At 34.6% G+C, this 57671-nt stretch carries 58 protein-coding genes, 1 pseudogene, 1 riboswitch and 1 other annotated feature (2 of these 61 running past the window's edge); of the genes and pseudogenes, 53 read left to right on the top strand and 6 right to left on the bottom strand.

The features are described from left to right. Positions 1-1034: the 5' portion of a quaternary amine ABC transporter ATP-binding protein gene (locus BP17_RS08240; protein WP_408605786.1), read on the bottom strand. It extends 202 nt beyond the left edge of the window; the window shows 1034 of its 1236 coding nt (coding positions 1-1034); its start codon is at positions 1032-1034; its stop codon lies beyond the left edge, outside the window. 411 nt (positions 1035-1445) lie between these two features. Between BP17_RS08240 and BP17_RS08235 the strand changes: the two genes are divergently transcribed. From BP17_RS08235 to BP17_RS08200, 8 genes are all read left to right on the top strand, one after another. Then, complete coding sequence (locus BP17_RS08235) at positions 1446-2114, top strand: HD domain-containing protein (RefSeq protein WP_035053344.1); 669 nt, start codon at positions 1446-1448, stop codon at positions 2112-2114. A gap of 59 nt (positions 2115-2173) precedes the next feature. Continuing rightward, the gene (locus tag BP17_RS08230; RefSeq protein WP_035053341.1) at positions 2174-2659 is read left to right on the top strand and encodes a GNAT family N-acetyltransferase; all 486 of its coding nucleotides are present in this window, start codon (positions 2174-2176) and stop codon (positions 2657-2659) included. Between the two features lie 76 nt (positions 2660-2735). Then, positions 2736-2839: riboswitch (TPP riboswitch) on the top strand. A 78-nt stretch (positions 2840-2917) separates the two neighbouring features. Beyond that, the gene (gene thiT, locus BP17_RS08225; RefSeq protein WP_035053339.1) at positions 2918-3481 is read left to right on the top strand and encodes an energy-coupled thiamine transporter ThiT; all 564 of its coding nucleotides are present in this window, start codon (positions 2918-2920) and stop codon (positions 3479-3481) included. 161 nt (positions 3482-3642) lie between these two features. Next, complete coding sequence (gene cls / locus BP17_RS08220) at positions 3643-5094, top strand: cardiolipin synthase (RefSeq protein ID WP_035053337.1); 1452 nt, start codon at positions 3643-3645, stop codon at positions 5092-5094. A gap of 204 nt (positions 5095-5298) precedes the next feature. Further along, positions 5299-6480: a betaine/proline/choline family ABC transporter ATP-binding protein gene (locus BP17_RS08215; RefSeq protein ID WP_035053335.1), complete on the top strand. Its 1182-nt coding sequence runs from the start codon at positions 5299-5301 to the stop codon at positions 6478-6480. A gap of 14 nt (positions 6481-6494) precedes the next feature. Next, a complete protein-coding gene (locus tag BP17_RS08210) occupies positions 6495-7130 on the top strand; it encodes an ABC transporter permease (RefSeq protein ID WP_035053332.1) in 636 nt (211 codons plus the stop codon). 13 nt (positions 7131-7143) lie between these two features. Beyond that, positions 7144-8085 (top strand): osmoprotectant ABC transporter substrate-binding protein, encoded by a 942-nt coding sequence (locus BP17_RS08205; protein ID WP_035053329.1) that lies wholly within the window; start codon positions 7144-7146, stop codon positions 8083-8085. A gap of 2 nt (positions 8086-8087) precedes the next feature. Beyond that, entirely contained in the window at positions 8088-8756 is a 669-nt protein-coding gene (locus tag BP17_RS08200; RefSeq protein WP_035055339.1) for an ABC transporter permease, read from the top strand. Positions 8757-8919: 163 nt separating this feature from the next. Here BP17_RS08200 and BP17_RS08195 read toward each other — a convergent pair whose 3' ends face one another. Next, positions 8920-9246: a COMM domain-containing protein gene (locus BP17_RS08195; protein ID WP_035053327.1), complete on the bottom strand. Its 327-nt coding sequence runs from the start codon at positions 9244-9246 to the stop codon at positions 8920-8922. Positions 9247-9403: 157 nt separating this feature from the next. Here BP17_RS08195 and BP17_RS08190 point away from each other — a divergent pair, with 157 nt between their 5' ends. From BP17_RS08190 to BP17_RS08080, 23 genes and pseudogenes are all read left to right on the top strand, one after another. Next, the gene (locus BP17_RS08190; protein ID WP_035053326.1) at positions 9404-10273 is read left to right on the top strand and encodes a DegV family protein; all 870 of its coding nucleotides are present in this window, start codon (positions 9404-9406) and stop codon (positions 10271-10273) included. A gap of 237 nt (positions 10274-10510) precedes the next feature. Beyond that, positions 10511-10559 (top strand) — a sequence feature (sodium ion sensor (DUF1646 type); this cis-regulatory element may regulate processes involved in with the transportation of sodium ions). 46 nt (positions 10560-10605) lie between these two features. Beyond that, positions 10606-10932, top strand: coding sequence for a hypothetical protein (locus BP17_RS08185; protein ID WP_035053325.1), 327 nt, complete (start codon positions 10606-10608; stop codon positions 10930-10932). Next, positions 10919-12880 carry a V-type ATP synthase subunit I gene (locus BP17_RS08180; RefSeq protein ID WP_035053324.1) on the top strand — a complete coding sequence of 654 codons (1962 nt, stop codon included), beginning with the start codon at positions 10919-10921 and terminating at the stop codon, positions 12878-12880. Before BP17_RS08185 ends, BP17_RS08180 begins: the two co-directional genes overlap by 14 nt. Before the next feature lie 30 nt (positions 12881-12910). Then, positions 12911-13387 carry a V-type ATP synthase subunit K gene (locus BP17_RS08175; protein ID WP_035053323.1) on the top strand — a complete coding sequence of 159 codons (477 nt, stop codon included), beginning with the start codon at positions 12911-12913 and terminating at the stop codon, positions 13385-13387. A gap of 49 nt (positions 13388-13436) precedes the next feature. Next, positions 13437-14018 carry a hypothetical protein gene (locus tag BP17_RS08170; RefSeq protein ID WP_035053322.1) on the top strand — a complete coding sequence of 194 codons (582 nt, stop codon included), beginning with the start codon at positions 13437-13439 and terminating at the stop codon, positions 14016-14018. A 17-nt stretch (positions 14019-14035) separates the two neighbouring features. Further along, entirely contained in the window at positions 14036-15040 is a 1005-nt protein-coding gene (locus BP17_RS08165) for a V-type ATP synthase subunit C (RefSeq protein WP_035053320.1), read from the top strand. After that, on the top strand, positions 15030-15341 hold the full coding sequence (locus BP17_RS08160) for a V-type ATP synthase subunit F (protein WP_035053317.1): 312 nt from the start codon (positions 15030-15032) through the stop codon (positions 15339-15341). The genes BP17_RS08165 and BP17_RS08160 overlap by 11 nt, the downstream gene beginning before the upstream one ends. 12 nt (positions 15342-15353) lie before the next feature. Then, positions 15354-17138, top strand: coding sequence for a V-type ATP synthase subunit A (locus tag BP17_RS08155; RefSeq protein WP_035053315.1), 1785 nt, complete (start codon positions 15354-15356; stop codon positions 17136-17138). Continuing rightward, positions 17131-18507, top strand: a complete 1377-nt coding sequence (locus BP17_RS08150; protein ID WP_035053313.1) for a V-type ATP synthase subunit B — start codon at positions 17131-17133, stop codon at positions 18505-18507. Before BP17_RS08155 ends, BP17_RS08150 begins: the two co-directional genes overlap by 8 nt. 6 nt (positions 18508-18513) lie before the next feature. Next, entirely contained in the window at positions 18514-19140 is a 627-nt protein-coding gene (locus BP17_RS08145; RefSeq protein WP_035053312.1) for a V-type ATP synthase subunit D, read from the top strand. A gap of 498 nt (positions 19141-19638) precedes the next feature. Next, positions 19639-19854 (top strand): YdbC family protein, encoded by a 216-nt coding sequence (locus tag BP17_RS08140; RefSeq protein ID WP_035053309.1) that lies wholly within the window; start codon positions 19639-19641, stop codon positions 19852-19854. Positions 19855-19928: 74 nt separating this feature from the next. Then, the gene (gene gmk, locus BP17_RS08135) at positions 19929-20543 is read left to right on the top strand and encodes a guanylate kinase (protein WP_035053306.1); all 615 of its coding nucleotides are present in this window, start codon (positions 19929-19931) and stop codon (positions 20541-20543) included. A 4-nt stretch (positions 20544-20547) separates the two neighbouring features. After that, positions 20548-20763 (top strand): DNA-directed RNA polymerase subunit omega, encoded by a 216-nt coding sequence (gene rpoZ, locus BP17_RS08130; RefSeq protein ID WP_035053304.1) that lies wholly within the window; start codon positions 20548-20550, stop codon positions 20761-20763. 191 nt (positions 20764-20954) lie between these two features. Then, positions 20955-22160: a bifunctional phosphopantothenoylcysteine decarboxylase/phosphopantothenate--cysteine ligase CoaBC gene (coaBC, locus tag BP17_RS08125; protein WP_035053303.1), complete on the top strand. Its 1206-nt coding sequence runs from the start codon at positions 20955-20957 to the stop codon at positions 22158-22160. A 14-nt stretch (positions 22161-22174) separates the two neighbouring features. Then, positions 22175-24589 carry a primosomal protein N' gene (priA, locus tag BP17_RS08120; protein ID WP_035053302.1) on the top strand — a complete coding sequence of 805 codons (2415 nt, stop codon included), beginning with the start codon at positions 22175-22177 and terminating at the stop codon, positions 24587-24589. Positions 24590-24637: 48 nt separating this feature from the next. Then, positions 24638-25132, top strand: coding sequence for a peptide deformylase (gene def / locus BP17_RS08115; protein ID WP_035053301.1), 495 nt, complete (start codon positions 24638-24640; stop codon positions 25130-25132). Then, a complete protein-coding gene (fmt, locus tag BP17_RS08110; RefSeq protein ID WP_035053300.1) occupies positions 25129-26082 on the top strand; it encodes a methionyl-tRNA formyltransferase in 954 nt (317 codons plus the stop codon). The genes def and fmt overlap by 4 nt, the downstream gene beginning before the upstream one ends. Continuing rightward, positions 26072-27448: a 16S rRNA (cytosine(967)-C(5))-methyltransferase RsmB gene (gene rsmB, locus BP17_RS08105; protein WP_035053299.1), complete on the top strand. Its 1377-nt coding sequence runs from the start codon at positions 26072-26074 to the stop codon at positions 27446-27448. The genes fmt and rsmB overlap by 11 nt, the downstream gene beginning before the upstream one ends. Positions 27449-27588: 140 nt before the next feature. Beyond that, positions 27589-28233 (top strand): annotated as a pseudogene (locus BP17_RS08100) (Stp1/IreP family PP2C-type Ser/Thr phosphatase); the annotation flags it as partial. Further along, positions 28199-30190, top strand: a complete 1992-nt coding sequence (gene pknB / locus BP17_RS08095) for a Stk1 family PASTA domain-containing Ser/Thr kinase (RefSeq protein WP_035053298.1) — start codon at positions 28199-28201, stop codon at positions 30188-30190. The pseudogene BP17_RS08100 and the gene pknB, both read left to right, overlap by 35 nt. A gap of 139 nt (positions 30191-30329) precedes the next feature. Then, a complete protein-coding gene (rsgA, locus tag BP17_RS08090; protein WP_198022555.1) occupies positions 30330-31238 on the top strand; it encodes a ribosome small subunit-dependent GTPase A in 909 nt (302 codons plus the stop codon). Positions 31239-31248: 10 nt separating this feature from the next. Next, positions 31249-31899, top strand: coding sequence for a ribulose-phosphate 3-epimerase (rpe, locus tag BP17_RS08085; protein ID WP_035053294.1), 651 nt, complete (start codon positions 31249-31251; stop codon positions 31897-31899). Between the two features lies 1 nt (position 31900). Beyond that, positions 31901-32554: a thiamine diphosphokinase gene (locus BP17_RS08080; protein WP_035053291.1), complete on the top strand. Its 654-nt coding sequence runs from the start codon at positions 31901-31903 to the stop codon at positions 32552-32554. 57 nt (positions 32555-32611) lie between these two features. Here BP17_RS08080 and rpmB read toward each other — a convergent pair whose 3' ends face one another. Then, on the bottom strand, positions 32612-32800 hold the full coding sequence (rpmB, locus tag BP17_RS08075) for a 50S ribosomal protein L28 (RefSeq protein WP_035053288.1): 189 nt from the start codon (positions 32798-32800) through the stop codon (positions 32612-32614). A gap of 257 nt (positions 32801-33057) precedes the next feature. On the opposite strand from rpmB, the gene BP17_RS08070 reads away from it, so the two are divergent. The 18 genes from BP17_RS08070 (at position 33058) to BP17_RS07985 (ending at position 51014) form a co-directional block, all read left to right on the top strand. Beyond that, positions 33058-33420, top strand: a complete 363-nt coding sequence (locus BP17_RS08070) for an Asp23/Gls24 family envelope stress response protein (protein WP_035053286.1) — start codon at positions 33058-33060, stop codon at positions 33418-33420. A 69-nt stretch (positions 33421-33489) separates the two neighbouring features. After that, positions 33490-35163, top strand: a complete 1674-nt coding sequence (locus BP17_RS08065; protein ID WP_035053283.1) for a DAK2 domain-containing protein — start codon at positions 33490-33492, stop codon at positions 35161-35163. 125 nt (positions 35164-35288) lie between these two features. After that, a complete protein-coding gene (gene recG / locus BP17_RS08060) occupies positions 35289-37337 on the top strand; it encodes an ATP-dependent DNA helicase RecG (RefSeq protein WP_035053281.1) in 2049 nt (682 codons plus the stop codon). 80 nt (positions 37338-37417) lie between these two features. After that, complete coding sequence (plsX, locus tag BP17_RS08055; RefSeq protein ID WP_035053278.1) at positions 37418-38428, top strand: phosphate acyltransferase PlsX; 1011 nt, start codon at positions 37418-37420, stop codon at positions 38426-38428. 121 nt (positions 38429-38549) lie between these two features. After that, positions 38550-38792: an acyl carrier protein gene (gene acpP / locus BP17_RS08050; protein WP_035053276.1), complete on the top strand. Its 243-nt coding sequence runs from the start codon at positions 38550-38552 to the stop codon at positions 38790-38792. Positions 38793-38973: 181 nt separating this feature from the next. Next, positions 38974-39669, top strand: coding sequence for a ribonuclease III (rnc, locus tag BP17_RS08045; RefSeq protein ID WP_035053273.1), 696 nt, complete (start codon positions 38974-38976; stop codon positions 39667-39669). Positions 39670-39693: 24 nt separating this feature from the next. Continuing rightward, complete coding sequence (gene smc / locus BP17_RS08040; protein ID WP_035053271.1) at positions 39694-43266, top strand: chromosome segregation protein SMC; 3573 nt, start codon at positions 39694-39696, stop codon at positions 43264-43266. Positions 43267-43346: 80 nt separating this feature from the next. Further along, positions 43347-44159, top strand: coding sequence for a sugar-phosphatase (gene yidA, locus BP17_RS08035; protein WP_035053268.1), 813 nt, complete (start codon positions 43347-43349; stop codon positions 44157-44159). Positions 44160-44188: 29 nt separating this feature from the next. Further along, entirely contained in the window at positions 44189-45187 is a 999-nt protein-coding gene (ftsY, locus tag BP17_RS08030) for a signal recognition particle-docking protein FtsY (protein WP_035053267.1), read from the top strand. 395 nt (positions 45188-45582) lie between these two features. Continuing rightward, a complete protein-coding gene (locus BP17_RS08025; protein WP_035053265.1) occupies positions 45583-45927 on the top strand; it encodes a putative DNA-binding protein in 345 nt (114 codons plus the stop codon). Positions 45928-45944: 17 nt separating this feature from the next. Further along, the gene (ffh, locus tag BP17_RS08020) at positions 45945-47372 is read left to right on the top strand and encodes a signal recognition particle protein (RefSeq protein WP_035053263.1); all 1428 of its coding nucleotides are present in this window, start codon (positions 45945-45947) and stop codon (positions 47370-47372) included. A 125-nt stretch (positions 47373-47497) separates the two neighbouring features. Further along, complete coding sequence (gene rpsP / locus BP17_RS08015; RefSeq protein ID WP_035053261.1) at positions 47498-47770, top strand: 30S ribosomal protein S16; 273 nt, start codon at positions 47498-47500, stop codon at positions 47768-47770. 13 nt (positions 47771-47783) lie between these two features. Next, positions 47784-48026 carry a KH domain-containing protein gene (locus BP17_RS08010; RefSeq protein WP_035053260.1) on the top strand — a complete coding sequence of 81 codons (243 nt, stop codon included), beginning with the start codon at positions 47784-47786 and terminating at the stop codon, positions 48024-48026. A gap of 167 nt (positions 48027-48193) precedes the next feature. Continuing rightward, positions 48194-48709, top strand: a complete 516-nt coding sequence (gene rimM, locus BP17_RS08005; protein ID WP_035053258.1) for a ribosome maturation factor RimM — start codon at positions 48194-48196, stop codon at positions 48707-48709. Beyond that, positions 48709-49443, top strand: a complete 735-nt coding sequence (gene trmD / locus BP17_RS08000) for a tRNA (guanosine(37)-N1)-methyltransferase TrmD (protein ID WP_035053256.1) — start codon at positions 48709-48711, stop codon at positions 49441-49443. Before rimM ends, trmD begins: the two co-directional genes overlap by 1 nt. A 189-nt stretch (positions 49444-49632) precedes the next feature. After that, complete coding sequence (gene rplS, locus BP17_RS07995) at positions 49633-49980, top strand: 50S ribosomal protein L19 (protein ID WP_035053254.1); 348 nt, start codon at positions 49633-49635, stop codon at positions 49978-49980. Positions 49981-50117: 137 nt separating this feature from the next. After that, positions 50118-50549 carry a hypothetical protein gene (locus tag BP17_RS07990; protein WP_035053252.1) on the top strand — a complete coding sequence of 144 codons (432 nt, stop codon included), beginning with the start codon at positions 50118-50120 and terminating at the stop codon, positions 50547-50549. A gap of 42 nt (positions 50550-50591) precedes the next feature. Then, positions 50592-51014: an OsmC family protein gene (locus BP17_RS07985; protein ID WP_035053249.1), complete on the top strand. Its 423-nt coding sequence runs from the start codon at positions 50592-50594 to the stop codon at positions 51012-51014. 55 nt (positions 51015-51069) lie between these two features. Here BP17_RS07985 and BP17_RS07980 read toward each other — a convergent pair whose 3' ends face one another. Further along, positions 51070-51561, bottom strand: a complete 492-nt coding sequence (locus BP17_RS07980) for a YajQ family cyclic di-GMP-binding protein (RefSeq protein ID WP_035053246.1) — start codon at positions 51559-51561, stop codon at positions 51070-51072. A 166-nt stretch (positions 51562-51727) separates the two neighbouring features. Between BP17_RS07980 and BP17_RS07975 the strand changes: the two genes are divergently transcribed. Further along, entirely contained in the window at positions 51728-52624 is an 897-nt protein-coding gene (locus BP17_RS07975) for a YitT family protein (protein ID WP_035053244.1), read from the top strand. Between the two features lie 65 nt (positions 52625-52689). On the opposite strand, the gene BP17_RS07970 is transcribed toward BP17_RS07975, so the two are convergent. Further along, the gene (locus BP17_RS07970; protein WP_035053241.1) at positions 52690-53502 is read right to left on the bottom strand and encodes a Cof-type HAD-IIB family hydrolase; all 813 of its coding nucleotides are present in this window, start codon (positions 53500-53502) and stop codon (positions 52690-52692) included. A 136-nt stretch (positions 53503-53638) separates the two neighbouring features. Here BP17_RS07970 and BP17_RS07965 point away from each other — a divergent pair, with 136 nt between their 5' ends. The 3 genes from BP17_RS07965 to clpB all read left to right on the top strand — a co-directional run bounded on the left by BP17_RS07965 (position 53639) and on the right by clpB (position 57616). Next, positions 53639-54400, top strand: a complete 762-nt coding sequence (locus tag BP17_RS07965; RefSeq protein ID WP_035053238.1) for a prolyl oligopeptidase family serine peptidase — start codon at positions 53639-53641, stop codon at positions 54398-54400. Between the two features lie 82 nt (positions 54401-54482). Further along, entirely contained in the window at positions 54483-54812 is a 330-nt protein-coding gene (locus BP17_RS07960) for a metal-sulfur cluster assembly factor (RefSeq protein ID WP_035053237.1), read from the top strand. Between the two features lie 191 nt (positions 54813-55003). Continuing rightward, on the top strand, positions 55004-57616 hold the full coding sequence (clpB, locus tag BP17_RS07955) for an ATP-dependent chaperone ClpB (protein WP_035053236.1): 2613 nt from the start codon (positions 55004-55006) through the stop codon (positions 57614-57616). Positions 57617-57670: 54 nt separating this feature from the next. Here clpB and BP17_RS07950 read toward each other — a convergent pair whose 3' ends face one another. Beyond that, a protein-coding gene (locus tag BP17_RS07950; protein ID WP_035053235.1) for a YjzD family protein crosses the window boundary here: on the bottom strand, position 57671 shows a 1-nt sliver of it. It continues 188 nt past the right edge of the window; a 1-nt sliver of its 189-nt coding sequence is all that appears in the window; its start codon lies beyond the right edge, outside the window; the stop codon is cut by the window's right edge — 1 of its three bases falls inside, at position 57671.

Raw genomic sequence — 57671 nt, 5'->3', positions numbered from 1 at the left:
TTTTTTTTGCGGGCATCTGAAGCATCTTCAGCAGTAATATAGCCTAAGAGAGTCCGTTTGCTATCCACAACAAGCATACTAGATATTCCTTGTTTACGCATTTGTTCTAATGCAAAACGTGGTCCATGATTTTTAATGTTTAAAGTTTCAGGACGTTGCATAATGTTTTCGGCTGTCAGCACTTTAGAACGATCTACGTCTTCAATGAATTTTTCAACGTAATCATTTGCAGGGTGAGTTAAAATTTCTTCAGGTGATCCAATTTGTACAATTGATCCATCTTTCATTAAAGCAATTTTATCGCCTATTCTCAAAGCTTCATTTAAATCATGAGTAATAAAAATGATCGTCTTTTTAACATTGGATTGAAGTTCGATTAGTTCATCTTGCATTTCACGACGAATCAACGGATCTAATGCTGAAAAAGCTTCATCCATTAATAAGATTTCAGGATCATTAGCTAAAGCACGTGCTAGTCCAACCCTTTGTTGCATCCCACCAGATAATTGTTTAGGCAATTGATCTTTATAATCTCCTAGCCCTGCATTATCTAAAGCTTTTTGAGCTTTTTGTTGTCTTTCAGATTTGTCTACACCTTGAATCTCTAATCCGTATTCAGTATTTTCTAAAATACTGCGATGAGGGAAAAGACCAAAATTTTGGAAGACCATGCTCATTTTTTCTCTTCGTACTTGACGTAATGCTTTCTTATCCATAGTAGATAAGTTTTCATCATCTACATAAATATTACCTTCAGTAGGATCAATCAGACGGTTAAACATCCGAACAAGAGTTGACTTTCCACTACCGGACAATCCCATGATGACGAAAATTTCGCCTTCTTCAACTGTAAAGCTAACATTGTTGACTCCAACGGTAACCCCAGTTTCTTTAAATATTTCTTGCTTAGATTTCTGTTGTTTTAACAGTTCTAAGGCTTGCGGTGTTTTTTTACCAAATACTTTTGTTACATTTTCAATAGTTATTTTTGACAAAAATAACAACCCCTTCCTTTTTTTATTTATGAATCTCATCTATATAAATCAAAATGATTGAGAGAGAAAAGATTCATAAATTGACAAGCAAACCACCGTGAAAAGTGATTTTTTTTAAAATTCTTTTCATGAAAAATTAACAACCACTTTTCACAAAAAGAATATTGTTGAATGAAACACAATTACAAGTATAACATGGATGTGAAAGAATAAAAAATGACGGCTCATTAAAAAACACGTCTTATTATCTCTTATTTCCTTTCATAACAATCTTTAGAGTAAAGAGAAGAAAAAGGAGAAACTTTTTAAAACACGCTTTCATTCCTTTTTTTTGGAGGATTCTATAAAAGATGTAGTATAAAGAACAGAGATAAAACTTGTAGTTTTTTTAAGGGATTGATAGACTTAATTTAGGTAGTTCATAAGGGTTGTAAGAGAGGTGGATATTCAGTGTTAACAAAAGCGCAAAAATCAATAATAAAAAACACAGAAGAGTATGTATATCAATTGTTAAAAGATGATGCTAGTGGTCATGACTGGTGGCATATCCAGCGAGTCAGAAATTTAGCTAGAAAGATAGCTGAAAATGAACAAGAAGATGTAAACCTTTTTGTTTGTGAAATAGCAGCTCTCTTGCATGATGTAGCAGATGGAAAGTTGAATAAATCAGAAGCCGATGGAGAATATAAAGTTAGAAACTGGTTGTCACAGTATTCATTGACGAATAAAGAGCTTCAGCAAATAATGGGAATTATCCTTCATATGTCTTATAAGGGCGGAACAAATAAAGTAGTATTGTCTTCTATAGAGGGTAAAATTGTTCAAGATGCAGATCGCTTAGATGCAATTGGCGCAATTGGAATAGCACGAACAATGACTTATTCAGGATCAAAAAACCGCTTGATTCATGATCCGGCAAAAAAAGCACGTGGCGATCATCTTACATTAGAAGAATATCGTTCTGGTGAAGATACTGCTATTATGCACTTTTATGAAAAATTATTAAAACTAAAAAATGGCATGAATACAACTGTTGGTAAAGCATTAGCAGAAAAAAGACATAGTTATATGGAGGATTATCTGGAGGAATTTTTCGCTGAGTGGGATGGGGAAAGGTGAATTTCTATTAAATGACTACTTTAATTTAAAGCAATGAGATAGGGGGGAGAGGTTAGCTTATGGATGGAGTAGAAGGACTTATATTACTAGAAGCAACTGTAGGCGATATTCAGATGATAGAAAATTATGTAATAGAGGAAAACGCATATACGGTGATGCCAATGGATGCGATGACAGAAAGCTTGCATGAATATGAAAAATACCCAATTCTAATTTTAGATAAAAAGAAGATGGTGGGTTTTTTTATCCTTCAAACAGGAAAATCTATTCTAAAGTATACTTCAAATCCCCATGCAATCTTGTTAAAAAACCATTCAGTTGACAAGCGCTATCAAAAAAAGGGATATGGAAAAGCGTCAATGGAAAAGTTGCCTGAATTCATAAAAAGAAATTTCTCTTCTATTAATGAGATCATTTTATTAATTGATTATGAAAACATCAGTGGACAAATGATGTATTTAAAATCAGGGTTTAAAAATACCGGAAATAAAGTTAAAGAATCAGATGAATATAAGTTTGTCTATGCTAAACATATAACGAACTAATATAAAAACAGAATGAAGATTGACAATTTCAAACAATAAACGTACTATAATAAATGTAAAGAAAATTGAATGAACAACCATCACAAAGGGGTGCCGTAAAAAGCTGAGATTGAATCAAGTGATTCTAACCCTTGGAACCTGTTCGTTAATACGAGCGTAGGGATTGTGACGGGGACGGAATATTGTTTTTTAAAATAATAATTCGAGCTCCTCCTTTGATGTTTGGCACTGTTCAACATATTAAAGGAGGAGTTTTTTTTGAGAAGTGATCGATTACGTGTTTGGATAGAAGGAACGGTGTTTGCTGCTTTAGCAATTGTATTGTCTTTGATTCCAACTAATATTGGAACGGGTTTTACTATTTCTTTAGGGATGATCCCTCTAACATTATTTGCTTTTAGATATGGCTTTATAGCAGCTTCAGGAGCGGGTTTTCTATGGGGAATATTGCATTTTTTAATTGGGACCGCTAGTATCTTGCATCCAGTACAGGGTTTTATAGAATATTTCGTTGCCTTTTCATTTGTTGGATTTGCAGGTATTGTTAGGAAACCTTTATATCTTGCTTTTAAAGAGAATAATAAAGTTAGACAGTATCAATACATTATAATAGGAACAACGATTGGCACAATTGCTCGTTTCTTCTGGCATTTTATCGCAGGCTATTATTTTTGGGGAAGCTATGCTCCAGAAGGCATGAATCCATTATGGTACTCTTTCATTGCGAATGGCGGAAGTGCATTAGCAACAGGAATAGCCACAAGTATCGTTTTAGGTATCATGGCTAAGACTACTTCAACGCTATTTCTGATAAAAAGATAGCCATAAATTTATCTAAATAATTGCATAGAAAAAGGGATTAGACACTGATTCTAATCTCTTTTTTTTATGAAGTATTTCTAAGAAACAGCCAATTTCTAGTAGCTAAAAAAAAGAGGACGTAGTAAGATTAGTCAATAGAAAAGTTGGAAAGGAATAATTCGATGAACATAATTATATACATACTTTTAGGCATTTTTATTTTAAATACTATTTTGGCTATTATCACGGTATTTCGTGAAAAACGTGATATTGCTGCTACTTGGGCATGGTTGCTCGTATTGATTCTTTTGCCAGGAATTGGCTTTATCTTTTATTTATTTATTGGTAAAAAATTGACTCGTGATAAAATATTTGATATCAAATCCCAAGAGAATATTGGAATGCCAGAGCTTGTTCAAGCTCAAAAAGATATTCTTGCAGAGGATGAAGATTTGCTATCTGCTAAACAAGCTACAGAAAATGCAAAAGAAATGGCTAGTTTATTTTTAGAAAGTGATGAATCCATTTTAACCAAAGGAAATAAGGTTGAAATATTTACCGACGGTGCCAAAAAGTTTGATTCATTGATTGAAGACATTTCTAAAGCTGAACACCATATTCATATGATTTATTATATTATTCATGATGATAAAGTAGGTAACCGTGTTCTTAAAGCACTGGAAGAACGTGCAGCAGCAGGGGTTGATGTTTTGGTCATTTATGATGCATTAGGTTCTCGATCATTGAAACCTAGCTTTTTTAAGACACTAAAAAAATTAGGTGGAAAAGCTGAGTCTTTTTTTGGATCGAAACTTCCAATTATTAATTTACGATTCAACTATCGTAATCACCGTAAAATTGTTATTATCGACGGGAAAATCGGTTATACTGGTGGATTTAATGTTGGAGATGAATATTTAGGTGAATATAAAAAATTTGGCTACTGGCGAGACACACATCTGAAAATTCAAGGTAATGCGGTTCTAGCACTTCAAAGTCGTTTCTTGATGGATTGGAATGCAGCTGTTCCTAAGCACAAGTTGGAATATGAAGAAAACTATTTCCCTTTGATCGATAAAAAAGGGCACTCAAATGTTCAAGTTGTATCAAGTGGTCCTGATTCAGATTTTGAACAAATCAAAAAAGGGTACATCAAAATGATCAGTATGGCTAAAGAATCTGTTTTTATTCAAACACCTTATTTTGTACCAGATGACTCAGTGTTAGAGTCCATCCAAATTGCTGTTATGTCTGGTATTGATGTAAAAATTATGATACCGAATAAGCCAGATCATCCTTTTATATACCGAGCAACAATGTATTATGCTGCAGCAATGGTAGCGGTTGGAGCAGAAGTTTATATTTATGATAATGGATTTTTGCATGCTAAAACGGTAGTTGTTGATGGAGATATTTGTTCAATTGGTACAGCAAATTTTGATATTCGAAGTTTCAAGCTGAACTTTGAAGTAAACGTATTTATTTATGATTTTGAAATTGCGCAACAACAACAAAATTCTTTCTATGAAGATATGAAAAATAGTTATCTATTAACACAAGAAATGCTAGATAATCAGTCTAAATGGTTGAAATTGAAACAAACTTTTTCACGATTATTTTCTCCAATATTATAAACCAAACTGAAATAAGTAATTGAAAATAAAATGATTTGATTGTTACGTATAAGTCGCAGTTTATTATGAGCTCAGGAAATCTAAATACTAATCTTAACTTGCTTTTTCATAGAAAAATCAGTAAGTTTGAATGAATAGAAAATGTTTGAGATAATAAAATTGTTGATAGTAAAAAAAAGAAATTATACTAATGAGGTGAATGGATTGATAGAATTTAAAAATATTTCCAAAGTATATAAAGGTGGAAAAAAAGCCGTTGATAATATTAACCTCACATTTAATGATGGAGAGTTTATTGTTTTTATTGGTACAAGTGGAAGTGGTAAAACAACTTCAATGAGAATGATAAATCGAATGATCGAGCCAACGTCAGGTCAGATTTTAATTGATGGAGAAGATATTATGGAGAAAGATCCTGTTCAATTAAGAAGGAAAATTGGTTATGTTATTCAACAAATCGGCCTAATGCCTCACATGACAATCTATGACAATATTGTGATGGTTCCTAAACTATTAAAATGGTCAGAGGAAGAGCAGCGAGAATCCGCTGAACGACTACTTGCAAAAGTAGATATGCCAAAAGAATTCCTAGCGCGCTATCCAGGTGAACTTTCAGGAGGACAACAGCAAAGAATTGGTGTTATTCGTGCCTTAGCAGCTGATCAAGATATTATTTTGATGGATGAACCATTCGGAGCACTGGATCCAATTACTAGAGATGCTTTACAAGAATTAGTAAAAGAGCTACAAAAAGAGATGGGGAAAACATTTATTTTTGTGACTCATGATATGGATGAAGCTCTAAAATTAGCTGATCGTATTGTTATTATGCAAAACGGACGCGTAGTACAATTCGACACGCCCGATAATATATTGGCTGAACCGGCTAATCAATTTGTAGAAGATTTTATTGGCGAGGATCGATTGATCATGGCTAGGCCAAATATCCAAACAGTAGACCAAGTGATGATAAAGAATCCAGTCTCAGTAACTCCTGGGAAAACTCTTTCAGAAGCTATACGTTTGATGAGAGATAAACGAGTAGATTCGTTATTTGTTACGGATGATTCGGGTGTCCTAAAGGGATATGTAGACATTGAAATAATCAATCGTAACCGCAAACACGCTACAAGTGTAGGGGATATTATGAAAGAAGAAGTTTCTTTTGTCCGAGAAGGAACCTTTTTGAGAGATACTGTTCAAAAAATATTGAAACGTGGATTTAAAAATATTCCAGTTGTTGATGATAAAAATCGATTAATTGGTCTGGTTACTCGTACATCATTAGTGGATATTGTTTACGATACAATATGGGGCGAAGAAGAAGAAAAAGGCGAAAAAGTTAGTGCACTTGAAACGACCAGTCCTGAGGAAATTAATGATTAAAGGAGGGGAAAATAATGGCTGAATTTTTTGCAACAAATGGCTCTGACTTGCTCCTGAAGACATGGGAACATTTTTATATTTCAGCATTTGCGTTATTGCTAGGTGTAATCGTAGCTGTCCCTTTGGGGGTAATGTTAACGAGATTTGAAAAAAGCGCCAAATTTATTATTGGTCTAGCTACCATTCTACAAACCGTCCCATCTTTAGCATTACTAGCTTTAATGATTCCATTGTTTGGAATTGGAAAAGTACCGGCAATCGCTGCATTATTTATCTATTCATTATTGCCTATTTTGAGAAATACTTATATTGGTATGAATGGAGTAGATGTTAATTTACGTGACGCAGGTAAAGGGATGGGAATGACCAATCTACAGATGATTCGTCGTGTTGAGTTACCTCAAGCTGCGCCAGTTATTATGGCAGGAGTCCGGTTATCAGGTGTTTATGTTATATCTTGGGCTGCTTTAGCATCATTTATAGGTGCTGGAGGATTAGGTGATTTTATCTTTAATGGATTAAATCTTTTTATTCCCAGTCTAATTATTGGTGGGACCATCCCTGTAACTATTCTTGCACTGTTAACAGACTTTGGACTAGGAAAATTAGAAAAGAAAGTAACACCTAGAACTGTGCAAGGAAATGAATAGGAGGGCTTCAACTATGAAGAAAATTCAAAAAATTGCTGCCCTTTTTCTGACAGCAACAGTATTAAGCAGTTGCTCGTTACCAGGGTTAGGTAGTGGATTTAATGAAGAAGGAATCACGATTACAGGTGGTTCAACGACAGAACAGCAAATTATTGGTTATATTGTTGAAGGAATGGTTGAGCATTACATTGACATAGATGCTCAAATCGTAAATAATTTAGGCTCATCTTCTTTAAATCATCAAGCTTTAGTTGGTGGAGATGCCAATATAGCCTCAATAAAATACACAGGAACTTCTTTAACTGGTGAGCTAGGACAAGATCCAATTACTGATCCTGAAAAAGCATTGGAACTTGTAGTAGCTGGATTTGATGATGAATTTGACCAAAAATGGTTTCCGTCATATGGTTTTGCAAATACGTATGCCTTTATGGTGACACAAGAACTCGCGGATCAATATGACTTAGTTACCATTAGCGATTTAGAAGATATAGCTAGTGAATTAGATGCGGGAGTAGATACATCTTGGATTCAACGTGAAGGAGACGGTTATGATGCTTTTTTAAACACGTATGGTTTCGATTTTAATCGTGTTTATCCTATGCAAGTTGGGCTAGTCTATAATGCCTTGCAAGCCGGAGAGATGGATGTGGTATTAGGATATTCAACTGATGGTCGTATTAGAAGTTATGACTTAGTTGTATTGGAAGATGATAGACAGTTATTTCCACCATATGATGCAAGCCCGGTTGCGACCTTCGAAGTATTAGAAGCTTATCCTGAATTAAATGAAGTTTTATTGAAATTACAAAACTCTATAACAGATGAAGAAATGCAAGAATTAAACTATATTTCAGATAATAATTTAATTGAACCTAAAGTTGTAGCAGATGATTTTTTAGAAGAAAATAATTACTTTGAAGCAGTTGAAGTAATGGAAGGGGGCGAACAATAATGATGGCACAAATGAGTTTATGGGAACAATTATTTTATTACTTCTCAGAAAATGGTCTATATATTTGGAGTCAATTTCTTCGCCACTTCTTGATATCGATTTACGGTGTGCTTTTTGCCGGAATTATTGGCGTTCCTCTTGGGTTCTGGATTTCTCGTCATGGGAAATTAGCAGACTGGGTAATAGGGGCTGCTAACGTGATTCAAACGATTCCTTCATTAGCAATGTTGTCTATTTTAATGTTAGGCCTTGGTTTAGGTGTAAATACTGTTATTACAACCGTATTTCTCTATTCATTATTGCCAATCATTAAAAATACCTATGCAGGAGTTCAAAGCGTAGATGAAAATATTTTAGACTCAGGTAAAGGAATGGGGATGACAAGATGGCAGTTAACCTACATGGTTGAACTTCCGTTAGCTTTATCTGTTATCATGGCTGGGATTCGTAATGCTATGGTAGTCGGTATTGGTGTAACGGCAATTGGGACCTTTATTGGTGCCGGTGGTTTAGGTGATATTATTACTCGAGGAGTAAATGTAACCGATGGAGGAGCTATTATTCTTGCAGGTGCAATTCCAACTGCATTGATGGCAGTGATTAGTGATTTGGCATTAGGATGGATCGAGAAAAAATTAGATCCAACAAAAAACAATAAAAGATTGTCCTAACTGGTTATGTACTAAGTAAGTTTAAAAATTAGCGAGCCAATTAAAAAAAAACTCTCCTTAGTGATTAAATTAGATGAAGCTTGATCTAATTTAGCTAAGGAGAGTTTTTTTTAAAATCAGCTATAAAGTAAAGAACTACTTAGAGAACTAAGTAAAAAGTGATTTAAGGTAGTCGGATATACCTTATATCACTGGGATGGATCAGATAAGTCACATGAGTAAGAGGATTTTCTAAAACAATTTGTGATTTTTTAAAAGGAGTGTATCTAATGTAACCAGTAGCTTCAGTTAAATATGATCTATTTTTTAATTGATTCAATTGTAAAGTGATTTTCTTCTTTTTAGTAAAAGCTTGATTCAAGAAAAAAGTAATCTGTTCTTTAGGCATTTGCGGAAAAAAAGCCATTTCATTGGTTGCATTAGATAAAAAGAATTTTTTTTGCAAAAAGTTAAAGGGATGAACTTGCTCTTCTACTGTGTTTTTTTTCATCTGAATTCCTCCGAACGTTTGTTTGATAATTATATTATACGAACAAACGTTCAACAAAGCAAGCTGTTTAATTTTTTTTAAAAAGTTTCTATTTTTCTGGAAAAATGGCATAATGAAAAGTAAGAATCTATAGATTTATGAAAAAGGAGTTTTAATAATGGATTATAAAATTATTGCAGATTCATGTTGTGATTTGCCTTTAGCTTTTATAAAAAATAACGATATCGAAATTATAAAGTTAATGATCAATCTTGAAGGAAAAGATCTTCTAGATGATATGGGAGAAAGCTTTGATAGAGATGCTTTTTTTGAGGCTTTAAAAAATGGTGCGAAAGCTACCAGTTCTCAAGTTAATATTGGAACATTTATAGAAGTCTTCAAAAAATATGTTGTTAAAGGACAACCTGTGATATTTTTAGGTTTATCTTCAGCTTTAAGTGGTTCGTACAATAATGCCGTAGCAGCTGTAGAAATGCTGAAAGAAACGTATGAACAAGTAAATATAACGATTATTGATAGTAAAGCTGCTTGCTTGGGAGAAGGACTTTTAGTGTATGAAGCTGTAAATAGAAAAAAAGAAGGTCAATCTTTAGCAGAAGTTGTAACCTGGATAGAAGACAATAAAATGAAACTTCATTCATGGGTAACAGTTGATGATATTAAACATCTTGAACGTAGTGGAAGAATTTCGTCTGTCTCCGCAACACTTGGAAGTGTTCTAAATGTTAAACCTATTATCGTTATAAATGAAAAAGGTGGTTTAGTTCCTTTTGCTAAAGTTAGAGGAAGAAAAAAATCATTACACTACTTAATTAATAAAACCATTGAGGGTATGGTGAACCCTGAGGATCAAACTATCTTTATTGGTCATGTTGGTGTCCCAGAAGAAGCTGAATGGATCAAAAACGAAATCGAATCAAAAATAAAGGTGAAAGATATACAAATACACCCTTATGGCCCTACAATTGCGACACATACTGGATTTGGATCGGTTGCACTATTCTCATTTGGGAAAACAAGAAAATAAGCAGTGTTCTTTAACTCAACAAAGCCTTAATAAGTAAAATAAACAGTCGATATACTAATGAAAGTAGTTTTACTTCTTTTGGGAATCTAAGTATATTGTTAAATTTTCTTCATATATAATGAATGCTAATGAGAAAATTATATGGCTGAAATAATGCTCTAAACGTTGACTATTAAGAGTTTATAACTTGACAATGAGTGAATCCTATGTTAAATTATTGATAGTTAAATAAAAAATGGTTGGGGCATTAGCTTTCAAGGATATTTTCTTCAAGGGGTGAGAAGAAGATTCCTTAAGCGATGTCTTTTTTTGTATTTTAAGGGGGTGTAAAGATGAGTTTGGAAGTAATTGAATATGTAAAAGAAGCAGAAGAGAGAGCCCGACAAATTGAGATTAATGGAGAAGAAAAAATTCAAGAAATCAATCAGTCTATTAAAGAAAGAATCAAAGAAAATGATCAAAATATGCAACAAGAATTACAAGATTACGAAGCTAGTCAACAAGCCATTTATCGTGATCAGTTAGCAGAAGTAAAGCAAACAGTTGATCAAGAATTATCTATTGAAACAGAAGCGATGCTTAAATCGGTAGAAAACAAACAAAATAGTGTTGTTGATCATATTGTAAAGGAGGTAAGCACTCACTATGGCAATAGCTAAAATGAAACAAATGACACTTTTAGCTGAACAAGGAAATAAAGATTCTTTATTAAAGGCAGTACAAGAATTGCAAAGACTTGAATTAGTTGAATTATCTACTTTAGAAGAACCTGAATTACTTGAATATTATTCAACAGATACAGCACCTCAAAAACGTGTTATCTATGAGGAAAAGTTAAAAGAAATTCAAGGAGTATTGCTTTTTTTAAAACAACATATTGCTAAACCAGGTATGATTGAAAAATTAAAAAAAGGTCGTGAAGAGTATACTCTTGAAGACCTTGAACAGTATGTCGCTAATTCTGATTTGAAGCAAACAATCACTGAATTAGAAAAAAATGAAAAACGACTAGTTGAGTTAGATCAGATGAAAAAAAATCTTAATGAAAAAGAAGAGTTTTTTCGTAAATGGCAGAATATGAATTTCAATCCCAATGATTTGAAATCATTTCAGCTAATGTATGGGACTGTTGGCAGCATAGCTTCTGGTAATGTTGAATCTTTTGAAGAAGCAGTCGCAGCAGTAGAAAACAGCTATTTTAAAAAGATATTTCATTATAAAGATGAAGCTTCTTATTTAATTTTAGTACCGTCAAATTTAGCATCTTTAACGGAAGAAGTTTTTGATCAATTTCAATTATCAAGACTTGTTTATCCATATAAGATGCACCCACAAGATGAACTAAAGACGGCGCTTAAAGAAATTAAAGATGTACAAAAAGAGGAAAATGAACTTAAAGGTACAATAAGGTCATTTAAAGAAAAAGTAAGAGAGTTGCAACTAGGCGAGGAATATTATTATAATTTAGTTGAAAGAGAAATTGGAAAAACCTTGCTGCTAAATGGTAATGACTTATTTATTTTGAATGGTTGGTTAGAAGAGGAACGAATTCCTGAATTGAATAGCCTTTTAGATGAACAGGTTGGGAAAGAAAATTACGTTGTTATCGCGGATGAAATTAAATTTAAGGACTACGCTAAAGTGCCAGTCGTCTTAAAGAATAATAAATTAGTGAAACCTTTTGAAAGCATTACAGAAATGTACAGTATGCCTAAATATGATGATGTAGACCCTACTCCGTTTATGATGCCTTTTTATTTTGTCTTTTTCGGAATGATGAGTGCTGATTTAGGGTATGGAATATTACTCTGGGTAGCAACTTTAGTCGCTTCAAAATTATTCAAGCTTGAAAAGAGTATGCAAAACTTTGTTCAACTCTTTCATTATTTATCTTATTCAGTCATAGCTTGGGGATTTATTTATGGGAGTTTCTTTGGGTATGATTTGCCATTCCAATTATTGTCCATTACGAATGATGTAATCACCATTTTAATCTTATCTGTTGTATTTGGATTTATCCAATTGGTCTATGGGTTGATTTTAAATGGTGGTATAAAATGGCGTAAACATCAAAGAGCAGCTAGTTATATTGATGGAACAGCATGGGCTCTTATTCTATTAGGAGTTGGTCTTTTAGTAATCAATATGACGTTCTGGAATAATGATCTTGTACAAACCATTTCTTATGTTGTGATTATTGCAAATGTCATTGGAATTATCTTGATGACTATGTTGGCATCTGATAATAAAGCAGCTGGTTTTGGTTTAGGTCTTTACAATATTTATGGCGCAACCAATTATATTGGAGATATAGTAAGTTATACTCGTTTAATGGCATTAGGAGTTTCCGGTGGGAGTATTGCGGTAGCATTTAATTCTATTGTAGATATTTTTCCAACGGCATTAAAATTCACAATCGGTGCCTTATTATTTATCGTCTTACACTCACTAAATATCTTCTTAACATATTTAAGTGCGTATATTCACACAATAAGACTTCAATATGTTGAATTCTTCGGTAAATTCTACGAAGGAGGAGGAAGAGCGTTAAGTCCTTTTAAAACTTTTGAAAAACATATATATTTAAAAAATAGAACCAACAAATAAAAAAATGAATATTAATGGAGGAATTTTATAATGGAAAATTGGGTAACTTTTTTTAGTGAAAACGGTGGAATAGTATTTGCAGCTTTAGGTGTTGCGTTTGCTACATTATTTGCAGGAACAGGGTCAGCTAAAGGTGTCGGTATTGCTGGTGAGGCAGCTGCTGCTTTAGTAACTGAACAACCAGAAAAATTCGGTCAATCTTTAATTTTAATGCTATTACCAGGGACACAAGGATTATACGGATTTGTTATTGCTTTCTTAATTTATTTAAACACTGGGTTTGATACAACCTTGGTTGAAGGTATGTACATGTTTATGGCGTCACTACCAATTGCTTTTACAGGATTAACTTCTGGTATAGCTCAAGGGCGTGTAGCAGCAGCAGGTATCCAAATTTTAGCAAAAAGACCAGAACATGCTACTAAAGGAATCGTATTTGCAGCCATGGTTGAAACGTATGCAATTTTAGGTTTCGTTATTTCATTCCTAATGATATTTAACGCTTAATAATAATAATTCCATTTATTGTAAAAAGAGAAAGAATGGAGGCGGGAAAATGTCAGATTTGAAATTATTAACAGACCGTTTAATTGAAAATAAAAAAGCTGGAGTGCAAGATAAAATAAAAAAAGCCGAAGCTGAAAATGTAAAAATGCAATCAGAATCAGATGATAAGTTAGCTGAAGAAAAAGCCAAACAAGTAACTTTAATCGATTCTCGTTTGGCAAGACAATTTGAACAAGATAAACATACGCTTCAAATCAATAAAAGAGATCAAATACTTTCTGAAAAACAAAAAGTGTTAAGAGCAGCTTTTAATGAAGCTGAAAAACAAATGAATCAATGGACAGATTCAGAATTTCAACAATTTTTATTGCTGGTTTTACAGCAGCATAAAAATAGTGAATCTATTGAATTGGTATTAGGTCAAAATTCGGTAGATAAAGTATCAACTGACTGGATTAATAATACAGCCAAAAAAGTAGCTAATATTGAATCTTCAACTGAAGTCATTTCTAAAAAGAATGGCTTCATTCTTAAAAAAAATGGGATACAATACAATTATCTTTTTGATGAATTGATCAAAGACATTAAGGGACAACTTGTTTCATCAGTTTCAAAAAAATTATTTGATTAAAAAAAGGAGAGGAAATAATGGAATCAACAGACTTTGTTGGCGCAAATACACGGGTCCGTGTATATGAGAGCAGTCTCCTTAGAAATGATCAATATGAACGGATGTTACAAGCCAATAGTTTTGAAGAAGCGGTAAATCTGTTAAAAGATACTCCTTATCGAAATGATGTTGAAGAGTTAAAGGAGACTAAGAATTACGATACGCTATTGATGAATGAATTGCAGTCTGTCTATACTGATTTATTTAAAATTACTCCTAATCTTGATTTAATTGAGTTGTTTTCATTGCGCTATTCTTATCATAATTTAAAAGTTTTATTAAAAGAAAAAGTTACTGGAGAAAATTTTGAATCATTGCTTATAGATATTGGCAAAGAACCTATTTCAGTATTAAAACAAGCCGTTGAAACAAAAAGATCGAATGATTTGAATGAAGATTATTTAATCAGTATCAAAGAGGCAATGGATGATTATGAGGAATATAAAAATAGTCAATCCATCGATATTATTCTTGATCGTCGTTACTTTACTCATTTAAGACACATTGCAGAAAATATAAACGACGCTAAAATTTTAGATATAATAACTTTTTATATTGATATGAATAATTTATCTACTTTAACAAGAGCCATTCGTCAAAAAAGAACGCGTAATTTTTTAACAACTATTCTATCTAGTTCAGGGACGATACCTAAAGATCAACTCGTTCAAATGGGAGCAGATGATTTAGTTAGTGCAGGAAAAAAACTTGCTGAATCTAAATATAAAGCGATTATTTTATCGTCAATTGACGATAAGACAAGTGAATTATCACCTGAAAAAATAGATTTAGAAACAGATAATGCTTTCATTAATTTAATAAAAGCTGCTAAACTTGAAGTTTTTGGACCATTACCAATTATCGCTTATCTTTATGCTAAAGAGAATGAAGTGAAGAATTTAAGACTGATACTAGTTGGCAAAGAGAATGATCTTCCAATTTCAGCTATTAGAGAAAGGATGCGAACAAACTATGTCTCATAAAATCGGTGTGGTCGGAGATAAAGATTCTATCTTGCCATTTAAAATCTTAGGTTTTGATGTTTTTTTCGCATCTGAAGCTAAAGAAGCTAGAAAAACAATCGATTGTTTAGCATCAGAAAATTATGGTGTTATCTATTTGACGGAACCATTAGGTAAATTGATTCCAGATACTATAAAACGATATGATGAAGTGATTTCACCTGCTGTGATACTGATTCCAAATCATTTAGGATCACTAGATATCGGTAAAAACCGCATTCAAGAAAATGTTGAAAAAGCGGTTGGACAAAATATTTTATAGGAGGTTACGAGTTTGAAAATAGGAAGAATCGTTAGTGTTTCCGGTCCTTTAGTTACAGCTGAAGGAATGGAAGAAGCGAATATTCAAGATATTTGTAAAGTCGGAAAACTAGGCCTAATCGGCGAAATTATTGAAATGCGCGGCAATGTAGCCTCTATTCAAGTCTATGAAGAAACATCTATGATTGGACCTGGGGAACCAGTTGAAACGACAGGAGATGCGTTATCTGTTGAATTAGCGCCTGGAATGATTGCACAAATGTTTGACGGAATTCAACGTCCTTTAGATAAATTTATGGAAAAGACCGAAAGTAACTATTTAGTTAGAGGAGTAAGCATTGAACCGTTAGATCGTTCAAAAAAATGGGAATTTACCCCAACCGTTACAGTTGGACAAAAAGTATCTACAGGAGACATCGTGGGTTCTGTTCCAGAAACTAAAGTTATTTCTCATAAAATCATGGTTCCACATGGTATTGAAGGAACGATTAAATCAATTGAACAAGGTCAATTTACTATTCATGATACTATTTATAGTATCGAAACAGATGAAGGCGTAAAAGAGTTTACCATGATGCAAAAATGGCCTGTTCGACAAGGTCGTCCAACGGCTAAAAAATTAAATCCAGTTGAACCAATGGTAACAGGACAACGTGTTATTGATACACTATTTCCAGTTGCTAAAGGTGGATCAGCAGCTGTACCGGGTCCTTTTGGTGCCGGTAAAACAGTTGTGCAACACCAAATCGCTAAATGGGCTGATGTTGATTTAGTTGTTTATGTAGGTTGTGGTGAACGTGGAAATGAAATGACGGACGTAATCAATGAATTTCCAGAACTAATTGATCCTAATACGGGTGAATCTATCATGGAAAGAACTATTTTGATTGCCAATACGTCTAATATGCCTGTTGCGGCTCGTGAAGCTTCAATTTATACAGGAATCACGATTGCAGAGTATTTCCGTGACATGGGTTACAGTGTAGCTATCATGGCGGATTCGACTTCTCGTTGGGCAGAAGCTTTACGTGAAATGTCTGGTCGTTTAGAAGAAATGCCAGGGGATGAAGGTTACCCAGCATATCTAGGTAGTCGTATTGCAGAATATTATGAACGTGCAGGTAAAGTAATCACTTTAGGTTCAGAAGGTCGTGAAGGAAGTATAACAGCTATTGGAGCAGTATCCCCTCCTGGAGGAGATACATCTGAGCCGGTAACACAAAATACATTACGAGTAGTAAAAGTATTCTGGAGTTTGGATAATCTATTAGCTCAAAAACGTCATTTTCCATCTATCGATTGGCTAACGTCTTATTCGTTATATTCTAATGAATTGAATGAATACATTGGAAATCTTTTAGGCAAAGATTGGTCAGGTATGGTTACAAGAACAAAATTACTTCTGCAAGATGAATCTGAATTAGAAGAAATTGTTCGACTAGTTGGGGTAGATTCTTTATCAGAAAAAGACCGTTTGAAATTAGAAACTGCTAAAATGATTCGTGAAGATTTTCTACAACAAAACGCTTTTGATGATATAGATACTTATACATCAAGAGAAAAACAATATGAAATGTTGGCTACTATCTTGAGTTTTGAAGATGAAGCAAGAGCTGGTATGGAACTTGGTGCTTATTTCGCTGAAATCAGAAAAGGTACGGCAGCTGCTCGTGAGCAGATTGCTAAATCTAAATACTTCCCTGAAGATCAAATTGCTAAATTTGAAGCATTAAGAAATGACATCAAAGAAGCTATTCATGTAGTTGTTTCAGAAGGAGGTATGGAAACAAATGCTTAAAGAATATCGTACAATAAATGAAGTCGTAGGACCCTTGATGGCCGTTGAAGGCGTAGAAGGTGTCAAATTCGATGAGTTAGTTGAAATACAAATGCAAAATGGTGAAAAAAGACGTGGACAAGTTCTTGAAATTGATGGCGATAAAGCCATGGTTCAAATCTTTGAAGGATCAAGTGGGATCAACTTGCAAGATACTAAAGTTCGTTTTCTTGGAAGACCTTTATCGTTAGATGTTTCTGAAGATATGGTTGGACGTGTGTTTGATGGAATGGGACGCGTAAATGATGGTGGCCCAGAATTGATTCCTGAAAAAACGTTAGATATTAATGGTGAAGCAATCAACCCAATGGCACGTGACTATCCAGATGAGTTTATTCAAACAGGTATTTCTTCTATCGATCATTTGAATACATTGGTTCGAGGACAAAAGTTACCAGTATTCTCAGGTTCTGGTCTGCCACATAAAGAATTAGCTGCACAAATTGCTCGTCAAGCTACTGTAAAAAATTCAGATGAAAAGTTTGCTGTTGTATTTGCAGCTATTGGGATTACTTTTGAAGAAGCTGAATTCTTTATGGAAGATTTCCGTAAAACAGGAGCTATCGACCGCTCTGTTATGTTTGTGAATTTAGCAGATGATCCAGCTATTGAACGGATCGCAACACCTAAAATGGCATTGACAGCAGCTGAATATTTAGCTTATGAAAAAGACATGCATGTATTGGTTATTATGACTGATATGACAAACTACTGTGAAGCATTACGTGAAATTTCAGCAGCTAGACGTGAAGTTCCAGGTCGTCGTGGTTACCCAGGATACCTATATACAAACTTGGCAACTTTATATGAAAGAGCTGGTCGTTTAGTCGGAGGAAAAGGATCAGTTACGCAGATTCCTATCTTAACGATGCCGGAAGATGATAAAACACATCCAATTCCTGATTTAACTGGATATATCACGGAAGGTCAAATAATATTGTCACGTGATTTATACAATAGTGGTGTTCAACCTCCAATCGATGCATTGCAATCTCTTTCTCGTCTAAAAGACAAAGGAACTGGTGAAGGCAAAACGAGAAAAGATCATGCCGCTACAATGAATCAATTATTTGCTGCTTATGCTCAAGGAAAACAAGCTAAAGAATTAGCAGTCGTTTTAGGAGATTCAGCATTGTCAGAAGAAGATAAAATGTTTGCAGAATTTGCAAATCGCTTTGAAAAAGAATATGTAAATCAAGGAAACTATACAAATCGTACAATTGATGAGACTTTGGATCTAGGATGGGAATTATTATCTATTCTGCCAAGAACTGAATTGAAACGAATTAAAGACGATATGTTAGACGAATACCTGCCGAAAGGGGAGTAAGTCTAAATGGTGAAATTAAATGTCAACCCTACAAGGATGGAACTAGCGACATTAAAAGGTAGACTAAGCACAGCAACTCGAGGACATAAATTATTAAAGGATAAGCAAGATGAACTGATGAGACAATTTATCTTACTTATTCGGAAAAATAATGATTTGCGTACAGAAGTTGAAGAAAAGTTAACAAAAGCTATGCAGTCTTTCGTTATGGCAAAAGCGCTATTGAATGAAAAATTTATTGAAGAATTAATAGTTATCCCGCCTAGAAGCGTCAGTCTTGATCTTTATGAAAAAAACATTATGAGTGTAAAAGTACCAGTAATGAATTTCAATTATAAAGATGATGAAGAATCAGACGAAATATTTTATGGCTACCTTAATTCTAACAGCTCGTTAGATACATCTATTGAGCAAATGTCAGATGTAATGGTGCAACTATTAGAATTATCTGAAATAGAAAAAACATGTCAATTAATGGCGAATGAAATAGAAAAGACTCGTCGCCGAGTTAACGCTCTTGAATATATGACGATTCCTCGTTATCAAGAAACCATCTATTTTATACAAATGAAATTAGATGAAAGTGAAAGAGCCGCAATCACTCGTTTAATGAAAGTTAAAGATATGGGTTAAAAAAGTCCAAAATAGACGTTGAATCAAGAATTCTATCCTTGATTCAACGTTCTTTTTTTTGAAATTATAAAGGTTGTTCAACAAATAGTGTGGGTGCTTCAAAACAAATTTTTTTCCCGGAATGTACGGATTTGCTTGCGAAACCATGGGAACGTCTGAAGCCTAAAAAGAAGTCTTGCAGACTTTCAAGCTTCAAACAAACCGTAATTGCGCTAAAGCGCCAACGTTTTGTAATTCTCATTGAATACAACGCGCGGCTACAATCAACCCTATTCCTCCAAAAATTTTGAGTTAGTCATTTAATTAATTTCTTCATCCACACCAAAAATTATACAGCCATTATAAATCGGTATAGGCTTGAAAAAAACGAAATATTTTTAAAAGTAATTTCTAAAAAATAAAAAGCTATAAGAAAATAGAAATTTATGCTAAACTGGAGAATAAGTTATCTCTAACAGATAAAAAAGAAAAGTAGTTTAGATTGTTGAGGTGTCTATAATGAATCAGAAATTTTCATTTGAGATAGTGGAAGAATTAGCTGTTCTTTCTGAAAACACTAAAGGATGGCGTAAAGAATTAAATTTAGTGCGTTGGAACGAGAATTCCCCTAAATTCGACATTCGTGACTGGAGCCCTGACCATGAAAAAATGGGAAAAGGTATTACATTAACAAATGAAGAATTAGCTGTTTTTAAACAATTTTTAAATGCTTAACACGATGAAATTTGTTGAATCTTGATAATGGGTGAGTATATTTCGAACATTTTGATGATAGGAAGGATTTTGACATGACTGAACGGGGACTTTTAATTGTTCTTTCTGGACCATCTGGAGTAGGAAAAGGGACAGTAAGACAGGCAATATTTGAGAGTGAGGACAATGATTTTGATTATTCAATTTCAATGACAACTCGAAAAAAAAGAGTAGGCGAAAGAGATGGAATAGATTACTTTTTCAGTACAAAAGAAGAATTTGAAGCTTTGATTGAAAGTGGAGGGTTATTGGAATATGCTGAATATGTAGGGAACTACTATGGGACTCCTCTTGGATATGTTGAAAAAACGCTACAAAGTGGCAAGGACGTATTTTTAGAAATAGAAGTTCAAGGAGCCCTTCAAGTTCGTGAAAAAATGCCTGAAGGAATATTTATCTTTTTAACACCACCAGATTTAAAAGAGTTAAAATCTCGAATTATTGGCCGTGGGACAGATGAAATGGCTATAATTGAACAACGGATGACAAAAGCAATTGAAGAAATTGATTTAATGCGTTATTATGATTATGCAGTTGAAAACGACCAAGTTGAAAATGCTGTAAGAAAAATTAAGCAAATCATTGAAAGTGAACACTTAAAAGTTTCACGCGTGATACAACGATATAAAAAAATGATTGAGGAGCTGTAAAATCATGATGTTAGAACCATCTATTGATAATTTATTAGAAAAAATTGAGTCCAAGTATTCATTGGTTACACTAGCAAGCAAACGAGCTCATGAACTTGATGGAGGTTCTATGCCAATGTTAGAAAAATATCAGTCACACAAGAATGTTGGGCGTGCTTTAGAAGAAATTATTAATGGCGATTTAGTTATTGATCCTTCAACCGTTGGACCAGAAGAATAAGATATCCAACTTAAAGTGCTTCAAAGTAATGTATTTCTTACTTTGAAGCACTTTTTTATTGAAAATTAATGAGAGCAGGATGGTTTAATACGATGAATTATAGGATAGTTAAGACAAACGGTTCTATTTCTAGTAAAATATAAAGAAGAGAAGCATCATTTATTTCGAGGCTCTATCAGGAGGAATGCCAGTTGTTAAAAGGGAAGAAAGTCGTTGTGTATGTTACCGGAGGAATTGCAGTTTATAAAGCTGCTGACTTGGTAAGACGCTTAATAAAAGCAGGGGCTACTGTTCGTGTAGCCATGACAAAGTCGGCAACTGAATTTGTGACACCACTGACTTTTCAAATATTAAGTAAGCACCATGTATATATAGATACATTTGATGAACGTGAAGGAGATAAGGTTAGCCATATCTATTTAGCAGATTGGTCGGACTTAGCAGTTGTAGCACCAGCAACAGCTAATAGTCTGGCTAAAATTGCAAATGGCATTGCAGATAATTTTGTTTCCACTGCATTAATGGCTACGACCGCACCTGTTTTTATTGTTCCTACTATGAATCAGCATATGCTAGAAAATGCAGCAACGATAAGAAATATTAAGATGTTAGAAAATGACGGACATTTTATTATGGAACCTGAAACTGGTTTTTTAGCTGAGGGATATGAAGGGAAAGGCCGTTTTCCTGAGCCAAGTAAAATTATTGATACAATTCAAGAATTTTTATTAAACTTAGAAATAAATTTGCCATTGAAAAATAAAAAAGTCGTAATCACAGCAGGTGGAACAAAAGAAAGAATCGATCCTGTCCGATACATTACAAATGATTCTTCAGGTAAAATGGGATATAGCTTAGCTATTGCTGCACGCAATTTAGGAGCAGAAGTTCATTTGATTTCTACTTCTACTGTCCTGAAGGCACCTTATGGGGTGACCTTAATACCTGTTGAAACTGCTGACCAAATGCATCAAGCTGTAAATGCTGAGTTTGAAAAAGCCGCAATCGTTATTATGGCTGCAGCAGTATCAGATTATCGTCCAAGAGATGTTTCAACTAAAAAAATCAAGAAAAACGAACAAGAAATGGTTCTTCAATTAGTGAAAAACACAGATATCTTAGCTACTCTAGGTACTCAGAAAAAAGATCAATTTTTAATTGGTTTTGCTGCTGAAACACATGATGTAGAAGAATATGCTAGAAGAAAATTAATTGATAAAAAAGCAGATATGATCGTGGCTAATGATGTGTCTAAACCAAATGCAGGGTTCAATAAAGATACAAATGAAGTTTCTATTTTTATGCTGGATGAAGAAACGATTGAATTAGCAGTAAATAGTAAGCAGGTAATAGCTGAAAAAATTCTAGCAGTAGCCCTTACTAAAATGAAAAAATAAAGGTGTGAGAATGAGTGGTTTCAATTGCTAAAGTGATTGTGGATGTTCCAACAATGCAAACAAATAAACCTTATGATTATCGTATTCCAGAAGAATTTGAACAAGATATTGTTCAAGGAATGCGTGTAGCGGTTCCTTTTGGCAAAGGTACGAGGCAAGTCCAAGGCTTCGTAGTAGAGATTACTCACTCAACCGATTATGAAGGCGAGTTAAAATCAATTGTTGGTTTAATGGATTTAACAGCCGTTCTTGACGAAGAAATGTTGCTCCTAGGAAAAGCGATGGCACATAAAACTTATGCTTTTCAAATAACCTGTTACCAGACAATGCTGCCTGCTATTTTAAAAGCAAAATATGAAAAAAAAATCCGATTGATCGATGAAATACCTGAAGATTTATTTTTTGACTTATTTAAAGGGAAAAATGAAATCACTTGGGAAGAAGCTGAAGATAGAGCTATTTTGCCACAACTTGTTGAACTGAAGAAGAAAGATGCAGTTGAAGTTGTTTATGAAGTGAAAAATCAAGCAAAAACAAAAAAGAAAAGGATGTTCCAAGCTAAATTATCCTTTGAACAATTAGAAAATGAAAAAATTGCTTTAGGTAAGAGAGGACCAAAACAGCGGTTGCTATTAGAAGTTATGCAATCATTAAATGATCAAACAATTAGTGTGAGCGAAATTACTGCAACAACCCTGCTTACTGCTGCTGATATTCGAGCAGGTGAAAAGAAAGATTGGTTAACAATTAAAGAAGTCGAGGTCTATCGTGATCCATTCAAAAATCATTCGTTTAAACAGACAGTATCTTTTCAACTAAATGAAGGACAAGAAAAAGTAATTCAGCCTATTTTAAAAGCTGTAGCTGAGGAACGAACTGAAGTATTCTTGTTAAAGGGAGTAACCGGTAGCGGTAAGACTGAAATTTATTTGCAGACTATTGCTCAAACACTCAAAGATAATAAAAGTGCTTTGATGTTAGTGCCCGAAATAGCTTTGACTCCTCAAATGGTCAATCATTTTAAAGGACGATTTGGCGAAGAAGTAGCCGTGTTGCACAGTGGTTTATCTGTAGGCGAAAAATATGATGAATGGCGAAAAATCGAACGTGGTGAAGCACGTGTAGTAGTAGGTGCTCGTTCGTCTATCTTTGCACCAGTTAAAAATATTGGCGTCATCATTATTGATGAAGAGCATGAAGCAACGTACAAGCAAGATGAAAATCCAAGGTATCATGCTAGAGATGTAGCAATTTGGAGAGCGAATTACCACCATTGTCCGGTCATCTTGGGGAGCGCTACGCCTTCATTAGAATCAAGGGCTAGGGCTCAAAAAAAGGTTTATACACTATTGGAATTGCCAACTCGAATCAACAAAAAAGAATTACCTGCTGTTGAGATTGTAGATATGAGAGAAGAAATTAAGCAAGCAAACCGCAGTAGTTTTTCAATTCTTTTACAAGAAAAAATCCGTGATCGGATAGAAAAAAAAGAACAAATCGTTTTATTATTGAATCGACGCGGCTATTCATCTTTTGTAATGTGCCGGGATTGCGGATTTGTTTTGCCTTGTCCAAATTGTGATATTTCATTAACACTGCATATGGACACAAAGACAATGAAATGCCATTATTGTGGTCATGAGGAAAAAATACCGCATACTTGCCCAAGTTGCAAAGGAAATAAAATTCGGTATTATGGTACTGGAACACAAAAAATTGAAGAAGAACTGAGAGATGTTTTACCAGGAGCAAAAGTGATCCGAATGGATGTTGATACAACCAGAAAAAAAGGCGCGCATGAAAAATTGCTAGCTTCTTTTGGAAATGGTGAAGCGGATATTTTATTAGGAACGCAAATGATTGCAAAAGGGTTGGATTTTCCAAATATTACACTTGTTGGGGTTCTGAATGCCGATACAGGATTAGGTCTGCCTGACTTTAGAGCGAGTGAGCGGACCTTTCAATTGTTGACTCAAGTGAGTGGACGTGCTGGTAGAGCTGAGCTGACTGGAGAAGTAATCGTTCAGACGTTTAATCCTGAACATTATGCGATTCAGTTAGCAAAAGAACATGATTATGATGCGTTTTATAAAAAAGAGATGTCGTTAAGGCATCGAGGAAACTATCCGCCTTATTTCTACACGATTCTGATTACAACTAGTCACGAAGAAGAACTTACAGCGGCAAAAAAAATGCAGCAAATTGTTCAAATTATTAAACCTCAGTTACAGTCTGAGACTATCCTGTTGGGTCCAACACCAAAAGCAGTTGCCCGTATCAATAATCGTTATTATTATCAAACAATCATCAAATATAAAAGTGAACCGCATTTAAAAGCTATTCTACAAACGATTCTAATGGACTCCCAAAAAGAAATGGTTAAAGGACTACAAATTGCCATTGACTCTGAACCGATGAATTTTGTTTAACAGATTAATTTTCACTTGCCCAAAGAATAAAAAGAAAGTAGGTCAATCATGCCTGTATTACCAATTTTAAAATACCCTGATCCAATGTTGACTACTCCTACCAAAGAAGTAGATGAAATTACAGATGAAATGATTCAATTATTAGAAGATATGTATGAAACAATGGTTGCTAGTGATGGAATTGGGATTGCCGCTCCACAGGTAAATAGCAATCTTAGATTAGCAATAGTCGAAATTGATGAAGAATCAGGCTTATTTGAAATGATTAATCCACGTATTATACAAGCAACCGGAGAGACGATAGATGTTGAAGGTTGTTTGAGTTTTCCAGAAGTATACGGGACGATAAAAAGAGCAGATACAATTGTTTTAAGGTACTACGACCGTAATGGGGATGAATTTGAAGTAGAAGCGGATGACTACCTCTCCCGCGCTTTTCAGCATGAGCTAGAGCACTTAGATGGAAAATTATTCACTGATAAAATTATTCAAAAAATTAAACCAGAAGATTTAGAAAACTATATGGAGGCGAACTTAGAATGACAAAAATCATATTTATGGGAACTCCAGCTTTTTCGGTTCCAATACTAGAAGCATTAATTGATTCTGAGTATCAAGTCGTAGCTGTTGTTACACAACCAGATAGACCAGTGGGTAGAAAGAAGACCTTGACAGCTTCGCCTGTTAAGGCAGCTGCTATGCAACATAATTTACCTGTTTTTCAACCAGAAAAAATTTCAGGCTCTCCCGAAATGGAAGCACTTATTGCATTAGAACCAGACTTGATCGTTACAGCAGCGTTTGGACAATTTTTGCCGCAAAAACTCTTAGCTGCTCCTAAATATGGAGCTATTAATGTGCATGCTTCATTATTGCCTAAGTATCGTGGCGGTGCTCCAGTTCACTATGCCCTCATGCAAGGAGAAAAAGAGACTGGGGTTTCCATCATATATATGGAGAAAAAAATGGACGCAGGAGATATTATCTTACAGAAATCATTAGAAATTACTCGAGATGATGATGTTGGAACTTTATTTGATCGGTTAAGTCTTTTAGGCAAAGAATTATTAATGGAAACTTTACCTAAATTATTAGCAGGAGACATTACACCGGTAAAACAAAACGAAGCAGAAGTTACGTTTTCACCTAATATTAAACGCGAAGAAGAAGAAGTCGATTGGACTAAGACAGCTGCTGAAGTTGATTACCAAGTTCGCGGCATGCGTCCTTGGCCAGTAGCCTATACGGTAGCAGAGGGGAAAAGGCTGAAGTTATGGGATGTGACGCCTACTGAAGAAAAAACAACTGCTTCTCCTGGAGTCATTGTACGAATTGAAAAAGATGGACTCTATTTAGCTTGTGGGAATCAGACAGTTGTAAAAATAAATGAAGTTCAACCAGCTGGAAGAAGTAAAATGACTATCATGGCTTTTTTAACTGGAGTGGGAAGCCAACTAAAAGTTGGAGAAAAGGTAGGGTCAAATGGAAACTAATGAGAATCTGCAAAAAAGAAATGTGAAAAAAACAAGTCGTTATTTAGCAATGTCAATTTTAGAACGGACGGATAAGACAGGTTCGTATTCGAATTTATTGATTAATGAAGCGATTCAAAAAAATAAGTTAAGCGCAGCGGATGCACGCTTGTTAACTGAATTGGTATATGGTGTTTTGCAACGGAAATTAACGTTGGATTTTTATTTAGCTCCGTTTTTAAGTGAAGCTAAAAAAATTGATGTATGGGTCCGAAATCTATTGAGATTATCAATCTATCAAATGATTTATTTAGATAAAATACCGGTACATGCGATTTTGTTTGAGGCTGTTGAAGTGGCTAAGAAAAAAGGTCATATCGGAATCAGTAAATTCATTAATGGGGTATTAAGAAACGCTGATCGTAAAGGATTTCCTAGCATCGAGATGATTGAAGATCCCATTGAACGATTAAGTATTGAGTTGAGCATGCCAACATGGCTAGTCGAAAGATTTATTGCGGATATTGGATTAGAAGAAACTCAAAAAATGGGTGAATCTTTGCTTCATCCTAGTCATTCAAGTGCACGAGTAAACGAGAAATTTTTGACGGTCGAAGAAGCCATAGAAGCCATGGAAGAAGAAGGCTTTGGTGTTCGTAAAAGTGCTATTTCTTCAGTTGGTATCATCAGTGATGGTGGACATTTTGCTTCCTCTCCTTTATTTCAATCTGGACAATTAACGATTCAAGATGAATCTTCTCAATTAGTTGCACCTATTTTACAGTTAGAGCCGCATCATCAAGTGTTGGATGCTTGTGCTGCTCCTGGTGGGAAAACAACGCATATTGCTTCTTACTTATCTGCTGAAGCAGGTGGAAAAGTAACTGCACTTGATCTTCATGAACACAAAGTAGCGTTGATTACTGAAAATGCTAAAAGAATGCACATAGAAGATGTTGTAGTAGCGATGAAATTGGATGCCAGAAATGTCGATCAAGTGTTTCCAAATGAACAGTTTGATCGTATATTAGTGGATGCTCCTTGTTCTGGTTTAGGTTTAATGAGACGTAAGCCGGATATTAAGTACACTAAAAAGGAAAAAGATTTATTAAACTTACAGAAAGTACAGCTTGGAATTTTGGAACAAGTAGCTCCAAAATTAAAAGTAGGTGGACTTTTAGTTTATAGTACATGTACAATAACAAATGAAGAAAATAAAGAAACGGTTGAAAAATTTCTAGCTACGCATAAAAACTTTGAACAGGCCTCTATAAAAGTTGAAGAATCATTATCTGGATGTTTGAAAGATGGCTCTCTTCAACTCTATCCGCATGATTTTGGAACAGATGGCTTCTTTATTAGTTGTCTAAGAAAAGTACAAAATTAACCAACTTAAAAGCTAATACAAATATAACGGGAAGAACCCTTTTCCCGGTTTTTTTATTTTTATAAGTACTTATAAAGCAATAGTAATCAATTTGAATTTAATTTAGAATGAATTATCGAAAGGCATGAGGTGGAGATGTTGCTAGTGAAATGGCGGTCTCACATTTAGGGCATTCATGGGAAGAGTCCGATGTACAGGATGCTGAACAAATTACGCAATGGATGTTGACTTGTATTAGTCTTGAAAATAAACATATTTTGGAGAAATCACGTCAATTTTCTGACTTAGAAGGAATGGGAACGACACTCGTTGCAACAGCACTGGTTAATAAAGAATTTGTTATTGCAAATATTGGCGATAGCAGAGGGTACCACTATACTGGCGGACGCTTAAGCCAAGTGACCGAAGACCATTCTTTAGTAAATGAACTAGTAAAAAGCGGTGAAATTTCTTCAGAAGATGCTGAAAATCATCCTAGAAAAAACGTACTGACTCGCTCTTTGGGTGTAACAGAAGAAATCGATATTGATGTAACGATTCTACCAGCTTTACCTAATGATCAGATACTGCTTTGTTCAGATGGTTTAACAAATATGGTTAAAGATCAAGAAATAAAAAGTGTTTTATGTACTCAAGAATCAGCTAAAGAAAAAGTTGAAACATTGATAGCAATGGCTAATGAACGTGGAGGATATGATAATATAACAATTATGTTAGTACAGACAGAATTAGAAGGGGGGGATAACCATCATGGAAAAGGGGAAGAAACTGAATGGCCGTTATAAAATAATTGGATCGGTCGGTTCTGGCGGAATGGCAAATGTTTACCTTGCAAGAGATCTAATCTTAGAAAGAGATGTTGCAGTTAAAGTATTGCGTTTTGACTTTAGAGATGATCAAAACACCATCCGACGGTTCAAAAGGGAAGCGTTAGCCGCTACAGAACTGATTCATCCTAATATTGTAAGTGTATATGACGTTGGGGAAGAAGAAAACAACCAATACATTGTTATGGAGTACATTAAAGGAATGGATCTAAAGCATTATATTCATAGTAATTTCCCCATACCCTATCAAAAAGTTCTCGATATTATGAGACAAATTCTGGCGGCTGTTGGAGAAGCTCATAAAAATCGCATTATCCATAGAGATTTAAAACCCCAAAATGTTTTGATTGATGAATCTGGTGTAGTTAAAATAACTGATTTTGGAATTGCAGTAGCGTTATCGCAAACATCTATTACTCAAACAAATTCTTTATTAGGATCGGTTCATTACCTTTCTCCAGAACAAGCAAGGGGAGGCATGGCCACTAATCAATCAGATATCTATTCATTAGGTATTATTCTATATGAATTGCTAACCGGTAATGTTCCTTTTGAGGGCGAGTCTGCGGTATCGATTGCTTTAAAGCATTTTCAAGAGTCTCTTCCATCAGTGAAAGATTTTGATCATCGTATTCCACAGTCTTTAGAAAATGTTGTTCTTAAAGCAACCGCAAAAGAGACGATTGATAGGTATCGTTCAGTACAAGAAATGGCTTCTGATTTAGAGACTTCTTTATCACCTCAAAGAATCAAAGAGTCAAAATTTACTCCAGCTAGTTTAATGGAGAAGACAAAGATATTGGAACCAATCGTACCTATAGCCCCAACCGCGATTGTCAAAGAAAAAGAGCTTGACCTTAAAAATAAAGAAATAGACAAAGAAGTAGAGCCAAAGAAGAAAAAAAAGCGGAAAATAATGTGGCTTGGATTATTATTACTCTTACTTATTATCACAGGAGGCATGGTTGCATTCGCCCTTACAGCACCTAAAGATGTGTTAATACCAGATGTTGCAGGAATGTCAGAAGAAGAGGCTGAAGACGCACTTTTAGCAGCTAATTTATATGTCAATACAACGACTGTAGAGACAAGCGAAGATGTTGAGGAAGGGTTGGTTACAAAAACTGATCCAGAAATCAATTCAAGTGTTAAAGAAGAAACCAATGTGAATTTATATATCAGTTCTGGGAAAGAGACTGTTTCATTTAAAGATTATACAGGTGAACCCTATGAAGAAGTTCGAGCGGAACTTATAGAACAAGGGTTTATTACCGAACGGGTAGACGAGAATAGCGATACTTTTTCAGAGGGGTCAATTATTGAACAAAGTATAGATGAAGATGAAGAGGTTGTTCCGAGTGAAACAACAGTTACGTTAACAGTAAGTACTGGTGAAGCAAAAATCGAAATGAAGGATTTAGCTGGCTATTCTGAAAAAGGTGTCCAAGATTATGCGAATGAACAGGGGCTAACAGTTACTATAACTGAAGATTACTCTGGAGAAGTTTCAGAAGGCCAGGTCATTACGCAAGACCCTGCAGCAGGAGAATTATTGTCTAGTGGTGCTTCGTTCTCAGTCGTCATTTCATTGGGAGAAGAACCAGAACAAACTTTTTCAAAAACGGTAACTATTCCTTATGTTGAACCAAAAGCGAATGAATCAGAAAAGGCAGAGTCTGAGTCTGCAAAAGAATCTGAAAGCAGTTCTCAAGAATCGAATCCTATACCAAATGAAGTTGTCATTTACATTAAAGATAACGAGCATACTTTAGAGAATGAATTTCAAAAATTTACAATCACAGAAGATTTTGAAACGGTTATTCCATTTGTTCTCCAAGAAGGCGATACAGGATCCTACCGTATTGAACGAGATGGAGAAGTTATAGAAGAAAATACCAATGTTACAGCGGAATAAAGAATTGCAGATCAAAGAACTAATTTCAAGTTCTTTGATCTGCAATTTTTGCATGAAAGAAATAAACCTTGTCTGATTAAAATCTTGCTTTCTTGAGATTCATTCAGTAGAGTAGAACTGAGAGCACGTATTAGGAGGGATTTTATTGCCGGAAGGTCAAATTAGAAAAGCATTGAGTGGTTTTTATTATGTTTATTATAAAGGGGAAACTTATCAGACTAGAGGTAGAGGAAACTTTCGAAAAAGAGAGTTGACACCTTTAGTTGGCGACTATGTCCTATTTGAAAGTGGAAATTTAAAAGAAGGCGTAGTGCAAGAATTATTGCCTAGAAAAAACGAATTGGTTCGTCCACCAGTAGCAAATGTTGATATAGGTGTTGTAGTTATGTCAGCTGTTGAACCAAATTTTTCGACAAACTTATTAGATCGTTTTTTGGTCACTTTAGAAAGTAAAGGAATCCGAGCAATTATCTATATTAGTAAAATTGATTTGTTGACGAATGAAACCCTGCAACAAATAAAAGAAATACAATCAGCATATGAAAAAATTGGTTATTCAATTATTGTACCTGAACAAGAAAACAATAAAAAAGCATTAGAGGAATTAGTTTCTTATTTCCCTAATAGATTAACCGTGTTTATGGGGCAATCAGGAGCTGGTAAGTCAACATTATTAAATAGCATTGCCCCCGATTTATTATTAAAAACAGCTGAAATTTCAAGCTCGCTTGGACGAGGAAAACATACAACGAGACATGTTGAGTTATTGCCTTTATACGATGGGTTAGTGGCAGATACTCCTGGTTTTAGTTCAATCGATTTTTTAGAACTTGAAGCTGAAGAACTTTCTGCTTGTTTCCCTGATTTTGTTGAGGTACAAGATGAATGTCGATTCAGAGGATGTATGCATAAAAAGGAACCAGGGTGTCAAGTGAAAAAGGATGTCGAACTAAATAAGATACCAGAATACCGGTATAAACATTATTTGCAATTTTTAAATGAAATTGAAATCCGTAAACCAAGGTACAATAATAAAGAAAAGAAATGAGGATGAAGAAATGAAACTAGCACCATCTATTTTAAGTGCGGACTTTGCAAATTTGGCAAGAGATATTCGTTTAGTAGAAGATGGAGGAGCCGATTATATCCATGTGGATGTGATGGATGGTCATTTTGTCCCTAATATTACATTTGGAGCAGATACTGTAGCTGCAATCCGCCCGGTAACAAAATTACCTTTAGACTGCCATTTGATGGTAGAGTATCCAGAAAAGCACGTTAAAAATTTTGCTAAAGCTGGGGCTGATATTATTACAGTACATGCTGAAAGTACACCCCATATTCATCGCGTTATTCAACTGATAAAAGATCAAGGAGTTAAAGCAGGGATTGCAGTTAATCCAGGCACACCGATTGAATCACTGATTCATATATTAGGATTAGTTGATTTGGTTTTAGTCATGACCGTTAATCCTGGTTATGGTGGACAAATTTTTATTCCTGAAACACTTAAAAAAATAAAGACAGCAAAAGAGCTAAAAGAAAAAGGAGGCTATACTTATGAAATCCAAGTTGATGGAGGAATAGCTGAACAGACTGCTAAACAATGTAAGGAAGCTGGCGCATCTGTTTTTGTAGCAGGTTCTTATATTTATAATGCAGAGGAGCCTGTGAATCAAATGGCCTTATTGATGGATGCGGTAAGATAAGATGGAACAGCATCTTGCGATTATGGTTGGTGGACCTTGCGAACGAATACCAGTACTAACAGACATCAATTCAAAGGACCTTATCTGGATAGGTGTTGACAGAGGGGCAATACGTTTATTGGAACAAGGCATTGTTCCTAGGATAGCTTTAGGTGATTTTGATTCTGTTACAAAAGAGGAATTTAGAAAAATCAAGCAAGAAGTTGCTGATATTCGGACCTACAAAGCTGAAAAAGATGCGACGGATACAGAATTGGCCGTCCAAATTGCTTTTGATGAATTTACACCAACTAGTGTCTCTATTTATGGGGCAACTGGTGGAAGAATGGATCATTTATTAAATAATATCTACATGATCTTCCAACCAAAAATCTTTCAGCAAGCTTCAAAAATACGCTTAATAGATATCCAGAATACGATATCTTATTTTTTATCAGGGACACATACGATAACGAAAGAACAAGATAAAAAGTATCTTGCCTTTACTTGTTTATCTGCTGTAGAGCAACTATCAATAAAAGATGCAAAATATCAATTGAAAAATGCAAATTTTACTCATCCGGTTTCTTTAGCAAGCAATGAATTCATCTCAGATAGCGTAACATTTTCTTTTAAATCAGGAATAATAGCAGTCATTCAAAGTAAAGATAGTTAGTTAAAAAATAAAAAGAACCTTTTCCATAACGACGGGAAAGGTTCTTTTTAAGTAAAATTATACGCGTGCAATTTTACCAGATTTAAGTGCTCGAGCAGATACCCAAACTTTTTGAGGTGAGCCGTCGATCATGATACGAACTTTTTGTAAGTTAGCACCCCAAGTACGTTTTGATTTGTTCATAGCGTGAGAGCGGTTATTTCCGCTTCTTGCTTTACGTCCTGTAATTACACATTCTTTAGCCATTAGTCTTTCCTCCTTTGCCGATATATCGAAGCAAAGCTTCAATCAATACTCATACTTTAATAATTTATCACAATTTAGTTGCCTTTGCAAGAACTTCTTTAAAGGGAATTTACTTGACAGCCTTTTATTGTTACCTAGTATTATTTTAGATGAGGAGAGAAATAGAGAAACTTTGTTTTTCTTTTCTTATTTAGTCTGCTATGATAAAATATAGAGTAGTAATTTATGGCGTGCTAGCCAAGAGGAGGATTTTTAACATGGCAGTTAAAATCAAAACACAATTTGGAACAATAGATATCTCAAACGAAGTCATTGCGACTGTTGTTGGTGGTGCTGCAACTGAAATTTTTGGAATCGTTGGTATGGCAAGTAAGAGCCAAATACGGGATAATTTGAATGATATACTAAAAAAAGAGAACTATTCACGTGGAGTAATCGTTCGCCAAGAAGATAATGGCGTAGCAGTTGATATCTACATTATTGTGAGTTACGGAATAAAAGTTTCTGAAGTTAGCCGTAATGTGCAAGAAATCGTAAAATACAATTTGGAAACAATGTTAGGTGTAACCGCTAATACTGTAAATATTTATGTTCAAGGTGTTCGTGTACTAAATGACTAAATGAGGACCTATAAAAGAAGAAATAGTTACTATCACTTTATTGAAAAGTAACTAAGGAGGATATATGTAGTGAAAGTTACAAAATTAGAAGGTAAGCAATTTCGCTTAATGATAGCAACAGGAGCTAATCGGTTAGCTAAAAATGCGGAATATGTTAACTCATTGAATGTTTTTCCAGTTCCGGATGGTGATACAGGAACCAATATGAATTTATCATTAGCTAGCGGAGCTAAAGCAGTCTCTAATACGGCTTCTGAAAGTATTGGGGATTTGTCAGCAGCTCTATCTAAAGGTCTGTTAATGGGAGCTCGTGGGAATTCTGGCGTTATCCTATCTCAATTATTTAGAGGTTTTGGCAAAGCAATTGAAAATAAAGAAACATTGTCTAGTAAAGACTTTTCTGAAGCTTTTACTAAAGGTGTTGAAACAGCCTATAAAGCGGTTATGAAACCCGTTGAAGGAACCATCTTAACCGTAGCTCGCGAGTCTGCTAAAGCTGGCGAAAAAAAAGCAAAAGAGACAGATGATATTATCATTGTTATGGAAGCTGTCGTACGCGGAGCTAGAAAATCACTGGCTAAGACGCCTGATTTATTGCCTATACTTAAAGAAGTTGGAGTTGTAGATAGTGGTGGACAAGGTCTATTATTTATCTATGAAGGATTCTTAGAGGTGTTGTCTGGGAAAATTATAGAAGAAGATGTCAATCAACCTTCTCCACAAGAAATGTCAGCATTAGTTAATGCGGAACATCATAAAAGTGTTTCCGACCACATCCATACTGAAGATATCAAATTTGGGTATTGTACAGAGATCATGGTTGAAATTGGCAAAGGCGAAACAGTTGACAGCGAGTTTGACTATGACACATTCCGCAACCATCTAAATGATATTGGGGATTCGTTGCTAGTTGTCTCTGATGACGATATCGTTAAGGTTCATGTTCACACAGAACATCCTGGAGAAGTAATGAACTATGGCCAAAAATTTGGTTCATTACTTAAAATTAAAGTTGATAATATGCGTGTTCAACATGAAACGATTCTTGAAAGTGAGTCGCACCAACCAATTAATAAAAAAGCTAAAACTCCTTATGGTATTATCGCAGTTGCAGCAGGAGAAGGAGTTCAAAATTTATTTAAAAGTTTAGGTGTGGACTATGTCATTAGTGGCGGACAAACAATGAATCCAAGTACAGAAGATATTCTTAAGGCAATCGAAGAAGTGAATGCTGAAAAAATCATTCTTTTACCAAACAATAAAAATATTTTTATGGCGGCAGATCAAGCGGCTCAAGTTAGTGATTTGCAAGTGGTCGTTATCCCTAGTAAAACAGTATCACAAGGCATGACGGCAATGTTAGCATTCAATGAATCCAATGATTTAGAAATGAATAAGTCTGAAATGATGAGTGAATTAGCAAATGTTGTAAGTGGGCAAGTTACGAATGCAGTAAGAGATACAGAAATCAATGGAATGAAAATCAAAAAAGATGATTTTATGGGAATTATTGAAGGGGATATCAAAGTAGCCCAATCAAACCGTAAAAAGGTTACGATTGAAACCTTGAAAAAAATGATATCAAAAGATAGCGAAATTGTGACGATTTTACTTGGAGAAGATGGCGATGAAAATGAAGCTGCTGAAATTGCTGCTGAAATTGAAAAGCTATTTAAAGAAGTAGAAGTAGAAATTCATGACGGTCAACAACCAGTTTATCCTTATATCTTGTCGGTAGAATAATTAAAAGGCAAAAATAGATCGGGATTTTATTCCATTCCTATTTTTGTCTTTTTTAGTCAGTTAAAAAGGGAGGTAAGAGACAGACCGAAAAGTAGAATCTACAACTTTAAATCTGTTGAAAATATATGACTAAAACAATTTATGATTCTGTGTCTACCCTCCCTTATGTTGGAGAAAAGCGCTTAGAGGCTTTGCATCAATTAGGTATCCATACTATTTCTGATTTACTGTCTCATTATCCGACTCGTTATGAAGATATCCAGGAAAAGGACATATTAGAGATAGGAGATCAAGAAAAAGTAACGTTGAAAGGAAACGTGGTTTCAGAAGCGGTGATTAGTCGCTTTGGTCCGAAGAAAAATCGCTTATCATTTCGTCTTATTATTGACCATGCAGTAATAGCGGTTACTTTTTTTAATCAAGCCTATTTAAAAAGCAAAATCGTTACAGGAGAAGAAATAGCCGTATTTGGTAAATGGGATGCAAAAAGAAAGATTTTAACGGGTATAAAAATTTTAGGAATTCGTTCAGATTCTGAAAATAGCGATTTTGAATCAGTTTATAGTGCAAATAAAGCGATTAAACAAAGCACGATTTTGAAATTGATTACAGAAGCCTTTAAACTTTACCAAGATTATATTCCAGAAGTTGTACCGCCAGAGTTGAGAATAAAGTATCGATTGATTTCTCATCGTGACGCGATTGATGCGATGCATTTTCCAGCTTCAGAAGAACAAAAAAATCAAGCTAGAAGAGAAGTAATCTTTGAAGAGTTCTTGTTGTATCAAATGCGTATGCAGATCGTCCGAAAAAAACAAAAAGCGATGGGCAAAGGAAATTCCATCAATTATAATGTGACTGATTTGAGAAAATTTATTGAAACCTTGCCTTTTGAATTGACGAAAGCTCAAAAGCGAGTCGTAAATGAAATCTGTAGCGATTTAAGACAGCCAATCCATATGCATCGATTGCTGCAAGGAGACGTTGGGAGCGGAAAAACAATTGTTGCTGCAATCGCGTTATATGCTGCTACAAACGTGGGTGTCCAATCGGCTTTAATGGTACCAACTGAAATTCTTGCTGAACAGCATATGGAGAGTCTATCAGAATTGTTTGATCCTCTTGAAGTCCGGATTGCTTTACTGACCGGCTCAACAAAAACAAAAGAACGACGTATAATTTTAGAACAATTAGCTAATGGTGAATTGGACGTTCTTATAGGCACACATGCATTGATTCAAGAAGGTGTGTTTTTTTCTCACTTAGGTTTAGTCATCACAGATGAACAACATCGTTTTGGGGTGAATCAACGAAAATTATTGAGGGATAAAGGAAAAGATGCGGATGTCTTATTTATGACGGCTACTCCAATTCCACGAACGTTAGCAATTACAGCTTACGGCGAAATGGATGTTTCAATTATTGATGAGATGCCTGCTGGAAGAATTCCAGTTAAAACAACTTGGATCAAACCTCAGAATTTTGAAAAAATATTAGAATTTATTGAATTTCAAATAAGAAAAGGGTCGCAAGCATATGTTATTTGCCCGTTGATTGAAGAATCAGAAAGTATAGATGTTAAAAATGCTACGGATATCTATGAAAAGCTAACTGCTTACTACGGTAGTCGCTTTCAAGTAGGATTGCTTCATGGAAAAATGAAATCAAGAGATAAAGAAAGTATCATGGAAAATTTTAAAGAAAAAAAGATACAAGTTCTTGTTTCCACAACTGTTATTGAAGTAGGTGTAAACGTACCTAATGCGACGACCATGATTATTTATGATGCTGATCGCTTTGGTCTGTCTCAATTGCATCAGTTGAGAGGTCGCGTTGGTCGTGGAGATAAAGAATCGTACTGTGTTCTTGTCGCAAATCCCAAAACAGAAAATGGGATGGAGCGCATGAAGATAATGACAGAAACAACAGATGGCTTTTTACTAAGTGAAAAAGATTTAGAGTTAAGAGGACCAGGAGATCTTTTTGGCAATAAGCAATCCGGATTGCCAAATTTTAAAATAGGAGATATCGTAAATGATTTTGGAGCTTTAGAAGCAGCCAGACAAGAAGCGAGTGATTTAATCAATCAAAAAGATTTTCTATCAAATGAACTTTATCAGCCACTTAGAGAAGCCATTGGGTTTGATGCATTAGAAGGTTTAGATTTTAATTGAGGTTCAATCATGATTAGTGGTAGAATTTAGTAGAACGTAAAGTTTAGAAATGTTGGAAGTTAACTAGGGAGGCAAATGATTTGAAAATTGCAGTAGATGCTATGGGCGGAGATAACGCTCCAAAAGCAATTGTAGAAGGCATCATGATGGCGGTTAAAGAATATAAAGATATTGAGTTTATTTTGTATGGAAAAGAAGAATCAATTAGAAAGTACTTAATAGATGAAACAAATATTACCATCGTTCATACAGATGAAAAAATTGCGAGTGAAGATGATCCTATTCGTGCTGTTCGACGTAAAAAAAATGCTTCAATGGTATTAGCTGCTCAAGCTGTTAAGGATAAAAAAGCTGATGCATTATTTTCTGCGGGAAATACCGGTGCATTGTTGACTGCTGGACTATTGATTATTGGAAGAATCAAAGGAATCGATCGACCAGGTTTATTAGTGACATTACCTGTAATTGGAAAAGAAGTAGGAGCTTTCAATTTAATGGACGTAGGTGCGAACGCAGATACTAAACCTGAAAATATTAACCAATATGCACTATTAGGTAGTTATTATGCTCAATTTGTTAGAGGAGTAAAAAATCCAAAAGTTGGTTTATTAAACAATGGAACGGAAGAGAATAAAGGAAATGATGTCACTAAGAGAGCTTATCAGTTGTTAGCAAGTAATACCGATATCAATTTCATCGGAAATGTAGAAGCCCGTGAGCTGTTGAGCGGTGTAGCAGACGTAGTTGTTACAGATGGTTTTACAGGAAATGCTGTATTGAAAACAGTTGAAGGAACAGCTTTATCTATGATGAAACTAATTAAAAATGCTGTGTATGAGAATGGTACAAAAGCTAAACTAGGTGGATTATTATTAAAAGATAGTTTTTCTAATATGAGAGACGTTCTAGATTATTCTACACATGGTGGGGCAGTATTATTTGGGGTTAAAGCACCAGTCATTAAAACGCATGGATCAACAGAAAAAGAAGCAGTCTATCATACAATCAAACAAATTCATGAAATGTTATCTTCTCATGTTATTGATGACTTAGTTCAGCATTTTGAAGAAAAAGAAGTATCAGTTGACTAATGTTATTTTGATAAAAAATAACGCTAAAAAATAGTTGGACAATGTCCTTGATTATCGTTAAAATAATCAAGTGACGAAATTTATGTATAAGTATAAAAAGTCGAATACGGAGGTGTGTGTATTGTCTACTAATGAAACTTTCGAAAAAATAAAAAAAATTATTGTTGAAAGATTTGGGATTGACGAGGAAAAAGTTACTAAAGAGCTTACTTTTAAAGAAGATTTAGGTGCTGATTCTCTTGATGTTGTAGAATTAGTCATGGAATTAGAAGATGTTTTTGGAACGGAAATATCTGATGAAGATGCTGAACAAATTAATACAGTTGGAAATGCAGTAGCATATATTGAAGACCACAAAAATTAATCTATTAATCCAGAGTCACTGAGCTTATAATAAGTTAGTGACTCTTTTTTTAACAAATAAATCGAATTTTAAGAAAGATTAAATCTCGTTAGTATCACCAGACTAGAAATGGTTTATTTTTATAAGTAAAAGCAGTATAATAGTAGAGCATGAATAAATTTTAATAGAAGGGAAGAATATAATGGATGAAGCATTTTTAACACATTTAAAAGCTGAATTTAGTTTGGTTTTTAATGACCTTTCTTATTTAGAAGAAGCATTCACCCATTCATCATATGTGAATGAGCACAGGAATCTTAAATTGAAAGATAATGAAAGAATCGAATTTTTAGGAGACGCTGTTTTAGAGCTAACCGTTTCAAGATTCTTATACGAATTATATCCTGATGTACCTGAAGGGAAATTAACACGATTGAGAGCGACTGTTGTTTGTGAAGCGAGTCTGAGCCAATTCGCAAAAGAGTACGAATTCGATCAATATATCCGTTTAGGCAAAGGAGAAGAACGTATGAATGGACGAAAACGTCCAGCATTACTTTGCGATTTATTTGAATCTTTTATCGGAGCGTTATATTTGGATCAAGGAATAGATAGTGTGTTATTTTTTCTTGAACAAACAATCTTTCCGAAAATCAATTCCGGTGCTTTCTCACATGTGATGGATCATAAAACTAATTTACAAGAGTTTTTACAAAAAAAAGGTGAAATTGAAATTGGGTATCAATTGATCGATGAAATTGGACCAGCACATCAAAAAGCTTTCGTAGTAGAAGTACTTGCTGAGGGACAAATCTTAGGACAAGGACAAGGAAAAACAAAAAAAGCAGCTGAACAAGTAGCTGCCGAAAATGCATTACTTGCTCTACAAGAAAAATAATACAGGGGAAAGGAGCCAGTAGTTGTGCAATTAAAAAGAATAGACATCACTGGTTTCAAATCGTTTGCAGATAAAACGACAATTGAGTTTCATGAAGGTGTAACCGCAGTTGTTGGCCCTAATGGAAGTGGAAAAAGCAATATAACAGAAGCTATTCGCTGGGTTTTAGGCGAACAATCGGCAAGGAATTTACGTGGCGGAAAGATGAACGACATTATTTTTTCAGGATCTGAAGCTAGAAAATCCGTTAATTTAGCTGAAGTCACACTGATACTAGAAAACGAAGATCATTTTCTACCGTTAGAATTCAGTGAAATAAGTATCACAAGACGGCTACATCGAAATGGTGAGAGTGAATTTTATTTGAATAAACAAGCTTGTCGTTTGAAAGATATTGTTGACTTGTTTATGGATTCTGGATTAGGAAAAGAATCTTTTTCGATTATATCACAAGGAAAAGTAGAAAGTATCTTTAACAGTAAGCCGGAAGAGCGACGGTCTATTTTTGAAGAAGCTGCTGGTGTTTTAAAATACAAAACACGTAAAAAAAAGGCTGAACAAAAATTAACTGAAACGGAAGAGAATTTAAATCGAGTTCAAGATATCGTCTACGAGTTAGAAGGACAAGTCGAACCGTTAAGAGAACAAAGCAGTATAGCAAAAGACTTTTTATCGTATAAAGAACAACTAACCGAAATGGATATTGCTTTAATGGTCGTTGAAATTGACCAGTTGAAAATCAATTGGGATGAAAGAAAAAAAGAAATCGGTTCTTTTGAAAAACAGTTGACTGAAAAAAAACAAAATTTATCAGAATGTGAAAATCAGCTAAAAATTAAACGCAAACAAAAAGTGAACTTAACTGAAGAAATAGAAGAAATTCAACAACAATTGGTTCAAACCATCCAACTATTTGAACAGACGGAAGGCCAAAAAAATGTTTTATCTGAGCGCAATAAATATACCACTGAAAATCTTCAACAACTCGAATCTTCCAGGGAACAATCGAATCAAAAGATTAGTCAATTGGAACAACAATTAGAGACAATCAATGAAGAGCTTGAGGGAAAAAGTGAACAAGAGAAACAGTTGAAGCTAGCTTTCTTAGCTGCAGAAAAAGAAGCTTTATCTCTTTCTGGGAATTCAAAAGAAACGATAGAGAGTTTACGAGATGAATATATTGATTTAATGCAAAAACAAACTAGCTTTAGAAATGAGCAAAGTTATCTTGAACGTAGTTCTTATCAGATAGCACAAAAGAATTTAAAATCAGATGTATCAGTTACAGAAATTGAAAAAAATATAGACGAAATCACTTCAAGTTTTGAATATATTACTCAAGAGTTGACTGATTCTCAACAAGAGATTGCTCAAAAATTATTGCTTTATCAAGAGAAACAAGCAACTATTCAAACGAGAAGACAAGAGTTAGAAGTAACTGAAACACGTATGTATGATGCGTTAAAAGTTGTGCAACAAGCAAAAGCAAAAAAAGAAAGCCTAAAAGAATTGAATGAAGATTATGCAGGCTTTTATCAAGGTGTTAAAGAAGTTTTAAAACAAAAACAGAAAATTGGCGGTATTATCGGCGCCGTTGCTGAATTGATTGAAGTACCTAAACAAGCTGAACTTGCTATTGATATTGCTCTTGGTGCAGCAAGTCAAAATATCATTGTTCAAGATGAACAAAGCGGCCGTAAAGGGATTCAATATTTAAAGCAAAAGCGAATTGGTAGAGCAACTTTTCTACCATTAACAACCATAAAGGCTCGTCAATTACCAATTTCTGTAGAAAATAAGGCGCGCAACTGTGAAGGCTTCTTAGGGATTGCTAGCCAATTGATTGCTTACCCTGAAGCTGTTGCAACGATTATTCAAAATTTATTAGGAACAACTATTGTTGCTAAAGATTTACCCTCTGCTAATAGTATTGCCCGTGAAATACAGTTTAAATACCGCGTTGTGACTCTTGAAGGAGATGTTATGAATGCTGGTGGTTCAATGACTGGTGGAGCAAGCAAATCTGGAAATCAAGGAAGTTTATTTGCTCGGAAAAATGAGTTAACACATTTGACGGAGCAAATAGCACAAATGGAAGCAACTTTAGTAGAAAAAGAAATAGAAGTTCGTACGATGAAACAAGTAATCAAAAAAGAAGAAGTCAGTTTAAATGAGTTACGTGAACTTGGTGAAAGCCAACGGTTGAAGGAGCAAAAATTAAAGAATCAATCTGAAACATTGCAAGAAAACCAGCTGCGGTTTACTAGAGAATTGAAAGCTGTTCAATACGAATACCAAGAAGCTAAAGAAGAAGTTGAATCTTATGAATTCAAAAAAGCTGAATTAGCAGAATCTTTGCAAAAGGTCAAAAAAGACATGGAACAAATTAATCGTCAGATCTTATTGGCTTCTTCTCAAAATGAAGAGCGTGAAAAAAATCATACACTGGTAAATGAAAAACAGCAAAATTTGCGGACCGAACTAGCTGCTTTAAAAGAGCAATTAATTGGTTTGAAAAAAGAACAAAAAGCAGTATCTAGTCAACTAGAAAGTAACCGCAATGAGAGTATAACTACTACTAGCAGGATGGAACAAATGACTCGATTTGAAGGTACTCATCAGATGACGAAACAAGAATTAAGTGATAAATTGGCTCAATTAAGTAAAACGAAATATACGCTAGAAACGCAATTATCAAAAATAAAAAACGAAAAAACGACTATTGAAAGCCAATTAGATAAACTTGAGCAAGTAACTACCAATACAAATAATCAAAAGCATTATCTATTAGAAGAAAAAGCGAAATCTGAAGTAGCGATGAATCGAACAGATGTTGCAATTGAAAATCACTTGGATTATCTAAGTGAAGAGTATGAGTTAACTTTCGAGGCTGCTAAAATGAACCATTTACTTGAAATCTCTGTTGAAGAAGCGACACGTAAAGTTAAACTTTTAAAGCAAAGTATTGAAGAGTTAGGTTTTGTTAATAGTGGTGCAATTGAAGAATTTGAACGAGTGAACGAACGTTACACTTTTCTTATAGATCAACGTGAAGACCTATTAGAAGCAAAAATCAGTTTATATACGACCATGAATGAGATGGACGAAGAAGTTAAGATCCGATTTCTAGAGGTATTTGAAGATATTCGCATAAAGTTTTCTGAAGTTTTCCCACAAATGTTTGGCGGCGGTTCTGCTGAATTACGCTTAACAAATCCTGAAGAATTGTTAACAACCGGCATTGATATTATTGCTCAACCCCCAGGTAAAAAACTGCAGCAATTAAGTTTATTATCAGGTGGGGAACGAGCCTTTACAGCAATTGCTTTAATGTTCTCAATTATACAAGCCCGTCCAGTACCCTTTTGTATTTTAGATGAAGTTGAAGCAGCGCTTGATGAAGCGAATGTTGTCAGATTCGGGCGTTACTTAAAGCAATTTGATGGCGACACACAATTTATTGTGATTACTCATCGTAAGGGAACAATGGAAGAAGCAGATGTTCTTTATGGTATTACGATGCAAGAATCAGGGGTTTCTAAAGTTGTATCTGTTCGTTTAGAAGACTCAACAGATGCTCATGTAGGAATATCCTAAAAAAGTAAAAGAGGAGGAAGGTCGATTGATGTCGATCTTTTTCTTTTTAAATGAACGATTAGAAAGATTGGAGTTAAAGTATGATTAAATTAGTTGCAATTGATTTGGATGGAACATTACTAAATGGTGAACATATTATATCAGATGAAAACAAAGAAGCTATCAAAAAAGCAAAAGAACAAGGTGTTAAAGTGGTCCTATGTACCGGTAGACCGTTATTAGGAATGATCTTATATTTAGAAGAGTTAAACTTAAGAGAATCTGGAGACTATGGTATTACGTATAATGGTGGTTTAGTGCAGCGTACAGATACTGGTGAAGTATTGTCTAAAAAAACATTAACTAAAGTTGAAATTGAAGAAATTTTTGAATTAAGTAAAAAAATCAATCTTCCATGTAATTTCATTGATTTAGAAAAAATTTATGAACCGCCTTATCCTCAAGGTCGTGATTCACTTTACCCTACAGTTATGACTGCATTACCCTATATTCCCATTGTAATGGAAGAAATGTCTAGTGATATTGCAATCAATAAAACGGTCTTTTGTTATACTCAAAACTTATTAGACGAGGCAATTAAAAATATCCCAGCATATTTTTATGAAAAATACACTATTATGAAATCAAGACCAATATTATTAGAATTGATGCCTAAGAATGTAGATAAAGGCACAGGGATAGCTGTTTTAGCTGATTTACTAGGTTTTGAAGCTTCAGAAGTGATGTCTTTGGGAGATGAAGCCAATGATGCAGCCATGATCGAATATGCAGGTATAGGAGTAGCTATGGGAAATGCTACGAATGAGATCAAGGCGATGGCCCAGTACATCACCAAAACGAATGAAGAGCACGGTGTAGCACATGCCATTCATAAATTTGTGCTTAACCAATAAGGTGAAATGCCAAGAAAAGAGGGTGTAAAATGGGATTATTCGATAAAATAAAGAAAGCTTTTACGGGCGAAGAAAAAGTCGAGACCACTGAAGTAACGGAAAAATATGAAAAGGGTCTTGAAAAAACAAGGAAAACATTTTCTCAACGCATGAATGAACTGTTTGCTAATTTCAGAACAGTTGATGAAGATTTTTTTGATGAACTAGAGGAAGTTTTAATTGGAGCAGATGTTGGTTTTGAATCAGCAATGGAAATTACAGATGCCTTACGCCAAGAAGTAAAATTGAAAAATGCAAAAGCATCAAATGAAGTTCAGCAAGTAATCATTGAAAAAATGGTTGAAATTTATGAAAAAGGCAATACAGATAAACCAGTTGTCAATCTAAACGCTGAAGGATTAACTGTCATATTACTGGTTGGCGTTAATGGTGTAGGTAAAACAACGACAATTGGTAAAATGGCGCATCTCTATCAACAAGAAGGAAAAAAAGTTATGTTAGCAGCTGGAGATACGTTTAGAGCCGGCGCAATCGAACAGCTACATGTTTGGGGCGAACGTGTTGAAGCAGAAGTAGTCAGTGGTAAAGCTGGTGGAGATCCAGCCGCTGTAGTGTTCGATGCTATAAAAGAAGCCAAGCGACAAGAAGCAGATATTTTGTTTGTAGATACAGCAGGACGATTGCAAAATAAAGTGAATTTAATGAACGAGTTAGAAAAAATGAAGCGGATCATAGAACGCGAAATACCTGGTGGACCGCATGAAGTCTTATTGGTGTTGGATGCAACAACTGGACAAAATGCAATGAATCAAGCAAAAGAATTTAAAAAAGCAACGGATGTAACAGGGATCGTATTAACTAAATTAGATGGCACCTCTAAAGGTGGAATTGTTTTAGCTATTCGTAAGGAACTAGATATTCCTGTGAAATTCATTGGACTAGGTGAAAGTATGGATGATTTGCAACCATTTGATCCAAATGAATACGTCTACGGGTTGTTCAGTGAACTAATTCAACACTCAATTTAAGAGCTTCATAAATCCAATAAAGAACTCCTTAACAGTTGAGCAATCAACAAGTGTTAAAGGAGTTTATTTTTTTACATCAAATAGATTTTTTTCATTAAGATGATTTAAAAGGGCTCTAGGTCAAATGGTTTGGATGTTTCAAACACGTTGGCTTCAATGCATGGCTACAAGTAACCCTTATTCCTCCATTTATTTGAGATGAGTCATTGAATTTAATTATTTATCCATATCAGAAATCATATAATCTTTAAAAGCAACAAATATGAATTAATAGTCAAAAGAAATGTTAGCAAAAACAAGACAAGCTATTGACTATTTAGGTAAAAATGGGTACGCTATTAAAGTATGTAAACGTGTTTTCCTTGACAGTTGCAACCGAAGAAAGAAGGGTTAAGTTGGAAATTGAAAAAACAAATCAAATGAACGCCTTATTCGATTTCTATGGCTCCTTATTAACAGAGAAACAAAAAAGCTATATGCAATTGTACTATGCAGATGATTTTTCTTTAGGTGAAATTGCAGAAGAATTTGAAGTTAGTCGTCAAGCGATTTATGATAACATAAAGCGAACTGAAAACAGTTTAATAGAATATGAACGGAAATTGCATTTGTTAGAAGATTTCAATGCAACAAAATCGGTCGTTGAAGATATGTCGAGTTACATTAATAGTCATTATCCAAAAGATGAATCGTTAGAACAGTATATTCAGTTATTAAAAAGAGACAGAGATGAGAAATAAAGGAATGGTGAAGTAAAATGGCATTTGAAGGTCTAACGGAACGTCTCCAAAATGCGATGACGAAAATGCGTCGCAAGGGAAAAGTATCAGAAGCTGATGTAAAAGAAATGATGAGAGAAGTGCGTTTAGCCTTATTAGAAGCTGACGTTAACTTTAAAGTTGTAAAAGATTTCATTAAAACGGTGAGTGCTCGTGCAGTAGGTTCTGAAGTGTTGGACAGCCTTTCTCCAGGACAGCAAATCATTAAGATCGTTAGTGAAGAATTAACTGATTTAATGGGCGGAGAACAAGCAACGATCCAAACAGCGGCAAAATCACCAACTGTTGTCATGATGGTAGGGCTTCAAGGGGCAGGTAAAACGACTACAGCTGGTAAATTGGCTAGCTACTTACGTAAAAACCAAAATAAACGTCCTTTATTGATTGCTGCAGATATTTATCGTCCAGCAGCTATCCAACAATTGGAAACGATTGGTAAACAGTTAGATATCCCGGTTTTCTCCCTGGGAGATCAAGTAAGTCCTGTTGAAATTGCAAGACAAGGGATTGAGAAAGCTAAAGCAGAGCATTTAGACGTTGTGCTGATCGATACAGCTGGACGTTTACAAATTGATGAAACCTTAATGCAAGAATTAAGCGATATTAAAGAAATAACACAGCCAACAGAAATCTTTTTAGTTGTAGATGCTATGACTGGACAAGAAGCTGCAAATGTTGCCTCTTCTTTTAATGAGCAATTAGATATTTCTGGTGTTATCCTAACAAAATTAGATGGTGATACTCGTGGTGGAGCGGCACTTTCTATTCGTGCAGTTACCGGTAAGCCCATTAAATTTACAGGGTCTGGCGAAAAATTAGATGCTCTAGAGCCGTTTTATCCAGAACGTATGGCCAACCGTATTTTAGGTATGGGAGATATGTTGACTCTGATTGAAAAGGCTCAAGAAGATTTCGACGAAAAAAAATCAGAAGAAATGATGACAAAATTACGTGAAAATAGTTTTGACTTCAATGATTTCATTGAACAAATGGATCAGGTCAGCAATATGGGACCGATGGAAGATATATTAAAAATGATCCCAGGTATGAGCAATGTTCCTGGATTAGATAAACTTCAAATCGATCCAAAAGATACTGCCCGAATGAAAGCTATTGTTTTGTCTATGACACCAAAAGAGAGAGAAAATCCCGATCTTTTATCTCAAAGTCGTCGTCGTAGAATTGCTAGAGGGTCTGCACGTCCAATAGCTGAAGTAAATCGATTGATTAAACAATTTAACGAATCTAAAAAAATGATGGGTCAAATGTCTAAAGGAAATATGAGTGGTATGGAAAATCTATTTGGACAAGGTGCAAAAGGCAAACTTGGAAAAATGGCTATGAATTCTATGGTTCGCAAAAATAAGAAAAAAATGAAGAAAAAGAACAAAAAAAGTCACAAATAATATTCCACAATAGTAAATTGTTCGTTTATAAAAAAAAAACATGCTGTAAAGAAAAAACACTTTACAAGCTATAAATAAACTGGTAAACTAATTGTTGTGAGATAGTTAATGGAGGTGTAAGAAATATGGCAGTAAAAATTCGTTTAAAACGCATGGGATCTAAAAGAAATCCTTTTTACCGTATCGTAGTTGCAGATTCACGTTCTCCACGTGATGGACGTTTCATCGAAACTGTAGGAACATACAACCCAGTTGTTAATCCAGCAGAAGTAAAAGTGGATGAAGAAGCAGTATTAAAATGGTTAGCAGATGGTGCTCAACCTTCTGATACAATTCGTAACATCCTTTCAAAAGAAGGCATTATGAAAAAATTCCATGAATCAAAAAACACTAAATAAGAGGATGTTTTCTATGGCTGACATAAAAGAATTAATTCTTACAGTTGTGAGTCCTCTTGTAAGTCATCCTGATGAATTAGCAATTGATGTAGTAGAAACTGAAGAGTTTTTAGATTATCAATTATCAGTTCATCCAGATGATGTAGGGCGAATAATTGGAAAAAAAGGTCGCGTAGCTAAAGCTATCCGTACAATTGTTTACAGTGTGAGAGTTCTTGGACCTAAACGCGTAAAATTAACAATTGTAAATAGCTAAATTCTGGAAAAGAAATCATTTCTTCAATAAGAGATGGTTTCTTTTTTTATTAATTATTTTATCAAAAATACTACTAAATAAAGCAAGTCTACGCTTTTTAAGTTTTACGTTAAATGGTGCAGACACTTAAAATTGCTGGAATAACAAAATGAAAATGAGGGAATAAGATAATGAAAATGTATAACGTAGGAAAAATTGTTAATACACAAGGGTTAAAGGGTGAAGTTCGTGTTATTTCAAAAACAGATTTCCCCGAAGAACGCTATAAAAAAGGATCAACTTTATCTTTATTTAAAGATGGTAAAAAAGTAACTGAATTAACGGTTGCAAGTCACCGTAAACAGAAAAATTTTGATATTCTTTCTTTCGAAGATCATCCTAATATCAACGATGTAGAAAAATACCGAGATTGTATGCTGAAAGTTAGTGAAGAGCGATTAACTAATTTGCCTAGAAATGAATTCTATTTACACCAAATTATTGGATTGACCGTTCAAGATGAAGAAAAAAACATAATCGGAAAAATCAGCGAAGTAATGTCACCAGGTGCTAACGATGTATGGGTAATTGAACGACCTAAAAAGAAAGATTTGTTGATCCCATATATTGAAGAGATTGTCATAGCAGTAGATTTAGAAAATCAATTAGTGACAATTCACATGATGGAAGGGCTAGATGATTAATGAAAATTGATGTTTTGACTTTATTCCCAAGAATGTTCCAAGGACCATTAAACGAGTCCATTATTGGAAAAGCCATTGAAAAAGACTTGTTACAAGTAAATGTGATGAATTTTAGAGACTATACAGATAATAAACACCAAAATGTAGATGATTATCCGTATGGTGGCGGTGCGGGAATGTTATTAAAAGCGCAGCCTATTTTTGCTGCGATGGATGCCATAAACGAAAATTCTTCGACTACTAAAAAACGTGTAATTTTACTAGATCCTGCAGGTGTTCCTTTTACTCAGTCAGTAGCAGAAGAATTAGCAGAAGAAGAACACTTAGTATTTATTTGCGGACATTACGAAGGATATGATGAGCGGATCCGCACGTTGATAACTGATGAAATTTCTTTAGGAGATTACGTTTTAACGGGTGGTGAATTAGGAGCTATGGTAATAATCGATGCAACCGTTCGTTTATTACCTGAAGTTTTAGGAAATGATCAATCAGCTAAAACTGATTCTCATTCTACAGGTCTTTTGGAACATCCGCAATACACTAGACCAGCTGAATACAGAGGAATGAAGGTTCCGGATGTCTTAATCAGTGGCAATCACAAAAAAATAAAAGAATGGCAAGATAAAGAATCCATTAGACGTACAATAGAAAGACGCCCTGACATGCTTGAGACGGTATTACTATCAGCTGATCAGCAAAAATACGTAGAAGAAATAAAACAAGAAAAATAAACTTTTGATAAAACGTTTCAAAAGAACAAAGATAAAGGGCTTTTTAAATTAGAAAATAAGGGAATTTACTTTACACCAATTAGAACATATGGTAATATTATTTGGTGAGCGGGTAGAACCTGCCATTAAACGATGTTCCGCTGTGTCTATATCGTGATACATGAATGTTTGTTGGAAGGAGAAAATACAATGAGTAAATTAATAGAAGCAATTACTAACGGCCAATTACGTGAAGACATTCCAGCTTTCCGTCCAGGAGATACTGTACGTATTCATGCTAAAATCGTCGAAGGTACTAGAGAACGTATCCAATTATTTGAAGGTGTTGTAATCAAACGCCGTGGTGGTGGAATTAGCCAATCTTATACAGTTCGTAAAATTTCTAATGGAATCGGCGTTGAACGTACATTCCCATTACACTCACCACGTGTTGCTCAAATTGAAGTTGTTCGCTTTGGTAAAGTACGTCGTGCTAAATTGTACTACTTACGTGAATTGCACGGAAAAGCAGCTCGTATTAAAGAAATGCGTCGTTAAGATGTTTTTTTTAAGTTCTAACCTACATGGGTTAGAACTTTTTTTGTTTTCTAAAAGACACTGTTAATTATAAACAGAGTACGTTATAATTAAAAATGAAAAAGCGATTAGAATTTAAAAAAGTGGGGTATTGTAGAGTGAATAAAGCATTAGTAAACTTTGAAGCCATATTAAAAGCAAAAAATGTTCCTTTAGCTAAGAAAGAAATAAAAAATGGACAAATTCTGTATAATGGTAAATTTAAACTAAATGATAGTCAATCTTTACCATTTGGGATTGTTTTTGACAATAAAGAAGAAGGTATTATTGATTTTCAAATTGTCTACCATAAATTAGCTTATGTCACTAATTTCGATAAAAAGAATCAAGTATTAGCAGTTTTAAATGAATTAAATGAAATGAAAACAGGGTATTATCGAATCTGTCTTGCAGGAGACGGAGAAATCTATATGAGACTTCTTTCTCGTACAACTGAAGATGTGAGAGCGGCTTACGAAATGATGATTGTGGGCTCAACGATAGCTAAGAGTATCCTGCCAAAAATTGAAGAAACAGTGGGCAAAAAATAAAATTCAATTTAAAGGAAATAGTCAAAAGAAAGCTGGGATTTCATGAAAGAGCAAGCGTCCTTATTTCATGCTGAGATGGTTAATGAATCGGGTGTAAATGGTCAATCATTTGTGAAGAATGGTGGATTAAAGGTTAAAGTTTCTAGTCCGTTAAATAGCAATGAAGGCACTAATCCTGAAGAATTAATTGGATTATCTTTAAGTACTTGTCTAAATGCTACGATTCAATCTTTACTAAAAGCAAGAGGAAAAGAAAATACAAGTCGCGTTGAAGCTCACGTTGATTTTATGCGTGAATCAAATGGAATTGGGTATTTCTTTAACGTAAATGCTTTTGCAAAAATTGATGGTTTGCCTTTTGAAGAAAGTAAAAAAATCATAGAAGAAGCTGAACTTCGGTGTCCGGTATCTAAATTATTGGCGGGGAGCAAGACCGTATCCGTAAAAGCAGTTAAAGAATTTTAAGTTAAAAAACAAAAAGACCTTCAATATTATTTTGAAGGTCTTTTTGTTTTTTAAATTATCTATAGTTTATAAACTGTAAATCGATAGGCAAGTTAGTATCTCGTAATAAAGTAATAACTTGTTGAAGATCATCGCGATTTTTTCCAATTACTCGTATTTGGTCATCTTGGATTTGTGTTTTAACTTTAATACCAGATTTTTTAATAAGTTGAGTAATCGTTTTTGCATGTTCTTTGTCGATTCCACTGATCAAGTCAGCAAATTGACGCACATTCCCACCGAAAGCTTTTTCTGTTGAAGAATAATGAAGATTTCTGGTAGGAACGCCTCTTTTAACTAATTTATTTGTTAATACGTCTTTTACTTGCTCTAATTTAAAATCATCGTCTGAAACTAAAACTAATTTTTCTTTTTCTAATTTGATTTCGCTGATTGAACCTTTAAAATCAAATCGATTAGCGATTTCTTTTGATGCTAATTGTACAGAGTTCTTTATTTCTTCTAGATTCATTTCTGAAACGATATCAAAACTTGCTTCTTTTGCCATAATTGTTTCCTCCTTCTACTGTGCGCTATTGAATTATACCACAAAGGCGTGCGTAGCAGAAGGAAACGGATACAAATGAGAAGGTAATGAAAAAGAGATGTTTTTTCTTTATTTATAAGGGGAAAGTTGTTATCCTTGTTTGATTAAGTGAGTAGGGAGTTGTGAAATGACACAATTAAAAACACCAGTTTTTTGGATTGAACAGGCAAAGAAAATATTTTTTGTTTTTTTTGCAGCGATTACAAATGCAATTGCTTTGAATAATTTTTTAATTCCCTCTAATATTTATGCTGCAGGTATTAACGGAGTTTCGCAATTAATATCAGGTATCTTAGATGGTTCTCTAGGAATCATTATCGACACTGGTGTATTAATACTTTTATTCAATATACCCATCGCATTACTTGGATGGTTTAAAGTGGGAAAGAATTTCACATTATATAGTTTCTTGACCTCTGTTTTGATTTCGTTTTTCGCCATTTTTTTACCAATAAATCCACTAACAGCTGATCCATTAATGAATGCTCTTTTTGGAGGTATCATCAGTGGAGCAGGAATTGGTTTCGCTTTAAAATTTGGTTTCTCAACGGGTGGAATGGATATTATTTCGATGGTATTAGCTAAAACAACCGGGAGATCGATTGGGACATTAATATTTTCAATGAATTTACTCATTGTTTCATCAGCTGGTTTACTATACGGTTGGGAATATGCTCTTTATACCTTAGTATCGATTTACGTCATGACTAAAATGATTGATACAATACACACTAGTCACCAAAAAGTGACAGCTATGATTGTAACCAATGAACCAGATGCTTTAGTAAAAAAAATACACGAACAATTAATAAGAGGAATTACCATTATTCCTGCCAAAGGTGCTTATTCAAAAACCGATCGTTCTGTTTTGATGATGGTTATTACTCGTTATGAAATGTATGATTTAGAACAAGCGGTCAGAGAAGCAGATGCTTCAGCATTTGTTAACTTCATGGAAACAAATAAAGTATTAGGAGAATTCTGGAGTTTTGATCGACAAAAAGAATCTCAACTAAAAAAATAATAAAAGTAGGGAGCCATTCATATGAGTGGCTCCCTACTTTTTTAATAGTTGATTGAGAGTAGTTATTAAACTAAACTAAAATAATTTTCTAAATAATGAGCTAATCCATCTTCATCATTGGTTTTTTCTGTGATATCATTTGAAATATGTTTCAGAGCGTCGATTCCATTTTTCATCACTACGCCATGTCCGGCATATTGAATCATTTCATAATCATTGTCTTCATCACCAAAAGCCATAATATCTTTTTGTTTGATGCCATATACTTGTGCAATACGTTCAACACCTAATGCTTTTTGTACACCAGCTGCGACGATTTCTAAACAAGGCGATTGTCCGCCCCAAGTTCTAACTTCAACAGAATCTCCATAACGTGCTAGGATTCTTTCAGTAATATAGGTTTGGTTTTCTGCGTCTGTGAAAACACAAATAGCAGTAGGATCTTCTTTTAGACTAGATGCCGTAAGTTTGGAAGTACCTGTTTTTCCTTCAGGAAAGAAGTCATTGTAAGGAACAAAATAATTATCTGCAAAAACAGTATCTCTGAGTTCTGCGGCAATTAAATGGATATCTAATTCTTTTTTCAACGTCAGCATGTCTAAAGCAATTTCACGATCTAACGTTTTGTGGTATTGTGATTTCCAATTTAATTGGTCTGGTAAGTGGCATAAAGCGCCGTTAAAATTTACAATAGGCGTTTCCATACCTAATTGAGCGTAAAACTGTTTACTATTGCGATAAGGTCTCCCAGTTACGATCGATACAAGGTGACCAGCATTTCTTAGAGTCGTTAAAACTTTTTTAGTCCTAACTGAAATTTCTGAACGATTATTTAATGTAGTACCATCTAAATCAAGAGCAATTAATTTTTTATTCATCAAGATCCTCCGACTGTTATCCATTTTTATTAATAAAAGTTTCTAAGTATTTTTTATGATACACTTACTACAAAGAATCTATACAAATAGTGTAACATAAAGTCTATAAGAATAAATATAGAAAGAAGATAGATAGATGATAACAGTAAAACATGAATCCATTAATGGGATTCCTTTATTAGAAGTTGTATTAACAGAACGGGTAAATGAAACCTTGCCAACAGTTATTTTTTATCATGGATGGACAAATCTTAAAGAAAGTTCTTTAGTTCATGGCTATGAAATTGCTAAAAAAGGCTTTCGAGCATTAATACCTGAAGCTTATTTGCACGGGGAAAGAAGCGAAGGAACGCCGGTAAATGAGAGAAGCTTGGAATTTTGGGATGTTGTGCAACATAATATTGTTGAATTTCCCATGATAGTTGATCACTACGTTAAAGCAGGGTTAACGGATCAAAAACGTGTTGGAGTTTCAGGGCTCTCAATGGGTGGAATGACAACGAGTGCAATTTTGACGCAATACCCTTGGTTGAAAACGGCTGTTGTGTTAATGGGAAGCCCGTCACCAATCTCCTTTTCTAAGTGGTTATTAACATCAAAATGGCAAACAGGAGCAGAAATCAATCTTGAGTCGGATCAATTTGCTCCGGCTATTGAATCCTTAAAAATGATTTCACTTGATTTACAACCCGAAAAAATTAATGGGAAATTTGTTCACTTTTGGCATGATGAAGACGATGATTTGGTACCTTATCAACCTACTTTTGATTTTTATAAAAAAATTAAGGACCAAGATTATGGAAGGCATGTTAGTTTTACAACAACTGGGAGTTATGGTCATCATGTTCCATATATGATTTCGATTGAAACAGCTGAATTTTTCAATAGACACTTATAAAAAAACAGATCTCTTGCTGAAATGATTTACTTTGAAGAAAACAAAAGGTAAAATAGAGTCAAAAAGAGAAGGCGGTTACCATATGGAACCAACTAATGAAAATCAAACAGAAGAGCTTAAAGGGCGTATAATGACAGCATTAGAAAAAGTTATAGATCCAGAGCTAAACATTGACATTGTCAATCTAGGGTTAGTTTACGCTGTTGAATTGATAGATGAAAATTGTTGTGTGATAAAGTTAACATTAACTACGATGGGCTGCCCATTAGCAGATACGATTACCAGTGATATTATGGCAGCTATGCAATCGATCTCTGAAATTACTTCAACCGAAGTGAAGTTAGTCTGGTATCCGGCTTGGGACACAAGCAAAATGAGCCGTTATGCAAGAATTTCATTAGGTGTGAGATAAAAAAGTTTACTCTACTAAAAAGTTAGAGTGAACTTTTTTAGTAGTTATAATAAAATAAAGGCTTTGGCTTTGAGAGTTGAAATTTTGTTAAGGAGAGTCAACAATATACTAAATAAAAGTCAGATGTTTCATTTGACCTTTACTGACTAATTGAATATAATAAAATTAATAAAATTCAAGGAGGAGTTTGAATGGATATTGAAAAAATGACTACAACAATGCAGCAAACCTTTGGAGAAGCTCAAAGTATCGCCGTAATGAGAAAACATCAAGAGATTGATCTTCTCCATTTATGGAAAGTTTTTTTAACACCCAATCATTTTGCGCGAGGATTTTACCAATCGTTAGGGATCAATACAGAAAACTTTGAATCTTTTGTAGACCAAGAATTAGATAACTACCCAACTGTAGAAGGCTCGAACGTTCAATATGGACAAGGGATGAGTCAAAATTTATACCGTCTATTAACGGAAGCCGATAAAATTAGAACGGACTTTCAAGATGATTTTCTTTCTACCGAAATCGTTTTATTGGCACTAATGAAACTAAAAAACCACAGCTTGACTAATTTTTTGACTAAAAATGGATTAACTGAAAAAATAGTAAAAAAAGAAATTGAAAAAATAAGAGGAGGAGATCGTGTGACCTCACAAAATCAAGAAGAAACGTATCAGGCACTCGAAAAGTATGGAACAGATTTAGTCAAGGCTGTAAAAAGTGGAGATCAAGACCCAGTCATCGGAAGAGATGACGAAATTCGTGATATGATTCGTATTTTATCTCGTAAAACAAAGAATAATCCTGTATTGATTGGAGAACCTGGAGTAGGTAAGACAGCTATTGTTGAGGGGTTAGCCCAACGAATCGTTCGAAAAGATGTACCAGAAAACTTAAAAGGGAAAACAATTTTTTCATTAGATATGGGATCTTTGATTGCCGGGGCAAAATACCGTGGAGAGTTTGAAGAACGTTTGAAAGCTGTACTAAAAGAAGTGAAAAAGAGTGAAGGTCAAATTATTTTATTTATCGATGAGATCCATACCATTGTTGGCGCTGGAAAAACGGAAGGCAGCATGGATGCAGGAAATTTATTAAAGCCTATGCTAGCTCGTGGTGAACTGCATTGTATTGGTGCAACGACACTAGATGAATACCGAAAATATATGGAAACGGATAAAGCTCTTGAAAGACGCTTCCAAAAAGTACTCGTTGATGAACCGACAGTAGAAGAAACCATCAGTATTTTAAGAGGACTAAAAGAACGGTTTGAGATTCACCACAGCGTAAATATCCATGACAATGCAATAGTCGCTGCCGCAACGTTATCCAACCGTTATATTACGGATCGATTTTTACCAGATAAAGCAATTGATCTAATAGACGAAGCCTGTGCAACTATCCGGGTTGAAATGAATTCAAGACCCACTGAATTGGACCAAGTTTCTCGCCGCTTGATGCAATTAGAAATAGAAGAAGCTGCGTTGAAAAAAGAAAAAGATGATGCCAGTATGCGGCGATTAGCGCTTATTCAAGAAGAATTATCTAATTTGCGTGAAGATGCCAATCAGTTGAAGATGAAGTGGGAGACAGAAAAAGAAGAAGTAGCTAAATTACGTGATAAACGTGCTGAAATCGAAAAGGCGCGTCATGAATTAGAAGAGGCAGAAGGCAATTATGATTTAGAACGAGCCGCCGTTCTCAGACATGGACAGATTCCAGCCCTAGAGAAAGAATTGAAACTGCTTGAAGAGCAACAGTTGGCAGCTCAAGATGGTCAAGTCAGATTGGTACAAGAATCGGTTACTGAAGAAGAAATTGCAGTCGTTATCGGTCGAATGACGGGTATTCCTGTCAGCAAGTTGATCAAGGGAGAGCGCGAAAAATTGATGCATTTAGATGCATCTTTAAGGGAGCGCGTCATTGGCCAGGAAGAAGCGGTACAAAGTGTATCAGATGCAGTTATAAGGGCTCGAGCAGGTATTCAAGATCCAAATCGTCCGCTAGGCTCATTCCTCTTTTTAGGACCAACTGGTGTAGGGAAAACGGAATTGGCTAAAGCGTTAGCCGAAAACTTATTTGATTCGCAAGATCATATGGTACGGATCGATATGAGTGAGTATATGGAAAAACATACTGTCTCAAGGTTAATAGGTGCTCCTCCTGGATATATCGGATATGATGAAGGTGGGCAGTTAACTGAAGCAGTCAGAAGAAGTCCTTATACGATTGTTCTATTAGATGAAATAGAAAAAGCTCATCCAGATGTGTTTAACATTTTGTTGCAAGTATTAGATGATGGACGTCTGACAGATTCAAAAGGTAGAATGGTGGATTTTAAAAATACTGTTTTAATTATGACGAGCAATATTGGTTCTGATTTATTGCTAGAAGGTACGGATGAACAAGGACAAATAAAAGAAACAACTAAAGAGCATGTAATGTCACTATTGAAAATGTCTTTCAAACCAGAATTTTTAAACCGTATTGATGATACAATTCTATTTGCACCATTGGGCATAGATGTTGTGAAAAAAATCATTCTTAAATTGACGCGTGATTTGGCCTTGCGTTTGGCAGAGCAAGATATTGAACTGTCTATTTCAGAAGAGGCACAAGTATGGATAGCAGAAAAAGCTTATGATCCTATGTATGGCGCAAGACCGTTAAAAAGATTTATTACGAAACAAATAGAAACACCTTTAGCTAAAGGGATTATTTCTGGAGAAATCCCACCAAAATCTAGAGTTACGATTACGTTAAAAGCAAATCAATTATCTTATGAAACGGTAATTCTAGATAGGTAAATAAGTAAACAAAAAAAGACATTCTGATGAATGTCTTTTTTTGTTTACTTAAGTT

The organism is Carnobacterium pleistocenium FTR1 (genome assembly GCF_000744285.1).
In the GTDB taxonomy this organism is placed as follows: Bacteria; Bacillota; Bacilli; order Lactobacillales; family Carnobacteriaceae; genus Carnobacterium_B; species Carnobacterium_B pleistocenium.
Note: the sequence above shows the minus strand (reverse complement) of the source record. Positions and strands in the feature narration are given on the sequence as shown.

Coding starts and splice junctions, on each gene's coding strand:
- rpsP (WP_035053261.1), top strand. CDS start 47,498: ATGGCAGTAAAAATTCGTTTAAAACGCATGGGATCTAAAAGAAATCCT.
- BP17_RS08195 (WP_035053327.1), bottom strand. CDS start 9,246: ATGAAAAAAAACACAGTAGAAGAGCAAGTTCATCCCTTTAACTTTTTG.
- BP17_RS08205 (WP_035053329.1), top strand. CDS start 7,144: ATGAAGAAAATTCAAAAAATTGCTGCCCTTTTTCTGACAGCAACAGTA.
- BP17_RS08070 (WP_035053286.1), top strand. CDS start 33,058: ATGGCAGTTAAAATCAAAACACAATTTGGAACAATAGATATCTCAAAC.
- BP17_RS08190 (WP_035053326.1), top strand. CDS start 9,404: ATGGATTATAAAATTATTGCAGATTCATGTTGTGATTTGCCTTTAGCT.
- BP17_RS07975 (WP_035053244.1), top strand. CDS start 51,728: ATGACACAATTAAAAACACCAGTTTTTTGGATTGAACAGGCAAAGAAA.
- rplS (WP_035053254.1), top strand. CDS start 49,633: ATGAGTAAATTAATAGAAGCAATTACTAACGGCCAATTACGTGAAGAC.
- BP17_RS07965 (WP_035053238.1), top strand. CDS start 53,639: ATGATAACAGTAAAACATGAATCCATTAATGGGATTCCTTTATTAGAA.
- BP17_RS07985 (WP_035053249.1), top strand. CDS start 50,592: ATGAAAGAGCAAGCGTCCTTATTTCATGCTGAGATGGTTAATGAATCG.
- clpB (WP_035053236.1), top strand. CDS start 55,004: ATGGATATTGAAAAAATGACTACAACAATGCAGCAAACCTTTGGAGAA.
- ffh (WP_035053263.1), top strand. CDS start 45,945: ATGGCATTTGAAGGTCTAACGGAACGTCTCCAAAATGCGATGACGAAA.
- gmk (WP_035053306.1), top strand. CDS start 19,929: ATGACTGAACGGGGACTTTTAATTGTTCTTTCTGGACCATCTGGAGTA.
- BP17_RS08170 (WP_035053322.1), top strand. CDS start 13,437: ATGTCAGATTTGAAATTATTAACAGACCGTTTAATTGAAAATAAAAAA.
- rnc (WP_035053273.1), top strand. CDS start 38,974: ATGGATGAAGCATTTTTAACACATTTAAAAGCTGAATTTAGTTTGGTT.
- trmD (WP_035053256.1), top strand. CDS start 48,709: ATGAAAATTGATGTTTTGACTTTATTCCCAAGAATGTTCCAAGGACCA.
- BP17_RS08145 (WP_035053312.1), top strand. CDS start 18,514: ATGGTGAAATTAAATGTCAACCCTACAAGGATGGAACTAGCGACATTA.
- BP17_RS07970 (WP_035053241.1), bottom strand. CDS start 53,502: ATGAATAAAAAATTAATTGCTCTTGATTTAGATGGTACTACATTAAAT.
- BP17_RS08160 (WP_035053317.1), top strand. CDS start 15,030: ATGTCTCATAAAATCGGTGTGGTCGGAGATAAAGATTCTATCTTGCCA.
- recG (WP_035053281.1), top strand. CDS start 35,289: ATGACTAAAACAATTTATGATTCTGTGTCTACCCTCCCTTATGTTGGA.
- rpe (WP_035053294.1), top strand. CDS start 31,249: ATGAAACTAGCACCATCTATTTTAAGTGCGGACTTTGCAAATTTGGCA.
- def (WP_035053301.1), top strand. CDS start 24,638: ATGCCTGTATTACCAATTTTAAAATACCCTGATCCAATGTTGACTACT.
- BP17_RS08210 (WP_035053332.1), top strand. CDS start 6,495: ATGGCTGAATTTTTTGCAACAAATGGCTCTGACTTGCTCCTGAAGACA.
- rpoZ (WP_035053304.1), top strand. CDS start 20,548: ATGATGTTAGAACCATCTATTGATAATTTATTAGAAAAAATTGAGTCC.
- BP17_RS08185 (WP_035053325.1), top strand. CDS start 10,606: ATGAGTTTGGAAGTAATTGAATATGTAAAAGAAGCAGAAGAGAGAGCC.
- rpmB (WP_035053288.1), bottom strand. CDS start 32,800: ATGGCTAAAGAATGTGTAATTACAGGACGTAAAGCAAGAAGCGGAAAT.
- pknB (WP_035053298.1), top strand. CDS start 28,199: ATGGAAAAGGGGAAGAAACTGAATGGCCGTTATAAAATAATTGGATCG.
- BP17_RS08230 (WP_035053341.1), top strand. CDS start 2,174: ATGGATGGAGTAGAAGGACTTATATTACTAGAAGCAACTGTAGGCGAT.
- BP17_RS07960 (WP_035053237.1), top strand. CDS start 54,483: ATGGAACCAACTAATGAAAATCAAACAGAAGAGCTTAAAGGGCGTATA.
- BP17_RS08140 (WP_035053309.1), top strand. CDS start 19,639: ATGAATCAGAAATTTTCATTTGAGATAGTGGAAGAATTAGCTGTTCTT.
- BP17_RS08180 (WP_035053324.1), top strand. CDS start 10,919: ATGGCAATAGCTAAAATGAAACAAATGACACTTTTAGCTGAACAAGGA.
- BP17_RS08200 (WP_035055339.1), top strand. CDS start 8,088: ATGGCACAAATGAGTTTATGGGAACAATTATTTTATTACTTCTCAGAA.
- rsmB (WP_035053299.1), top strand. CDS start 26,072: ATGGAAACTAATGAGAATCTGCAAAAAAGAAATGTGAAAAAAACAAGT.
- BP17_RS08080 (WP_035053291.1), top strand. CDS start 31,901: ATGGAACAGCATCTTGCGATTATGGTTGGTGGACCTTGCGAACGAATA.
- BP17_RS08175 (WP_035053323.1), top strand. CDS start 12,911: ATGGAAAATTGGGTAACTTTTTTTAGTGAAAACGGTGGAATAGTATTT.
- ftsY (WP_035053267.1), top strand. CDS start 44,189: ATGGGATTATTCGATAAAATAAAGAAAGCTTTTACGGGCGAAGAAAAA.
- BP17_RS08150 (WP_035053313.1), top strand. CDS start 17,131: ATGCTTAAAGAATATCGTACAATAAATGAAGTCGTAGGACCCTTGATG.
- cls (WP_035053337.1), top strand. CDS start 3,643: ATGAACATAATTATATACATACTTTTAGGCATTTTTATTTTAAATACT.
- fmt (WP_035053300.1), top strand. CDS start 25,129: ATGACAAAAATCATATTTATGGGAACTCCAGCTTTTTCGGTTCCAATA.
- BP17_RS07980 (WP_035053246.1), bottom strand. CDS start 51,561: ATGGCAAAAGAAGCAAGTTTTGATATCGTTTCAGAAATGAATCTAGAA.
- yidA (WP_035053268.1), top strand. CDS start 43,347: ATGATTAAATTAGTTGCAATTGATTTGGATGGAACATTACTAAATGGT.
- BP17_RS08165 (WP_035053320.1), top strand. CDS start 14,036: ATGGAATCAACAGACTTTGTTGGCGCAAATACACGGGTCCGTGTATAT.
- BP17_RS08010 (WP_035053260.1), top strand. CDS start 47,784: ATGGCTGACATAAAAGAATTAATTCTTACAGTTGTGAGTCCTCTTGTA.